General features: G+C 68.8%; 46 protein-coding genes and 1 pseudogene (1 of these 47 only partly in view). 21 read left to right on the forward strand and 26 right to left on the reverse strand.

The window, feature by feature from the left end:
* Both AC6LKG_RS05015 and AC6LKG_RS05020 read right to left on the reverse strand, forming a co-directional pair.
* Positions 1 to 5468 (reverse strand): two-partner secretion domain-containing protein (locus AC6LKG_RS05015; protein WP_498163190.1); only part of this gene is annotated, 5468 nt, incomplete at its 3' end.
* 24 nt (positions 5469 to 5492) lie between these two features.
* Positions 5493 to 7226 (reverse strand): ShlB/FhaC/HecB family hemolysin secretion/activation protein, encoded by a 1734-nt coding sequence (locus AC6LKG_RS05020; RefSeq protein ID WP_498163192.1) that lies wholly within the window; start codon positions 7224 to 7226, stop codon positions 5493 to 5495.
* Between the two features lie 375 nt (positions 7227 to 7601).
* On the opposite strand from AC6LKG_RS05020, the gene AC6LKG_RS05025 reads away from it, so the two are divergent.
* A complete protein-coding gene (locus tag AC6LKG_RS05025; protein ID WP_498163193.1) occupies positions 7602 to 8420 on the forward strand; it encodes a response regulator transcription factor in 819 nt (272 codons plus the stop codon).
* A complete protein-coding gene (locus AC6LKG_RS05030) occupies positions 8413 to 11097 on the forward strand; it encodes a sensor histidine kinase (RefSeq protein ID WP_498163194.1) in 2685 nt (894 codons plus the stop codon). The genes AC6LKG_RS05025 and AC6LKG_RS05030 overlap by 8 nt, the downstream gene beginning before the upstream one ends.
* A 7-nt stretch (positions 11098 to 11104) precedes the next feature.
* Here AC6LKG_RS05030 and AC6LKG_RS05035 read toward each other — a convergent pair whose 3' ends face one another.
* Complete coding sequence (locus AC6LKG_RS05035; protein WP_498163196.1) at positions 11105 to 12004, reverse strand: LysR family transcriptional regulator; 900 nt, start codon at positions 12002 to 12004, stop codon at positions 11105 to 11107.
* A 111-nt stretch (positions 12005 to 12115) separates the two neighbouring features.
* On the opposite strand from AC6LKG_RS05035, the gene AC6LKG_RS05040 reads away from it, so the two are divergent.
* Positions 12116 to 13651, forward strand: a complete 1536-nt coding sequence (locus AC6LKG_RS05040; protein WP_498163198.1) for an MFS transporter — start codon at positions 12116 to 12118, stop codon at positions 13649 to 13651.
* Between the two features lie 18 nt (positions 13652 to 13669).
* Here the strand turns inward: AC6LKG_RS05040 and AC6LKG_RS05045 are convergent, their stop codons facing one another.
* A complete protein-coding gene (locus tag AC6LKG_RS05045; protein WP_498163200.1) occupies positions 13670 to 14338 on the reverse strand; it encodes an O-methyltransferase in 669 nt (222 codons plus the stop codon).
* Positions 14339 to 14487: 149 nt separating this feature from the next.
* Here AC6LKG_RS05045 and AC6LKG_RS05050 point away from each other — a divergent pair, with 149 nt between their 5' ends.
* Both AC6LKG_RS05050 and AC6LKG_RS05055 read left to right on the forward strand, forming a co-directional pair.
* The gene (locus AC6LKG_RS05050) at positions 14488 to 15150 is read left to right on the forward strand and encodes a TetR/AcrR family transcriptional regulator (RefSeq protein ID WP_498163202.1); all 663 of its coding nucleotides are present in this window, start codon (positions 14488 to 14490) and stop codon (positions 15148 to 15150) included.
* Between the two features lie 46 nt (positions 15151 to 15196).
* Positions 15197 to 15940 carry an SDR family NAD(P)-dependent oxidoreductase gene (locus tag AC6LKG_RS05055; protein ID WP_498163204.1) on the forward strand — a complete coding sequence of 248 codons (744 nt, stop codon included), beginning with the start codon at positions 15197 to 15199 and terminating at the stop codon, positions 15938 to 15940.
* 19 nt (positions 15941 to 15959) lie between these two features.
* Here AC6LKG_RS05055 and AC6LKG_RS05060 read toward each other — a convergent pair whose 3' ends face one another.
* From AC6LKG_RS05060 to AC6LKG_RS05080, 5 genes are all read right to left on the reverse strand, one after another.
* Positions 15960 to 16955 (reverse strand): Lnb N-terminal periplasmic domain-containing protein, encoded by a 996-nt coding sequence (locus AC6LKG_RS05060; protein WP_498163206.1) that lies wholly within the window; start codon positions 16953 to 16955, stop codon positions 15960 to 15962.
* Positions 16952 to 18331: an HdeD family acid-resistance protein gene (locus AC6LKG_RS05065; RefSeq protein ID WP_498163208.1), complete on the reverse strand. Its 1380-nt coding sequence runs from the start codon at positions 18329 to 18331 to the stop codon at positions 16952 to 16954. The genes AC6LKG_RS05060 and AC6LKG_RS05065 overlap by 4 nt, the downstream gene beginning before the upstream one ends.
* A gap of 136 nt (positions 18332 to 18467) precedes the next feature.
* The gene (locus tag AC6LKG_RS05070; RefSeq protein WP_498163421.1) at positions 18468 to 19919 is read right to left on the reverse strand and encodes an NCS1 family nucleobase:cation symporter-1; all 1452 of its coding nucleotides are present in this window, start codon (positions 19917 to 19919) and stop codon (positions 18468 to 18470) included.
* A gap of 248 nt (positions 19920 to 20167) precedes the next feature.
* Positions 20168 to 20962 carry an alpha/beta fold hydrolase gene (locus AC6LKG_RS05075; RefSeq protein ID WP_498163210.1) on the reverse strand — a complete coding sequence of 265 codons (795 nt, stop codon included), beginning with the start codon at positions 20960 to 20962 and terminating at the stop codon, positions 20168 to 20170.
* A gap of 75 nt (positions 20963 to 21037) precedes the next feature.
* A complete protein-coding gene (locus AC6LKG_RS05080) occupies positions 21038 to 22339 on the reverse strand; it encodes a UDP-N-acetylglucosamine 1-carboxyvinyltransferase (RefSeq protein WP_498163212.1) in 1302 nt (433 codons plus the stop codon).
* Positions 22340 to 22577: 238 nt separating this feature from the next.
* On the opposite strand from AC6LKG_RS05080, the gene AC6LKG_RS05085 reads away from it, so the two are divergent.
* Entirely contained in the window at positions 22578 to 23009 is a 432-nt protein-coding gene (locus AC6LKG_RS05085; protein WP_498163214.1) for a DUF1801 domain-containing protein, read from the forward strand.
* Positions 23010 to 23025: 16 nt separating this feature from the next.
* Here the strand turns inward: AC6LKG_RS05085 and AC6LKG_RS05090 are convergent, their stop codons facing one another.
* Positions 23026 to 23508 carry a hypothetical protein gene (locus tag AC6LKG_RS05090; RefSeq protein ID WP_498163216.1) on the reverse strand — a complete coding sequence of 161 codons (483 nt, stop codon included), beginning with the start codon at positions 23506 to 23508 and terminating at the stop codon, positions 23026 to 23028.
* Between the two features lie 61 nt (positions 23509 to 23569).
* Here AC6LKG_RS05090 and AC6LKG_RS05095 point away from each other — a divergent pair, with 61 nt between their 5' ends.
* On the forward strand, positions 23570 to 24367 hold the full coding sequence (locus AC6LKG_RS05095; protein WP_498163218.1) for a hypothetical protein: 798 nt from the start codon (positions 23570 to 23572) through the stop codon (positions 24365 to 24367).
* A gap of 62 nt (positions 24368 to 24429) precedes the next feature.
* Here the strand turns inward: AC6LKG_RS05095 and AC6LKG_RS05100 are convergent, their stop codons facing one another.
* The 3 genes from AC6LKG_RS05100 to AC6LKG_RS05110 all read right to left on the reverse strand — a co-directional run bounded on the left by AC6LKG_RS05100 (position 24430) and on the right by AC6LKG_RS05110 (position 26660).
* On the reverse strand, positions 24430 to 25026 hold the full coding sequence (locus AC6LKG_RS05100; protein WP_498163220.1) for a hypothetical protein: 597 nt from the start codon (positions 25024 to 25026) through the stop codon (positions 24430 to 24432).
* A 206-nt stretch (positions 25027 to 25232) separates the two neighbouring features.
* Positions 25233 to 25628, reverse strand: a complete 396-nt coding sequence (locus AC6LKG_RS05105; protein WP_498163222.1) for an EF-hand domain-containing protein — start codon at positions 25626 to 25628, stop codon at positions 25233 to 25235.
* Positions 25629 to 25751: 123 nt separating this feature from the next.
* Positions 25752 to 26660, reverse strand: a complete 909-nt coding sequence (locus AC6LKG_RS05110) for a DNA/RNA non-specific endonuclease (RefSeq protein ID WP_498163224.1) — start codon at positions 26658 to 26660, stop codon at positions 25752 to 25754.
* Between the two features lie 360 nt (positions 26661 to 27020).
* Between AC6LKG_RS05110 and AC6LKG_RS05115 the strand changes: the two genes are divergently transcribed.
* The 3 genes from AC6LKG_RS05115 to AC6LKG_RS05125 all read left to right on the forward strand — a co-directional run bounded on the left by AC6LKG_RS05115 (position 27021) and on the right by AC6LKG_RS05125 (position 30943).
* Positions 27021 to 29183, forward strand: a complete 2163-nt coding sequence (locus AC6LKG_RS05115; protein WP_498163226.1) for a TonB-dependent siderophore receptor — start codon at positions 27021 to 27023, stop codon at positions 29181 to 29183.
* Positions 29184 to 29325: 142 nt separating this feature from the next.
* Entirely contained in the window at positions 29326 to 30501 is a 1176-nt protein-coding gene (locus AC6LKG_RS05120; RefSeq protein ID WP_498163227.1) for a GGDEF domain-containing protein, read from the forward strand.
* A 4-nt stretch (positions 30502 to 30505) separates the two neighbouring features.
* Positions 30506 to 30943, forward strand: a complete 438-nt coding sequence (locus tag AC6LKG_RS05125) for a hypothetical protein (protein WP_498163229.1) — start codon at positions 30506 to 30508, stop codon at positions 30941 to 30943.
* 43 nt (positions 30944 to 30986) lie between these two features.
* On the opposite strand, the gene AC6LKG_RS05130 is transcribed toward AC6LKG_RS05125, so the two are convergent.
* Positions 30987 to 31409 carry a hypothetical protein gene (locus AC6LKG_RS05130; protein WP_498163230.1) on the reverse strand — a complete coding sequence of 141 codons (423 nt, stop codon included), beginning with the start codon at positions 31407 to 31409 and terminating at the stop codon, positions 30987 to 30989.
* A 251-nt stretch (positions 31410 to 31660) separates the two neighbouring features.
* Between AC6LKG_RS05130 and AC6LKG_RS05135 the strand changes: the two genes are divergently transcribed.
* From AC6LKG_RS05135 to AC6LKG_RS05160, 6 genes are all read left to right on the forward strand, one after another.
* On the forward strand, positions 31661 to 32641 hold the full coding sequence (locus AC6LKG_RS05135) for a Bug family tripartite tricarboxylate transporter substrate binding protein (protein ID WP_498163231.1): 981 nt from the start codon (positions 31661 to 31663) through the stop codon (positions 32639 to 32641).
* Between the two features lie 59 nt (positions 32642 to 32700).
* Positions 32701 to 33657 (forward strand): tripartite tricarboxylate transporter substrate binding protein, encoded by a 957-nt coding sequence (locus tag AC6LKG_RS05140; RefSeq protein ID WP_254607581.1) that lies wholly within the window; start codon positions 32701 to 32703, stop codon positions 33655 to 33657.
* Between the two features lie 85 nt (positions 33658 to 33742).
* Positions 33743 to 34387: a flavin reductase family protein gene (locus AC6LKG_RS05145; protein WP_498163233.1), complete on the forward strand. Its 645-nt coding sequence runs from the start codon at positions 33743 to 33745 to the stop codon at positions 34385 to 34387.
* Positions 34388 to 34424: 37 nt separating this feature from the next.
* On the forward strand, positions 34425 to 35039 hold the full coding sequence (locus AC6LKG_RS05150; protein ID WP_498163234.1) for a glutathione S-transferase family protein: 615 nt from the start codon (positions 34425 to 34427) through the stop codon (positions 35037 to 35039).
* Positions 35040 to 35052: 13 nt separating this feature from the next.
* The gene (locus tag AC6LKG_RS05155; protein WP_063583702.1) at positions 35053 to 35667 is read left to right on the forward strand and encodes a carboxymuconolactone decarboxylase family protein; all 615 of its coding nucleotides are present in this window, start codon (positions 35053 to 35055) and stop codon (positions 35665 to 35667) included.
* On the forward strand, positions 35664 to 36572 hold the full coding sequence (locus tag AC6LKG_RS05160; RefSeq protein WP_498163236.1) for an amidohydrolase family protein: 909 nt from the start codon (positions 35664 to 35666) through the stop codon (positions 36570 to 36572). The genes AC6LKG_RS05155 and AC6LKG_RS05160 overlap by 4 nt, the downstream gene beginning before the upstream one ends.
* 13 nt (positions 36573 to 36585) lie before the next feature.
* Here the strand turns inward: AC6LKG_RS05160 and AC6LKG_RS05165 are convergent, their stop codons facing one another.
* The 6 genes from AC6LKG_RS05165 to AC6LKG_RS05190 all read right to left on the reverse strand — a co-directional run bounded on the left by AC6LKG_RS05165 (position 36586) and on the right by AC6LKG_RS05190 (position 44326).
* Complete coding sequence (locus AC6LKG_RS05165) at positions 36586 to 37548, reverse strand: LysR family transcriptional regulator (RefSeq protein WP_498163238.1); 963 nt, start codon at positions 37546 to 37548, stop codon at positions 36586 to 36588.
* 63 nt (positions 37549 to 37611) lie between these two features.
* On the reverse strand, positions 37612 to 38583 hold the full coding sequence (locus AC6LKG_RS05170; RefSeq protein WP_498163240.1) for a Bug family tripartite tricarboxylate transporter substrate binding protein: 972 nt from the start codon (positions 38581 to 38583) through the stop codon (positions 37612 to 37614).
* A gap of 44 nt (positions 38584 to 38627) precedes the next feature.
* Positions 38628 to 40958, reverse strand: coding sequence for an acyl-CoA dehydrogenase family protein (locus AC6LKG_RS05175; protein ID WP_498163242.1), 2331 nt, complete (start codon positions 40956 to 40958; stop codon positions 38628 to 38630).
* Positions 40955 to 42178: a CaiB/BaiF CoA transferase family protein gene (locus tag AC6LKG_RS05180; protein ID WP_498163244.1), complete on the reverse strand. Its 1224-nt coding sequence runs from the start codon at positions 42176 to 42178 to the stop codon at positions 40955 to 40957. The genes AC6LKG_RS05175 and AC6LKG_RS05180 overlap by 4 nt, the downstream gene beginning before the upstream one ends.
* 94 nt (positions 42179 to 42272) lie before the next feature.
* Entirely contained in the window at positions 42273 to 43070 is a 798-nt protein-coding gene (locus AC6LKG_RS05185; RefSeq protein WP_498163245.1) for an enoyl-CoA hydratase/isomerase family protein, read from the reverse strand.
* A 35-nt stretch (positions 43071 to 43105) separates the two neighbouring features.
* Positions 43106 to 44326 carry a CaiB/BaiF CoA transferase family protein gene (locus tag AC6LKG_RS05190; RefSeq protein ID WP_498163247.1) on the reverse strand — a complete coding sequence of 407 codons (1221 nt, stop codon included), beginning with the start codon at positions 44324 to 44326 and terminating at the stop codon, positions 43106 to 43108.
* Between the two features lie 182 nt (positions 44327 to 44508).
* On the opposite strand from AC6LKG_RS05190, the gene AC6LKG_RS05195 reads away from it, so the two are divergent.
* From AC6LKG_RS05195 to AC6LKG_RS05205, 3 genes and pseudogenes are all read left to right on the forward strand, one after another.
* Positions 44509 to 45654, forward strand: a complete 1146-nt coding sequence (locus AC6LKG_RS05195; protein WP_421428929.1) for an alpha-hydroxy acid oxidase — start codon at positions 44509 to 44511, stop codon at positions 45652 to 45654.
* Between the two features lie 155 nt (positions 45655 to 45809).
* Entirely contained in the window at positions 45810 to 46484 is a 675-nt protein-coding gene (locus tag AC6LKG_RS05200) for a hypothetical protein (RefSeq protein ID WP_498163249.1), read from the forward strand.
* A gap of 102 nt (positions 46485 to 46586) precedes the next feature.
* Positions 46587 to 46832 (forward strand): annotated as a pseudogene (locus AC6LKG_RS05205) (DUF8467 domain-containing protein); the annotation flags it as partial.
* Positions 46833 to 46843: 11 nt separating this feature from the next.
* Here AC6LKG_RS05205 and AC6LKG_RS05210 read toward each other — a convergent pair.
* The 4 genes from AC6LKG_RS05210 to AC6LKG_RS05225 form a co-directional block, all read right to left on the reverse strand.
* On the reverse strand, positions 46844 to 48067 hold the full coding sequence (locus tag AC6LKG_RS05210) for a PepSY-associated TM helix domain-containing protein (protein WP_498163251.1): 1224 nt from the start codon (positions 48065 to 48067) through the stop codon (positions 46844 to 46846).
* Between the two features lie 7 nt (positions 48068 to 48074).
* The gene (locus AC6LKG_RS05215; protein ID WP_498163252.1) at positions 48075 to 50465 is read right to left on the reverse strand and encodes a TonB-dependent siderophore receptor; all 2391 of its coding nucleotides are present in this window, start codon (positions 50463 to 50465) and stop codon (positions 48075 to 48077) included.
* Between the two features lie 99 nt (positions 50466 to 50564).
* Positions 50565 to 51497: a DUF4880 domain-containing protein gene (locus AC6LKG_RS05220; protein WP_498163254.1), complete on the reverse strand. Its 933-nt coding sequence runs from the start codon at positions 51495 to 51497 to the stop codon at positions 50565 to 50567.
* Positions 51490 to 52002 (reverse strand): sigma-70 family RNA polymerase sigma factor, encoded by a 513-nt coding sequence (locus AC6LKG_RS05225; RefSeq protein ID WP_498163256.1) that lies wholly within the window; start codon positions 52000 to 52002, stop codon positions 51490 to 51492. Before AC6LKG_RS05225 ends, AC6LKG_RS05220 begins: the two co-directional genes overlap by 8 nt.
* Positions 52003 to 52270: 268 nt before the next feature.
* Here AC6LKG_RS05225 and fhuE point away from each other — a divergent pair, with 268 nt between their 5' ends.
* On the forward strand, positions 52271 to 54469 hold the full coding sequence (gene fhuE, locus AC6LKG_RS05230; protein WP_498163257.1) for a ferric-rhodotorulic acid/ferric-coprogen receptor FhuE: 2199 nt from the start codon (positions 52271 to 52273) through the stop codon (positions 54467 to 54469).
* 16 nt (positions 54470 to 54485) lie between these two features.
* Here the strand turns inward: fhuE and AC6LKG_RS05235 are convergent, their stop codons facing one another.
* Both AC6LKG_RS05235 and AC6LKG_RS05240 read right to left on the reverse strand, forming a co-directional pair.
* Complete coding sequence (locus tag AC6LKG_RS05235; RefSeq protein WP_498163259.1) at positions 54486 to 55361, reverse strand: prephenate dehydratase; 876 nt, start codon at positions 55359 to 55361, stop codon at positions 54486 to 54488.
* 21 nt (positions 55362 to 55382) lie between these two features.
* Positions 55383 to 56264 carry a LysR family transcriptional regulator gene (locus AC6LKG_RS05240; protein WP_498163260.1) on the reverse strand — a complete coding sequence of 294 codons (882 nt, stop codon included), beginning with the start codon at positions 56262 to 56264 and terminating at the stop codon, positions 55383 to 55385.
* Positions 56265 to 56349: 85 nt separating this feature from the next.
* Here AC6LKG_RS05240 and AC6LKG_RS05245 point away from each other — a divergent pair, with 85 nt between their 5' ends.
* Positions 56350 to 56367, forward strand: partial view of an HpcH/HpaI aldolase/citrate lyase family protein gene (locus AC6LKG_RS05245; RefSeq protein ID WP_498163261.1) — the 5' portion only. Its footprint extends 828 nt past the window's final position; 18 of the gene's 846 nt are visible here — the first part of the coding sequence; the start codon lies at positions 56350 to 56352; the stop codon falls past the right edge of the window.

Raw genomic sequence — 56367 nt, forward strand, 5'->3', positions numbered from 1 at the left:
TACTCGGCGACGTCGAATGTATAAGAACAACTGAGATAGCTGTCCGAGCCGGTGGCCGATAGCGTGACGCTGTTGGCCGTGATGCGGCCGGCGCCGCCATCGCTGGTGATGCTGGAGTTGACGCCGCCGCCGGTCGTGGCCAGGTTGACCGAATTGGTGGCGGTGATCGTGCCGGCCTGGATGTTCTTGCGGCCGCTGAAGCTGAAGTCGGTCAGGCCGCCGGTGACCTGTTCGAGGTACTGGGTGGTGCCGTCGTCGCTGATGCGGATGGTCTGGCCGGCGCCGCCGCCGATCTCGAAAGTGCTGGCGCTGCCGGCGGCCTTCAGGCTGTTGATGGCCAGGCTGCGCAGCACGGTGTCGCTGCTGACGTAGAAGTGGTTGCCGGCGGTCAGGCTGAGCGCCGACGTGCCGTTCAGGACCAGCCCGCCGCCCGTGACCGACGAGCCGATGGAGCCGCCGGTGCCCGCCGTCAGCGCCACGGTCGAGGCGCGGATGGCGCCGCTGTTGGCCGGATCGTCGTTGCTGATGTTCTGGTTCGAGGTCAGGCTGACCTTGCCGTTGGCGCCCGCGTCGATGCTGCCGACCAGCAGGTTCTTGCTGTTGGCGGTGAAGCCGAAGTCCAGCTTGGTGGCGCTGGCGATGTTCTTCAGGTGGATGCCGCTGGCGTCATCCGTCACGGTGAACGCCGTCAGGTTCGGCGCGGTGATCGCATAGGTGGCGTTGGCCGTGCCGTTGCGGGTGATGTTCAGGCGCGTCAGGCCGACCAGGTTGTCGACGGCGATGCCGCCGCCGCTGGCGAGGCTGACGTCCGGGGCCTGCAGGGTCAGCGCGGCGCCCGTCGCGCCAATGCTGCCGCCGGCCGCCAGCGCGATGCTGCTGGCGCGGATCTGCGTGGCGGCGTCGCCGTCGTCCAGCAGCGAACCGCCGGTGTTGGCCAGGGTGGCCGCGCCGGCGGCGCTCAGGCTGCCGATCGTGGTGTTGCCCGACGCCTGGGTGTAGCCGATCTGGCCGCTGCCGGCCTCCAGCCGCGTCAGCTTGATGTTGCCGGTGGTGCCGTTCAGGTAGACGTCGGTGCCGGCGGTGGCCTGCACGCTGGCCTGGCCGCTGCCGCCCACGCCGATGTAGCGCAGGCTGCCGTTGTACACGCCGCCGATGGCGCCGGCGGCGGTCAGCAGGATGTCATTGCCGCCCGCGTAGACGTTGCCGCTGCCATTGCCGAACAGCGAGCCGTTCGCCACGTTCAGCGCCACCGCGCCATTCCAGCTTCGCACCGTGCCTGCCAGCAGCGCGTCGCCCTGGCGCGTGTCGATCTGCACATCGCCCGTGGCAGTGATGTTGTTCAGCGTAACGATGCCGGTGTAATTGCCGGCGCCGGTCGGATTGGGCAGTTGCACATAGAAGCCGCCATTGCTCGCCGTGCCGCTCAGGTAGCCGGTCAGCACGTCCATGTAATCCGGCCCGGCCGCGCCGACAGCCTTGCCGGCGGTGAGGTTGACCGAATTGGCCAGCAGGCGGGTCTGCTTGTTGCCGTCGTCGCGCAGGTCGCCGGTGGCGTTCAGCGTGATGCTGCCGTTGTAGCCGGCATCGATGCTGCCGACGGTGATGTCGCGGTCGCCGGTGAAGCTGAAGTTGACCCAGTTGCTGTCGCGGACTTCATGGATCGTGTGGCCGCCGACGTCGTCGGTGATGTTGAACAGCAGCGACGGCGCGCGCACGTCCAGCGTGTAGCGGTCGTCCGCGTCCTTGTGGCGCGCGTACACCGTCAAAGAGCTGAGGTCGGCGATGTCGGTGGCGTACAGGTTGCCGCGCGTGTCCAGCGTCAGGCCGGGCGCGTTGACGGCGACGGCATTGGCGCTGGTGCCGATGTCCTGGGCGGCCCTGAGGCTGACGTTGTTGGCGGTGACGCGTGTCTCGGCGATGCCGTCGTCCAGGATGCTGCCCTGGCTGGAGACCAGCGTGACGTTGCTGCCGGCGCGGATGTTGCCCAGCTTCAGGCTCTGGTCGCCGGTGAACGAGAACTGGCTCAGCAGCGAGCTGTAGACTTGCTTGAGCTCGTAGGCATTGCCCAGGTCGTCGTTGATGTCGAAGTTCAGGAACGGCGCGGCCACCTGCAGCGTATTGCGGCGGGCCGGGTCGGCGTGCGAATTGGTGATGGCCAGGTAGGTCAACGTCTTGGCGGGATTATCGACATAGATGTCGCCGCCGCTGCCCAGCGTCAGGCCGGTGGTGGCCGTCTTGATGTGGTCGCTCGCCGTGCCGATGTGTTGCTGGGCCTGCAGGATGATGCTGCTGCCCGCCAGCGCGCTGTCGGCATTGGCGCGCACGATGCTGCCGCCTTGCGCGTTCAGCGAGAGGGTGCCGTTGCCGGCATCCAGCATGTTGGCGCTCAGGTTCGCCACGCCGGTTACGTAGATGCCGTTGCTGGCTTTCAAGTCGTCCAGCAGCACCGAGCCCTGTGCCTGGTTAAGGTAGATGCTGCCGCCGGTGGCGTTGAGCACGCCGGCGGCGGTGCGCAGGTAGGTGCCCGCGGTGCCGACCGTGTAGCTGGTGTTGGAGGCCGGGGCCAGCAGCGTGACGACGTTGCCGGTGATGAGCGAGGCCGAGGTGCCGGTGATGCTGCCGGCGCGTGCAGTGAGCGTGACGTTGCCCGCGCCCGCATTGACCTGGCCGGCCGCGATGCTGTTGCCGGTCAGGGAGATCGCGCCGCCGCCGGAACTGACGTTGTTGGCCGAAACGCTGCCCGCGCCGGTGATCGCGATCGGGCCGCCATTGGCCTGCGCCTGCGTGATGTTCAGATTGGCGCTGGTGCTGTCCAGGTACACGCCGCCGGCGCCCGCGCTGGCCGAAAGCGTGCTGGCATTGGTCTTGAGGGCGCGCGAGGCGCCGCCGATGATGCCCTGTTCGGCCGACAGCGTCAGCGACGAGGAGGCAATGCTTGTGGCGTCGTTGCCGTCGTCCACGATGTTGCCGAGCACCGAGGTCAGCACGGCGGCGCCGCCCGTCTTGATGTTGCCCAGGGTCAGGTGGCCGGTGGTCTGGGTGGCCAGATTGCCGGTGGTGTCGATCGCCTGCAGGTTCAGCGAACCCTCGCCGTTCACGTAGATGCCGCCGGTGCCGCTGGTGGCGGTCAGCGCCGCCGTCTGCATGCGCAGGGCCTGCGCAGACGACCCGATCGCGCCGCTGCGGCCGTCGCTGCCGGCGGCGCTCAGCGTGACCTGGCCGGCATTGAGCAGCCCGCCAGCGGTGCCCAGGATGTTGCCGGCCGTCGAAGCCAGGGCCAGCGTGCCGGTGCCCAGGTTCACGTCGCCGACGGTCATGGTGCGGTCGCCGGTGAACGAGAAGTTCAGGCCCGACTGGTTGACCGTGTTCAACTGGTAGCCGTTGCTGTCCTGCAGCGCGAAGGCCAGGCCCGGCGAGGTCAGTTGGAAGCTGTTGTTGACGCCCGGCTGCGCATGGCGGCTGGTAATATCCAGCGACGCCAGGGTCTGGCGGTTGGCCACCGCCAGGTTGCCGCCGGTCGCCAGCGACAGCAGCGCCGTCTGGGTGTTGACCGGCGCGGCCAGGTCGCCGATGCTGCCGCCGCTGGCATCCAGCTTGACGGTGTTGCCGGCCACCACCTGGCTGGCGCCGCCGGTGTTGCGGATCGACCCCGCGCTGGTGCGGATCAGCGCCGTGCCGCTGCCGGCATCGATGACGTTGGCCAGGTTGATGTCGCCGGTGGCATTCAGCGTGATCGCGCCGCCGCGGCTGGTCAGCTTGCCGATGTTGTCCAGCGTGCTGCCCACGCCCAGCGCTTCCAGCGTGATGGCGCCGCCCTGCGTGCTGATTTCGGTGTTCGAGTTCTCGAAGCGGATGCCGCCCGTCTGGGTCGAACGCATCGTGAAACTGTGGCCGGTGGTGGTCTGCAGATTGATCGCGGCCATGTCCGCGACGGTGATCTGGCCGGTGGCCTCCAGCTTGATGTTGGTGGTGCCGGCCAGGCTTTCCAGCAGGCCGCGCGACACGGTGTTGTCGGCGGTGTTGGCGTCGCCGCCGTTGATGGTGCCGTCGCCGGCCGCGCCGTCCTGCGAGCCGCCACCGCTGGCGGAATCGACGATGCGCAGGTCGGTCGGGTCGATCAGCAGCAGGCCGGTCTTGCCCTTGGGCGCGCGCAGGTCGGCCGAGCCGGTCAGGCCGATGTTCTTGTTGCTGGAGACTTCGGCGAAGCCGCCGTCGCCGCCCTGGGCGCCGCCGCGCGCCGACAGGCTGCCGGCGAAGGCGGTGGCGTCGTTGGACCACATCGTGATGCTGCCGCCATTGCCATTGACCAGCGCGTCGGCCTTGAGCGTGGCGCCCGCCGCCACCTTGACGCTGGACGACTTGCCGCTGAACGCGGCCGAGCCGTCGTCGGGCGCGACGCCCTGGCTGCCCAGCGCGATCTCGCCGCCGCCGGCCGCGCCGGATACGTCGATGGCGGCGCCGCGCGCCACATTGACGTGTTCGCCCGTCACCACGACCTTGCCGCCGCGTTCGCCGGCATTGGCGCCGCTGGCGTCGACCGTGCCGGCCACATTGACCGTGCCGGCGTCGCCGCCGGACAGCACGATCTTGCCGTTCTGCGTGCCCACCGCCTTGGCGCTGACGATGCCGTCGGTATTGACCACGTTGTCGATCACGCCCTTGACCGCGCGCGCGGTCATCAGCACCGTGCCGCCATCGGCGCGGATCACGCCGTTGTTGGCCACCAGCGCCGCGACCGTCTTGCCGTCGGCATCCTTGGGCAGGTCGGCGACCGCCGAGGTGGCATCGAAGCTCAACAGGCCGTCGCCCTGAAAGTCGACCGTGACGGTCTTGGCGCCGGCCAGGGCCACGCGCCCCAGCTTGGCTTCGATCACGCCCGAGTTGCGTACCGCCGGCGCCACCAGCACCGCCAGGCCGCTGTCCTTGATGCTGATCGTGCCTTCATTGACGATCATGGCGTTCGCCTTGGACGACGGCTTGTCGAACTTGTACTTGCCGGCCAGGAAGTCCTTGTCGCTGATATTGGCCGTGGTGGCGATCAGCCCGCCCACGTCGATGCGCGCGCCCTTGCCGAACAGCACGCCGTTCGGATTGACCAGCATCACCGTGCCATTGGCATTGAGGCGGCCGAAGATGGCCGACGGGTCATTGCCGACCACCCGGTTCAGCGTGATGCTGTTGCTGCCCGGCTGGCGGAAGTTGACCGTCTCGTTGGCGCCGATGCTGAAGTCTTTCCAGTTGATGATGGCTTTGCCGGTCGACTGGTTGATGTCCAGCGTGCCGTTGCCGCGGTTGTTGATGGTGGCGGAACCGGCCACCACGTTGCCGCCGGTCGGGTTGGCGTGGACACTGCCCGAGGCCAGCGAACCGATCACCACGGCCAGCGTGCTGAGCGCGGGCAGGGGCGGGGCTTTCTTCAGGGACTGGCGGCGGGCGGAGGGGGCGAGGCTGCGGGAAGGACGGGTCATGGTCGGTCGCTTTTCTGTCGCGGATTAGTACTGGGCCGAGAGGCTGAAGAAAACGCGGGGATCTTTGTTGCCCTGGGTCAGGACATCGGAACTCATGGGCTTGGCCACTTCGAGCGTGGCGTACAGGTTCTTGGTCAGGTTGGCGCGCATGCCGGCACCGTATGAGGACAGCTTGGCGCGCGTGAGCGGCGCGCTTTCGCTGCGCGACCAGATGCGGCCGCCGTCCACGAACGTGTACACGTGTGCGCCCTGCGGCAGGAAGCGGTCGCTGGAGACGGCATAGCGCAGTTCGAGCGAGGCGGCCAGGCCGGAGTCGGCGGACATTTCGCCGTCGTCATAGCCGCGGCCGAAGTTGGGGCCGCCCAACGCGAATTCCTCGCTGGCCAGCAGCGGGCTGGCGCTGTACTGGCCGGCAAAGGTGGCCACCAGGCTGAAACGCTCGGATAGCTGTTGCAGGCGCGTCAGTTCGGCGGTCAGCTTGAGGAAGTCAGGGCGGCCCTTGGCGCGCGAGGCCAGCTCGTTGCCTTCCTTCGAGGCGCCCATGGCGTCCAGACCCTGGTGCAGGGTGCCGCGCACGGCGGTGATGCCGTTCCAACTGTCGGTGCGGTCGTAGCTCAGGCCGGCGCGCAGCACCCGCAGGCGGTCGCGCGTGAACGGGATGCCGGTGATGTCGGTGGTGACGTTGCGCACGTCCAACATGCCGAAGGCGCGCAGGTTTTCCAGGCGCGAACGGATCACCGGGTAAGTGACGGTGGCCGAGTACGCCTGCACGTCGCTGGCGACGTTCAGCGGGGCTAGTTCACGGCCCGGTTCGCTCTTGGCGTAGCTGGCGGCAATGTCGACGGTCATGCCGTTGTCGCTGACCAGCATGTCATAGTTGGCGCCCACCGCCTTGCTGCGGTAGGCCGGAAAGCCCAGGCGGCCGGTCAGGGTGAAGCTGTCGGCGCGCGCGCCGAACGAATTGAGCGTGACCTGGCCGGTCATTTCGCTCCAGCCGAGGTAGGGCGAGCCGCGGTTGTCAAAGCCCAGACGCGCGTCGACCGGCTTGCGCTCGCTGTGCACCACCAATACCGAGCCGCCCACCTCGCTGGGCGAGGCTTCGAGGGAGGCGCGCACCGTCAGGCCATTCAGGTCGTTGGCCAGCAGCAGTTGGCGCTCGACCTCGGCCACGTTGATGGGGCGCACGCCGCGCAGGCGCCGTACCAGCTTTTCGATCGCCGCCTGCGCCGGGCCGATGTCGCCGTCGTACTTGACGTCGGCGATGTAGCCCTCGACCACCAGGATGCGGAAATGGCCGTCTTCGATGGTCTGCGCCGGCACGATGACGCGGGTGGTGACGTAGCCGTCGTTGCGGTAGCGCAACTCGATGTCGTTGGCCACCTTGAAGGCATCGGCCACGGTAATGGTTTTGCCGAGCAGGTCCTGGTAAAGCGGGCGCAGCGTGTCGGCGGGATAGCGGGTGACGCCTTCGATGCGCAGGTCCGTCAGGGTGAAGCGCAGCTTGTCGGCTCCGGCCGGCGCTTCGGTCGCGCTGCCTTGTTCCACGGTCACCGGCGCGGCACCGGGCGTGCTTTGCGGCATGGCCGGCTGCGGCAACTGGCGGCCCGGCTCGGCGCCCGAGGGCAGTTGGACGGGTGCGTTCTGCGCCCCCACCGGGCCGGCGGCTAGCGCCAGCAACACGGCGACGAAGCCGGCGCGCAGGGAGGAGGGAAGCTGGCAGGGAACGGCGGTACGGCGGGAATGGGGTAGGCGGCGCATGGGGTGCTCGGGCGGCAATTCGTTACAATCAGATTTAAATGATATTTTTTGATATATTTCTTGGACTTCTATAAACAATCTTTCTAAAGTTCTTTACAAGTACGGCGCGGGGCGGGATTCTTGCGGGCGCTGCGGCTTGGGAAAATGCAGGCTTCCCACTGGGCGGCGAAGCGGTTTGGAGTGCGCTCGTCCAGGGGAAACCAAGGCCATTACGGGCCAGTAGCTTCATGTAACAAACACTATCATGTGTGAATAATGATTGCGCCCGTGAGGTTTGCCGGAATGCGCGGCACGTTTGCCGCAAGGAAAAATATTCACAAAGCCGGGATGGTTTTGTGGCCTGTTACCAACGCGCCGGCCGGCCGGCATGAAAGAATGCGCGGCATGAATGACGCCTCTTATCCGCCCGTCCCTGGCCAGCTTGCCGGTTTGCGCGTGCTGGTCGTCGAGGACCGTCCCGAAGACCGCATGCTGCTGGTGGATTTCCTGACCAGCCAGGATTGCCGAGTCTATGTGGCCGAGGACGGCAACGATGGCTACCGCAAGGCGCAATTGGCGCAGCCGGACATCATCCTGATGGACGTGAACATGCCGGGGTGCGACGGCCTCGCGGCCTGCCGCCTGCTCAAGGCCGACCAGGCCACGCGCGGCATTCCCATCATCTTCCTGACCGCCGCCGCCCAGCCGGGCGAGCGGGTGGCCGGTCTGTCGGCGGGCGCGGTCGACTATGTCGCCAAGCCGTTCGATTTCGAGGAAGTGCGCTTGCGCCTGCTGATCCATCTGCGCGTGGCGCCGTTGCCGGCTACCGCGGCGGCCACGCCCGCCGAGGACGGCACATCGGCCGCCGCCGCCGGCAGCTCGCTCGACGGCGTGCTGTTCCGGGCCGCGCGCAAGCTGCTGCGCGAGCGCCTCGACCATACGCCCGAACTGGTGGCTCTGGCCCAGGCGCTGGGGACCAACGCGCGGCGGCTGAACCAGGCGTTCCGGCGTTGCGCCGGCACCACCGTGTTCGAATTCCTGCGCGAAGAACGCATGCGCGAGGCGCGCCGCCTGCTGTGCGAGACCGGCCTGGATATCCAGGCCATCTCGCAGGCCGTGGGCTTTGGCAACCGCGGCAATTTTTCCACCGCGTTCCGCGAGCGCTTCGGCATGGCGCCAACCGCCCTGCGCCAGGAGCAGGATCCGCATGGTTAGCCGCCGCGCGGGCTGGCTGGCGTGGCTGCTGTGGCTGGTCCTGTCCTGCCTGACCCTGCCGGCGAGCGGCCAGCCGGCGCAGCCGGTCATCGATCTGGGCGCGGTCAGCGGCAGCCTGCCGCTGGCCAGTCAACTGCGGGGCATCGAAGACCCGGGCGGCGCGCGCGAGGCCAGCCAGATCCTGGGTGACGATTGGCAGCCCGTGTCGCCCCGCTGGCTGAACCGGGGATACTCCGCCTCGGCTTTCTGGCTGCGGCTGGAAATCGGCAATGCCAGCAACAGCGCGCAAGAGCGTTGGTTGTCGTTCGGCGTGCCGCGTCTGGAGGATGTGCGCTTTTATTTATTCCTCCAGGGCAGCCGTGAGCCGGCCAAGGTGCTGCTGGCCGGCAACCGCGAGCCGCTGGCGACCCGCGAGGTACCGTCGACCGTCTCGGTGGCGTCGCTGCGGCTGGAGCCAGGCGAGCGGATGACGGTGCTGATGCGGGTCCAGAGCCGTTCGGCGATCAACATGGAACCTGCCTTGCGCACGCCGGCGGCCTTCGTCGGCGTGACCCAGCGCAACACCATGCTGGTGGCGTTGCTGGTTGGCGCGCTGGTGATGGTCGGCATCTATGCCGGCCTGCTCGGCGTGGTTCACCGCGATCCTGTGTACCTGCTGCTGGCCGCCGCCATTTTCGTCGAGATCCTGTACAGCTTGTCATTCCAGGGATTGCTGTATCGCTATGTGCTGACAGGCGGCGGTGAAATGGTGCTGCGCGCGCCCAGCGTCCTGGCGACGGTGGCGGCATCGCTGTTCGGCGGCATGGCGATGCTGTTCGCGGGGTTGGACCGGATCCGCATGTGGCGTGGCGTCTACCTGGGGCTGATCGCCGCCGGCTTTGCCGGCGCGGTGTGGGCGGCGCTGGGCGATTATCGCGAGGCCGCGCAGGCGCTGATTGGCCTGATCTTCGCGTGGGCCGTGGTCTGGCTCGTTTCCATGGCCGATGGCTGGCGCCGCGGCCATGCCAATGCCCGCATTTTCCTGCTGTCTTTCGCCGTCTATTGCGGCTGTCTGCTGCTGCGGGTGGCCTATATCCAGGGCCTGCTCCCAGGACGCTGGCAGGGCGGGCCGGAAGTGGCCTGGGACCTGTTGTCGATCTCGCTGATGCTGGCCGTGCTGTTGTACGGGCGCTCGCGCCAGCACCGCCAGGAGCGGCTGGCGGCCCAACGCGAACTGGCGCTGACGCGAGAACGCGAGCATCAGCGTCTGGACCAGGCCGTCACCGAGCGCACGCGCGCGCTGCAGGCGGCGCTGATCCGGGCCGACGAGGCCGGCCGCGTGCGCCAGGACTTCCTGGCGCGCATCAGCCATGACCTGCGCACGCCGCTGACCTCGATCATCGGCTTTGCCGACCTGATCCAGGCCGGCGGCCGCGACGATGCGCCGCGCGGCGCCATCATCCGCCGCAGCGCCGATCACTTGCTGAGCATGGTCAACGACCTGATCGACTACGCCGCCGGCGCCGGCAGCCAGGCCCTGCGCCTGGCGCCCGAGTATGTGCATGCCCTGCTCGACGTCGTGGCCAAGGAATCGGCGCCGCTCGCGGCGCGGCAGGACAACCGCTTCGTGCTGCAGGTATCGGACACACTGCCCGCCGTGCTCGAAATGGACGGCAAGCGTGTGCGGCAGGTGCTGTCGAACCTCGTCGACAACGCGGCCAAGTTCACGCGCGGCGGCGTGCTCACGCTGACGGCGGACTATGCCGCGCCCGCAGCGCAAGACCCCGCGGGCTGGCTGACGCTGTCGGTGAGCGATACCGGATGCGGCATCGCGGCCGCGGACCGGCAGCACATCTTCGAGCCGTTCCAGCGTTTGGGAGCGACCGAAAGCCAGCCCGGCGTCGGGCTTGGCCTGGCCATCGTCCAGCAATGGGTGCAGCGCATGAACGGCCGCATCCACGTCGACAGCGATGTGGGCCAGGGCACGACCGTCAGCGTGTCGTTGCCGCTCAGGCAGGTGGACGAATCGGGCGTCTCGCACCATTACATCGATGCCGCCGCGCACATGTTGCCCGCGCTGGACGGCGCCGGCAAGTGCGTCTGGCTGGCCGAGGACACGCCGGAAATCCGCGAATTCCTGGTCGAGGAAATGGCCAGCCTGGGCTTCCTGGTGGAAAGCGAAGCGGACGGCCGCGGCATGGTGGCGCGCATCCAGGCCGAAGATGCGCACCGGCCCGACCTGATCCTGACCGACCATCGCATGGAAGGCGCCGATGGCGCGGCCGTGCTGCGGGCAGCCCACGCTCGCTGGCCGGACCTGCCGGTGGTGGCGGTATCGGCCACACCGCAAGAGACCGCGGCCCTGGATGGCGTCGGTTACGACGCCAGCCTGCTCAAGCCCATCAATCTGGTGGAACTGCGCCACCTCTTGGGCCGGCTGTTGCGCCTGCCAATGACCCCGAAGGCCAGCGAGCCGGTGCCGGCGTCGTCACCGATGCCGCGACTGTCGCGCGCCGATGTGGAACAGGTGCGGCGCCTGCTGGATATTGGCGGCATCTCGGACCTGATGGATTGGGCGCGCGCCGTGCAGGCGCGCGATCCGGCCTTCACGGATTTCAGCCAGCAGGTGCAGCGGCTGGCGCGGCAGGGCGATCTCGTGGCCATTGGCGAATTGTGCGGGCGGATGCCCGTGGCGTGAGCGGGCGTCAGGGGGGGCTGTCGCGAAGCAGCCGCTCAGCCAGGAAGTCGACGAACACCCGGACCTTGGGCGACAGGTTGCGGTTGGAGGGCCACAGCGCCTGGAAGCGACCCGCGCCATTGACCTGCGCGTCCAGCAGCGCGCGCAGTCTGCCGGCCGCCAGCGCCTCGCGCGCCAGGAAATCCGGCATGCAGCCAATGCCGAACCCCTGGATGGTCGCGCCCAGCAAGGCTTCCATGTTGTTGCAGGTGAACGCGGCCGTCAGCCGCGGCGCGGCCTCGCCCGCGGCCAGCGCCAGCGGCCATTCCTGCAGCGTACCGGCGTTCGGATAGCGGAATCGCACCGCCCGATGCCGTTCCAGGTCGCGCGCGCGCTGCGGCGTGCCATGGCGCGCCAGGTAATCGGGCGCCGCGTACAGCCGCAGCCGGAAGCTGCCGAGCGTTCGGGCCGCCAGGCGCGAATCGGGCAGGTCGCCGCTGCGGATCGCCACGTCGACACGCTCGCCGATCAGGTCCACGATCCGGTCGTTGAAGTCCATGTCCAGTTCGATGTGCGGATAGCGCGCCGCGAAGGCCGGCAGCACCGGCAGCAGGAAGTGGTAGCTGACCAGCGGCGCGCTGACGCGCAGGCGCCCGCGGGGTTCGCGCAGCGTCTGCGACAGCATGGCGTGCGCATCGTCCAGGTCGTCCAGGATGCGTTTGCAGCGCTCGTAGAACAGCCGGCCTTCCTCGGTCAGCTGCATGCGGCGCGTGCTGCGCTGGAACAGGCGCACGTGCAGGTCCTGTTCCAGCCGGGCCACGGCCTTGCCGACGGCCGAGGGCGACAGGTCCAGGTCGCGTCCGGCGGCGGCGAAGCCACCCAGTTCGGCGCTGCGGACAAACGGCAACAGGCCGCTCAAACGGTCCATGGCGATTCCATTGAAGAAATTAATTCCCGTATGTGTGGATTTTTACCCTATTTATCCGCCCATTGCGTACAGGTATCTTCAATGCCGTGTCCTTCCACATCGATGCCTGCCATGTTGTCTGTCGTTTCGCCGCCGTTGTCCGCGGCCCGCAAGTTGTTGGTCCTGGCCGCCGTGTGCCTGGCATGCGCGGCCATGCCGTTCGCCTTTACCGGCCCCGCCATCGCGCTGCCCGCCATCGCGCGCGACCTGGGCGGCAGCCCGGTCGCGCTGAACTGGATCACCAACGCCTTCATGCTGGTTTTCGGCAGCTCGCTGCTGGCGGCCGGCGCGCTGGCCGACCGCTACGGGCGCCGCCGCGTCTTCCTGGCGGGCGCCGCGATCTTCATCGCGGCCTCCCTCGGCCTGGTCCATGCGCCCGACATCGTCTCCTTCGACCTGCTGCGCGCCGCGCAAGGCCTGGGTGGCGCTGCGCTCTTTTCCGGCGGCGCCGCGGCCTTGGCGCAGGCGTTCGACGGGCCCGGGCGCATGCGGGCCTTCAGCCTGCTGGGCGCCAGTTTCGGCGCGGGCCTGTCGTTCGGGCCCATCGCCTCGGCGTTGTTGATCGAACGCTACGGCTGGCGCGGCATCTTCCTGCTGGTGATCGGCCTGGCCGCGATCGCATTGCCGCTGGGCGCGCTTTGCCTGCGCGAATCGCGCGACCCGGCGGCGGGACGCCTGGACTGGCCAGGCGCGGCCACATTCAGCGCGGCGCTGGCGTTGCTGACCTGGGGCATCATGCGGGCGCCGCAAAGCGGCTGGGGCGATCCCGCCACGTTGGCGATGCTCGCGGCGGCGGTTGCGTTGTTCGCCGCGTTCGGCGCGATCGAATTGCGCGCGGTCCGGCCGATGCTCGACCTGACGCTGTTCCGTTATCCGCGTTTCCTGGGCGTGCAGCTGCTGGCGGCCGCGCCGGCCTATGCCTTCGTGGTGTTGCTGATCCTGCTGCCGGTGCGTTTCATTGCCGTCGACGGCCTTGGCGAAATCGAGGCGGGCCGCATGATGATCGCGCTGTCCGCCCCTTTGCTGTTGCTGCCGATCGTGGCGGGCCAGTTGACGCGCTGGCTGGCGCCGGCGCTGATCTGTGGCGCGGGGTTGCTGCTGGCGGCCGCCGGCCTGGCCTGGCTCAGCCTGGCCATGACGGCGGGGCAGGTGACGGCCCTGGTGGGGCCGATGCTGCTGATCGGCAGCGGCATCAGCCTGCCGTGGGGCCTGATGGATGGGCTGGCCGTCAGCGTGGTGCCGGTCGAGCGCGCCGGCATGGCGACCGGGATATTCAGCACGACCCGGGTGGCGGGCGAAGGCGTGGCGCTGGCCGTGGTCAGCGCGCTGCTGACCGCATTGACCGCGCGCCACCTCGCTGCGGCATTGCCCGACGCCGCGCCGCAGGCGACGCAGGCGGCCCAGCGGCTGGTGGCCGGCGATTTCGACGCGTTGGCCGCGATCCTGCCGGGGACCGGCCGCGCGGTATTGGCGCATGCTTCCGCGGATGCCTTCGCCGTGCTGCTATGGATTCTGGCGGCGATCACGGTGCTGACCGCCCTGGTGGTGTTTCTCTTCCTGGGCAAGCCCGAGGCGCGGGAGGCGGCGCCGGCGGCGGCGCGGGCCTGAGACCGGTGTGGCAGCGTCTCACCCCAACCGCATCGACAGCTCGACATCGTCGCCGAACGGCGTCGACAGGTAGCCCGAGTCCGGCGAACGCACGCGCGCCAGGTACTCGGGGCAATGGTCGGCATTGTCCGCCACGATCAGCGCGCCGGGTCGCAGCCGGCTTTCCAGCAAGGCCAGGATGTCGGAATACAGCGCCTTGGCGCCATCGAGCAGCACCAGGTCGATACGGTCCGGCAGCCCGGTCGCCAGCGTCTGCAGCGCATCGCCCTGGCGCAGTTCCACCAGATCGGCAAGACCGGCTTCGGCCAGGTGCGCGCCGGCCCGGGCCGCCTTGGCCGGCTCGAATTCGGTGGTGATCAGCCGGCCGCCGCCGTTGTCGCGCAGCGCCGCCGCCAGGTGCAGCGTCGAGATGCCGAACGAGGCGCCGAACTCGATGATGGAACGGGCCTGCGTGCTGCGCGCCAGCATGTACAGCAGCCTGCCCGTCTCCGGCGACACGGCCAGCGGCAGGTCCTTCATGCGGCCATAGAAATCGCGGTAGTCGGTCTTGCTGCGCATCAGGCGCGCCTGCTCGGCGTTGGACATGTTGGCCAGGGCGGGGTCGGCGTGGGACCACGACGCGTCGGCCTGCGCGAACAGGCGGTCGAGCAGCGGTGCCAAGGGCAGGGAAGTCAGGGTATTGGTCATGGTGACGGGTTTCCAGTCTGGGTAGAGGCGCGAGGGGGCGGATGGCACGCTTCCCAACCGCGCGAAACGTCGGCGTTGAAGCAGGAAGGGCACCGGTTTAGAATACGACGAATTCGTCGCATTTTCCTATTCGCATTTCGCGCGCCGTCATGACCACACGCCGCAGCACCCGGCTCTCCGAGAGAAAACAGCCGCAGCAGGCCCGTTCGGCCGAGCTGGTCGCGGCCATCCTGCAGGCGGGGGCTCAGGTTCTGGCCAAGGAGGGGGCCACGCGCTTTACCACTGCCCGCGTGGCCGAGAAGGCCGGCGTCAGCATCGGTTCGCTCTATCAATACTTCCCCAACAAGGCCGCCATCCTGTACCGCTTGCAGACGCAGGAATGGCAGCAGACTTCCGACCTGTTGCGACGCCTGCTCGAAGACACCCGCCACGCGCCGCCCCGGCGGCTGCGCAACCTGGTGCATGCCTTCGTGCGCTCGGAATGCGAAGAAGCCGTGATGCGCGTGGCCCTGAACGACGCCGCGCCGCTCTACCGCGACGCGCCCGAAGCGCGCGCCACCAAGGAAGAGGGCGGCCGCATCGTGCTCGCCTTTCTCCGCGAGGCCCTGCCGGCGGCCTCCGACGCGACCCGCGCGCTGGCCGGCGATCTCATCACGCACACGCTCAGCGCCGTCGGCAAGCAGTTCTCGGAAAGCCCGCGCACCGAGGCCGAGATCGAGACCTACGCGGATGCGTTGGCCGATATGCTGTGCGCGTATCTGGACAGCCTGGCCGGGGCCGTTGGCCAGGCACGCCGGCCAGCCCGCAAGTAGTCGCTGACACCTTCCTTCCGTAATGCAACCTTCTACGACTGACAACATGACCGCCTCCCTTCCCGTTGCCCTGGTGACCGGCTCCACCTCCGGCATCGGCGCCGCCATTGCCCGGCGCCTGTCGCGCGATGGCTATGCCGTCGTCCTGCATTCGCGCCAGTCGGCCGAGGCGGGCCGGGCGCTGGCGGCCGAACTGGGTGCCGCTGTTTACATTCAGGCCGACCTGGCCGTGGACGCTGACCGCGTGCGCCTGGTGCGCGAGGCGGTGGCGGCATGGGGCCGGCTGGACGTGCTGGTCAACAACGCCGGCATCAGCCGCGTGATTGCCCATGGCGACCTGGCCGCGGCCACGCCCGAGGTCTGGCACGAGATGCACGAGGTCAACGTGGTCGCACCGTTCCGCCTGGTGGCCGAGGCGCAAGCCGCGCTGTCGGCGGCCGCGGCGCGTGGCCGGCCGGGTTGCGTGGTGAATATCAGTTCGCATGCCGGCGTGCGGCCCAAGGGCGCGTCGATTCCCTATGCGGCGGCCAAGGCGGCGCTGAACCATGTGACGCGCCTGCTGGCGGTGTCCCTGGCGCCGGATATCCGTGTGAACGCGGTGGCGCCCGGGCTGGTGGATACGCCGATGACGCAGGATTGGACCCAGGCGCAGCAACTGTGGCGCGAACGGGCGCCGATGCGGCGCGCCGCGCAGCCTGACGACATCGCCCAGGCGGTGGCGGGGCTGGTGCAGTCCGATTACCTGACCGGCGAGATCCTGTTGTCGGACGGCGGCCTGAACCTGACCTGACGCGCGGCCATGGGCGCGGTCAGGCGTCTGTTTCGGATAGTGGCACGCCCGGCACCCCGCGCCGGATATTGCGCGAGAACTGCGCCGCGTACTGGGTGGCGCGGGCCCGCTCGGTGTAGCGGCCGGCGTCGCGGTAGGCCTGCATGTTGTCCGCGCCGTCCAGGGCTCCCAGGCGATACAGGTATTCCGGCAGATAGCCCGACAGCAGCAGGCGATAGTCCAGCGGCAGTCCCGGCACGATCCTGTTGGCCAGCCGGTACACGAGGGTGATGCAGTTGGCCGTCAGCGTGTTGTAGAAGCGCGGGTGGCGCCGCAGGCGCGTGGCCGTGTCCACGTACGACAGCAGCAGTTGGCGCGGCGCGCCGGCCGGCATGCGCACGCGGTATAGGTAGCCGTCCTCGCCGCGCACGTTGGTGCGCACGCGCAGGCTGTCTTCCTCGGCCGAGGCCAGCACCGACAGCTCATACTGGCGGAAAAAGCCGCCGATCTCCGAGAACGTGTCATTGCGCTTGCGGCGGATCTCCACCGAGAACACCACGTACTGGCCATCGTTGAAGCCGAACGACACCAGGGCATGCGCAATCGCCGGCCGGCCCCAGTACGACAGCGCCAGATCCACCGAGGCCAGCGCCGATAGATCATAGTGGCGCGTCTCCCAGCGCGCGTCGAAGTCGGTGCGCGAGCGCCAGTCGAAGTTGCGCACGTTGTGCAGCGTCAGGCGGTCGCCGTCCACCTCGCCGTAGGTGGCGCGTGCCACTTCCGGCATCCAGTCGCGCTCGTTGGATGGCCGCATGCCCCAGATCCACCAGGCCACCAGAACCAGCAGCAGTGCCGCGAACACCGCCGCGGGCAACCGAGACCCCCAGGCCAGTCCAGCCAGCGAGGCGGCGGCCAATGCCAGCCAGGCCAGCGGCGCCAGCACACGCGCGCGGCCCGCGCCGGGCGACTGGAACCACAGCGCCAGCGCGCCCCACAGGGCGCCCGCGACCACCACGGCCGCCAGCAGCCCCGTCATGACTGGGTCTGGGTGTTGCGGGCGACCGCCTCGCGGTCCTGGCGGCGCCAGCCGGCGCGCAGCGCGGCGATCTGGCGCAGCGCCGCTTGCGACATCTTCCACCAGCCGAACGGGCGCGGGTCGGCCAGCATGCTGAGCGCGCGCGCGTAGTCCAGCGTCAGGCCCGGGGTCCAGGCCATGGTCAGGGCGCGCTTGCGGATCTGCGCCGCCACCCATAGCTCGGGCGTGAACAGCAGGCGCCACATCACCCCCCAGCCGGCATCCGGGCCATGCAGGCGGCCAACCACGCCATCCAGCGCCGCTTCCAGCGCGGCCGAGACCGAGCTGGAACAGTTGCGGTGGGTCAGGTTGTAGATCTCGGTCTTGCGGTATTCGTCCCAGAAGGCCGCCAGCTTGGCCGCGTCGTAATTGCGGATGCGCACCTGCATGGTCGACGGGCACCAGGCCTTGGATTCGGTGGCGTAGTCGGGCTGGTACACGCCGGGCACGTTGTTGTCGGCGGTGGCGCGCAGCAGCGTGCCGAACTGCTCGGGCGAATGGTCGATCTCCACGGCCGGATAGAGACTGATGTAGATGCCCTCGGGCGATTCCAGCGCGGCATGGCCGGTGGACACGACGCCGTTGATGTCCACCGCCGCGATGTAGCGGTCGACCACAGGGTAGTTGCGCGTCTCGGTCTTGGCCGAGCCCGACGGCGTCCATACGTGCACGGTCAGGGCGCGCTCGCTGGCTTGCGGCGGACCGTCGAACACCTTCTGCGCCGGGCCGTCGGCGCGCGTCGGCATGAAGGCGGGGTCGGGGTTGGTGGCCAGCGCCGGATTGGCATCCAGGTTGCGCACGCGGCGCGCCAGCCACAGCAGCTTGAGGCCCGAGATGGCCAGGAACAGCCCGATGCAGTAGGGCACCGTGCCGACATAGTGGGTGGGGTAGGGCTGGAAGAAGAAGATCGCCAACAGCACCTCGGCCACGCCCGAGGCGAGCACCACGCGCCAGCGCTGGTAGCGCACCACGTAGGCGGCGATGCACTGGATCAGCCCGTCCACCAGGAACAGCAGCCCGAAGATCATCGACAGCACGAAATGCCCGTGATGATGGCCCGCCAGCACCAGTGTGCCGGCCGCCAGCACGAACACGCCCTTGGTGTAGCGCAGCACGCGCTGGCCGCCGACCCCCGACTTGGCGATCGCCAGCGTGGCGATGCCTTCGACCACCAGCAGCGCGGCGAAAAAATTCAGCGGGAAATAGAGCGCGTTATCGAGCGCGTCGATGAAGACGAACGCGCCAGCGGCCAGCATCAGCCACCCGCCGATCATCAGGGCGCGGGCGCGCTTGTGCAGATAGTCGACACCAAGCAACAGCAGGACCAGATGGCTCATGGGGGGCAGGGTCTCCATGCAAGGGCGCGATGCCGCGTAGGGCGGGTATCGCATGCAGGGTACCGCGAGCGCGCCCCGGACGTCGAGTCGCGGCTGCCCGCGCCGGCGCCTGTCGGCCGGCCCGGGCAAGGACGCGTCAGGCCAGGGCCGCGACCGCGCGCGGGCGCAGCGTGGCCAGCACCCAATAGACGCTGCCGCCGATTCCCACGCCGAAGAACCAGCCGTAGGTGGCCCACCAGGCCGGCAGCAGGTCGGTGAAGTTGGGCAGGATGGTCGAGAACACGCTGCCGATGCCGGTGGCGATCAGCGCGTTGACGTTCCAGCCGCCCTGGTAGCGGTATTCGCCATGCTCGTCGTACAGCGCCGCGACATTGATGCGGCCCTTGGCCACCAGGTAATAGTCCACCAGGATGATGCCGAGCAGCGGCCCCATGGTGGCGCCGATGGCATTGACGAAGTGCGCCGCGCCGCTTTCCCAGGGGGCGAACGGATACAGCACCAGCGCGATCAGCGCCGCGATGTAGCCGCCGCGCTTGAAGTCGATGCGTCTGGGGAACACGTTCGAGATATCGAATGCGGCCGACACGAAATTCGCCACCACGTTGATGCCCAGCGTGGCCACCGCGAAAGTCAGGGCGGCCAGCAGCGCCAGCACCCAGCTGTCGAACTTGGTGGAGATCTGCTCGGGGTGCAGCAGCACTTCGCCGTAGACCTTGTAGGCGGCGATGGTGGTGACGCCCGCCACCAGCGAGAACGCCACCAGGTTCACTGGCAGGCCCCACAGGTTGCCGCGCTTGACCGCCTGCTTGTCGCGGGCGTAGCGCGAGAAATCGCAGAAGTTCAGGTACAGCGCCGCGAAGTAGGTGATCCAGGTGGCGCCCACCGCCATCAGCGCCCAGAAGCTGCCCGGCGCGCCGTTCACGCCGGCGTCGCGGGTCTTGTCGAGCAGCAGGTCCATCGGAATGCCGTGGTCCAGGCTGAAGCCGCCGGCCTTCACGCACAGCCCCACCGCCAGTACCAGCATGGCGATCCACACCGCCGGGCCGGCCCAGTCCTGGAAGCGGCGCACGGTCTCCATGCCTTTCTGGATGATGAGCAACTGCAACGCCCAGATGCCGACATAACAGATCAGCTCCAGCCCCGAATGCCCCAGCCATTGCGTGTTCTGGTGGAAGGCCAGCAGGCTGTCGTTGCGCACCAGCAGGGCCACGATGGCGCCCGAGGCCGCCGCCGTCTGCGCGCCGTACCAGAAACAGGCCACCACCGCGCGCACCAGCGCCGCGAGGTTGGCGCCCCAGATGCCGAACGAGGCGCGCGCCAGCACCGGGTAGGGCACGCCGGTCTTTTCGCCGGCATAGCCCATCAGGTTCATGAGGAAGAAGATCACCAGCGAACTCAGGCCGATGGCGATCAGGAAGTTGACGAAGCTGCCGCACAGCAGGAACAGGCTGGCGGCCAGGTAGTAGCCCCACAGGCTGTGCACGTCCGAAGTCCAGACGTTGAAGATGCTGAACGCGCCCCAGCGGCGCTCCTTGGCGGGGGCCAGGTCTTCGTTGTAGAGACCGGGTGACGGATTTCGGATATCGATGGCGAGCTCCCTGGCCCAGGTGTGGGCATGGCCGTAATGGAAGCCGGGCGGACCAATACAGCAGCAACACTTGGACGGAGCCTGGCGCATATTCTGGTGTGCAAAGAGTGTATACAACCTTTGCGCCAGATGTGGCCTGGGGTTTTCCCTTCCGGTGGGGCGCGGCGCGCGGTAAGCGGGCGCGAGGCGCGGACGCCGGCCGGGGCGGCGCCAGGGCGGGGAGTCGGGAGCGGCGAGGGCCGGAGCGGTCAGCCGGGCAGCGCGCCCCGCAGCCACTGGCTGGTCAGGTCCAGCACGATGTGCGGCTGTTCGCGGTGTGGCACATGGCCGCAGTTTTCCAGCAGCGCCTGCCGGCCGCCGGCCAGGCGCGCGATGATCGCGGGATGCGCGGTCGAGCCGTACTCGTCCTCTTCGCCGTGCAAGGCCAGCACCGGGCATTGCACCCGGCGCAGCGTGTCATCGAGGTTCCAGTGCGCGAAGGCCGGCGACAGCCAGGTGTCGACCCAGGCGCTCAGCACCCAGGCGGCTTTGTCGCCGTGATACTTCTTCAGGCGGTCGAGCTGGGCCGGTTCGGCGAAGTTGCGTTGCGCCGCGCGGATGCCGTCGAGCGTGCGGTCCTCGGCGAAGGTCTGGGCGGACTCGGTGATCAGCGCCCGGCAATCCGCCGGATGGGCCGCCGCGCAGCAGATACCCATGCCGCCGCCGACGCTGTGGCCGAAGGCGATGAAGGGGCCGATGCCGAGCGCGCGCCGCAGGGCCTGGAAGCCGTTGTCGGCCTCGGCCTCGACGAACCCCGTGGCCAGCGTGGCGGGGTTCGGATCGGAGCGGCCGAAGCCCAACCGGTCATAGGCGATGACGGCGCGGCCGGTGGCCATGGCCAGGCGCTCGGGAAAGTCGCGCCACAGTTCGACGCAGCCCAGCGAATCATGCAGCAGCACGATCGGCGCCGCGTCCGCATCGCGCCCGGCGGGGTCCCAGCGCCGCGCGAACAGGCGGCCCTGCGGGGTGGGCACATGGACATCCTGGCTGGCAATCGACGGCATGGAGGGATCCTGGGAAGCAAAAAGGCGCCGTGGCGCCGTTTGAAGGAATCGCGGGATTATAGGAAACCGTCCGCGCTATTCCTCGGCCGCCCATTCGACCTGCACGCCCAGGCTGCGCAGGTTCTCGACGAAGCGCGGATGGGCGCGGCGGATCGGGGTGGCGTTGCGGATCTCGGAACGCCCCTTGATGCTGCTGGCGATCATGAACAGCGCGATCGCCACGCGGATGATGTAGGGGCTTTCGACCACCGCCGGCGTCAGCGGATTGCCGCCGAAGGTGATGACGCGGTGCGGGTCCGACGAGAACACGTGCGCGCCGAACTTGGACAGCTCGCCGGTCCAGCCCAGCGCGCCATCGTAGACCTTGTTCCAGAACATCGCGTTGCCCTCGGCGCATACGCCCAGCGCGATGAAGATGGGCAGCAGGTCCACCGGGAAATACGGCCAGGGCGCGGCCTCGACCTTGGTCAGCACGTTGCTGGTGAAGGGCGTCTGCACCTTCAGCGGGCCGTCGCGCAGCGCGCGCGACCAGCCGTTCTCGTGCACGATCCGGACGCCGAACTTGGCGAAGGTGCGGTCGATCAGCGGGAAATTGGCCGGCGTGCTGTTGCGCACCACCACGTCGCCGCCGGTGATCGCGCCCAGCGCCAGGAAGGTGGTGATCTCGTGGAAGTCTTCCTCGAAGGTGAATTCGCCGCCGCGCAGCGTGGCGCCGCCGCGCACCGCCAGGCGCGAGGTGCCGATGCCGTCGATGTCGGCGCCCATCATCGTCATGAAGCGGCAGAACTCCTGCACGTGCGGTTCCGACGCGGCGTTGGTCAGCGTCGATTCGCCGGCCGCGGCGGCCGCGCACAGCACGAAGTTCTCGGTGGTGGTGACCGAGGCGTAGTCGAGCCAGTGATGGGTCGGCTTGAGCGGGCCGGCGCTGCGCACCAGCAGCGAGCCGCTGGCGCGTTCGACCTCGCCGCCGAACGAGCGGAAGATGTCGACGTGCGGATCGATCTCGCGCACGCCCAGCGTGCAGCCTTTGACGTTGTCTTCCAGCCGCGCCACGCCAAAGCGCGCCAGCAGCGGCGACACCAGCATGATGGACGAGCGCATCTCTTCCGGCAGGCGGTGGCGGGTGGCGTCGAAGGTGGTGTCGCGGTGGTGCAGGTCGAGCGTGCGGGTGGTTTCGTCCAGCCGCACCTCGCTGCCCAGGGTGCGGAAGATGTCGAGGATCTTGCGCACGTCGGTGATGTCGGGCACGCCGTGCAGCCGCAGCGGCTGGTCGGTCAGCAGCGTGGCGCAGAGGATGGGCAGCACCGCGTTCTTGTTGGCCGACGGAGTGACGCGGCCGCGTAGCGGCGTGCCGCCGTGGACGATGAGATTGGACATGGGCGGGAAGCTTGGACGACAGGTGGAACGGCAAGGGGAAACGCGGGGAAATTGTACCGGCATGACCCGGTCGGCGTTGGCCGCGCGCCCAGTGGAAATGGTGTCAGACTGCAAACCCGGTGTCCGGACGCCGCGGCCGCGGGGGAGGGAGTGGCGCGCCGCCGCATGGACGCATGCCGGCGGCTTCGGTATAAAGACCGCCAGGCGCCGCGTCCGGCGCCGCCCACAGGGAATCGCCATGCCCAGCGCCAAGTCCGCCACGAACGCGCAAGCCCCGTCGCAGTTGATCGATGCCCGCATCCGCGAGCTGCGCGATTGGCGCGGCCCGTTGCTGGCGCGGGTGCGCGAGGTGATCCTGGCGGCCGATCCCGGCGTGGTCGAGGAATGGAAGTGGCAGGTGCCGGTGTGGTCGCTGGGCGGCATCCTGTGCACCGGCGAAACCTACCAGCGCGCGGTCAAGCTGACTTTTCCCAAGGGCGCGGCGCTGCCCGACCCCGCCGGCCTGTTCAACGCCAGCCTGCAGGGCAACGCCCGCCGCGCCATCGACATCCGCGAGGGCGAGGCCATCGACCCGCAGGCGCTGACGGCGTTGATTCGCGCCGCCGCGGCGCTCAATGCCGCTGGCGGCAAGGCGCCCTCCGCCGCCCGCAAACAAGGCAAGCCGGCCTGAGCGGCGCCTCCCGCCTTCAGGCCGAGGGGCCGCGGTCCGCCGGGGCGCGGAACCTGCGCAGCATGACCGCGCCGCCTATCGTCAGCGCCAGACCGCCGCCCAGATAGGGCAGGCCGAAGATCAACAGCCAGAAGAAGAACGCCGTCTTGGCATCGCGCGCCTCGGCCGAGCCGGCGGCGTGCCCGCCCAGGTCCATTCCCGGCAGGGCGGCCAGCAGGGTCAGCATCAGCGTCACGCCCAGCACCAGGCAGCCCCACGCAATGCGGCGCCGGTTGTCGGCCACGCGCAACAGGGCCGCCGCCACCACCACTGCCACCACGAGGCAGAGCACACTGCCCGTGATCAGCATGCGGTCCAGCGCCACCGGGTCGAGCGGCGCGCCGGGCTGGTCCAGCCCGAATGCCATCTGCAGGAGTGAGTTGATGATGCCGTAGGCGGCGCGGCCAATGACCAGGCCGAAGCCGACGCTGGACAGCCACTTGATTGCGGTCGGGTTCATTCAAGATATCCTTGCTGTTGCCTGAACGTCAGAGAATACGCTATTACAAGGTTCGCCCCGGATGTCCGAACACCATCAGTTCATCTTCCCCCGTTACCCCCATCTGCCGCCGCCCGACTGGCCGGCGCTGCAGGCGCGCCTGCTGGCCGAGGGCTACCTGCTGGAGCCGCGCGGCGACCGTGTGCCGCGCGAGGCACTGGCTACGCTGAGCCACGGCCTGGCCCGGCTGCGCGAGGGATCGTTCCAGTACCGCGACGGCCTGCGCACGACGGGCGACGTGATCGCGCTGTACCAGGCTGCCGGCCATTTGCCGGCTGGCGTGCCGGTGCGCCATCACGACACCATGCAGGAGACCCTGGCCTTGCTGGCGGCGCACGGCATCGAGCTCGACGCTGCGCTCGATGACGAGCAGAGCAGTTGGCGCAGCCCGTATTACTGTCTCGGTCCCGCGGCCCGCGCATTGCTGAACCCCGGCCAGCGCGCGTACTACGACGCCGATCCGGCCGGGTTCAGTGTGATCATGCTGGCCTACGACGGACCCGAGCCGTATGTCGGCGTGGGCGAGAATCTGGAGGTGCCGAGCCTGCCGGGCTCGGACGAGCGGCTGGAGGAACTGCCGCCGTTCGGCTCGCACGTCGATTTCATCGGCGTGGCGTACGAGGATCCGGCGGCGCGTTGGCGCAACCCGGCGGACGGGCGCGAATACCACCTGTTCGACCTGGACTGGCATTACAGCCTGGCGTTGGGGTTCCGCATGATCCGCGCCAACTGCCTCGAAGAGGGCAGCGCCGAGGCGCTGGCGCGGGCGATCGGGCAGATGGTCGACCAGCCGATGGCGTGCAGCCACCGGCATCTGTGAAACGTGGACGTTGAGCCCGATGTGGCGCCCGCGGGCGCGCCGCATCGGGGTCGCCGTGTCGATCAATAGTAGATGTCGACGTAGTCGGTCAGGCCGCCGCACGCTTCCATCTGCTGCAGGCGCCAGTACTTGCGCTTGCCGGTGGCGCGGAACTCGTAGTCGCCGGTGCGTTCGCAGCGGCGGCCCTTGTCCGGCGCGTCCACGATCAGGATGGTGCCGCGGAAAGTGAAGCGGTCGGCCGAGATCGACAGCACCCGGCCCTTGATCGTCACCGAGCCGTTTTCGTTGGCGTGGCCGCCTTCCAGGCGCACCACGTCGTTGTCGTCGACCGCGTTCAGCTTGCCGCGCGCGTCGGTCCACAGCCATTGCACGCTGATGCCGCTGTTGTGCAGCAGGCGTTCGTAGGCGGCCTGGCTCTTGATCTCGGTTTTCTGTTCCGCGCCGGCGGCGGGGGCCGGCGTCTGTTGGGCCGGCGCGCCGCGCGGCGGCAGGCGGCCTTCGTCCTGTGGTTGCGCTTGCGTTGGCGCTGCGGCGCCGCCGCGCGGCGGCAGGTCGCCCGCCAGCGCCGTGCCGGCGGCCAAAGCCAGGGCCACCGCCAGCAGGCCGGCTATCCGTTTCTTTCCAGCCTGGGCCGGAGCGCGATCTTGGTTCTTGTGCATGATTGTCGTGAAGAAAAGGAAGGGGAAGCGCAGGGGCGCCGATGCCCGCGGGGCGCGGACGCCGACAGCGACGCAACTAACGGGGGACGTAAGCTGACGGGGACGTAACTTAGCACGCGCGCGCGGCTGCTTGATTGCCGATTCCGTCTTGTGTATCAATAGTTAACAGGTCGCGCCATCCGGGCGCCGGCGCCACGGCGGACGAACTAGCGCTTGAGCTGGTGGCTCTGTTCGAACTTCGGCCGGTCCCTGAAATTCTGCAGCGCATAAGCCAGGAATTCGGCCTTGCCGATGCGGCCGTCGCCATTGGCGTCCATCGCGGCGATCTGCTCGGCCGTGGCTTCCTGCAACAGCGGCCCGCGGGTGAGATAGCCATCGGCGTTGATGTCCTGCTTGTCGAAGGCGGCTTCCATGCGGGCCATGTATTCCGGCTCGCGCATGGGGCCGGGGCTGCCGGCGTCGGCGGAATCGGACGGGATAGGCTCGGACCTGGGGGCAGCGGTTTCCGTGGGGGCGGGCGAGGATGCCGCCGTGGCGCTGCCGGCCAAGCCGGCAAGCAGTAGCACCGCGCTCAGGCGGCCCATCCGGATGGCGTGCTTCATGGTTCTCCCTGTATGCATGGACGCGGCGCGCATCATACCGCCGTGTCCGTCGGGCGCGCATGTCACGATGTATCGCGCGCCGGGCGCCACAGCAAGGCCGGGGCGCGGTCCTTGCCCGCGGTTCTATTGCGGCAGCAGCCGCAAGCCTGTCCGTTTCACGAACTCGTCGTAGCCGATCGGCGGGCCGGCCTTGGTGCCGGCGCTGTTGGCCTGCCAATGCACCCACGAGCGGTGCGTGGTGGCGTCGTACACGACCTTGTACAGATAGGTGGGCACGGCCACGCCGGCGCCGATGGTCTTGGGGCGGTCGCCATACACCGGGCCGGTGAAGACATACACATCGCCGGCCGCCCGCATCACGTACTGGCGCGTGTCCTGCTCGATGCGGCTCCAGGGGCCGGCATTGTGGCGCTGGTCCTGCGGCACCATGTTGGCCAGCGAAAAGCTCTGCGCCATGGCCTCGGGCGTGGCCATGTCGCCGGCCGGCGCCATGTGGCCGCGCGAGTAGCCGGAACCCCGGTAGTCATCGAGCTCCGCGCGCTCGGCGCGCGGCACCCGAGCCTCGGCGTAGAACCTGTCGGTGCGGTGCAGGCCCTTGGCCTGGACCAGGTTCTGGCGGTTCAGGCGTTCGGCCACGAACACCGGCGTCCTGGTCGAGCCGTTGTGCAGGATGGCGAACGACGAAAAACAGACTTCGCGCAAGCGTTGCGCGGCGGGCACCGCGGGCGGCTGGGCATTCGGGAAGAACTGCGGACAGTCGCTGAAGGCGGTCTGCACCAACGCCGCATTGGGCGCGGGCAGCGCCACCGGCGCGCTGCGCTGCAGCGACGGCCATTGCAGGCGCGACAGCATGTCGCCAACCGCCGCCGGCATCTGCCATTGCGGATGCAGCACGTAGGTGGCGGCGCCGAAACTGGCCAGCGAGGTGATGACCAACGCGCGCAGGAAGCGCGGCACGCGGCCGGCGGCGCGGCTTTGGGATCGGGAGGGGGAGCTTCTCTTTCTGGGAGCGGGTTTCTTCGCGCGGGTCATGCTACCTGGGGGCTACGGACCGGCCGCCATCGCGGGCGGCCAATATGACCCCGGATTGTAGATGAGTGACGGATTTGTCACGCCGCGTCACGCGTGCCGGCGGCCGGGCGCCATGTCGCATCCGTTGGGCGCCGCCGCCATCGAAGCCGTCACCGGTGGGCTGTCCGGGCTCGTCGCCTTCCTGGCCGTCGGCAATCAGGGAAGCGCGCCGTTGCGGGTTACCCGACCTCGGCGGCGGGTGGCTGAACGGGACGGCGCAGGGCCATTCCTGGCAACTTCCTGAAAAAGCGTGGCTATAATTCCGCTCTTCTTTGGAATAAGACTGGTTCTTATTTCCAGTCTTGTTGGAATGGAGTGTCAATGGTTGCCCGCCCGTTATCCCGCCTGCGTCTGGCGTTTCCCCGCGCCCAGTACGTTCCCCTTATCGTCTTCGGATTGGGCGTCGCCACCAACGCCGCCGCCCAGTCCGCCGCCGAGATCCAGTTGCCCGCGGTGACCGTCACCGGCGCGGATGTCGAGCAGACCGCGACGGGGCCGGTGCAGGGCTTTGTCGCCAAGCGCGCCGCCACCGCCACCAAGACCGACACGCCGGTGGTGGAAACGCCGCAGTCGATCAGCGTCATCACCCAGGATCGCATGACGCTGCAGGGCGCCCAGTCGGTGCAGCAGGCGGCGGGCTATACCGCCGGCGTCACGGCCGGCGCGTTCGGGCCGGACAATCGCGGCGACTCCATCAAGATCCGCGGCACCGATTCCACCCAATACCTCGACGGCCTGCTCAACGCCGTGGGGTCCTACAACAACACCCGGCCCGATCCCTACGCGCTGGAGCGCATCGAGATCCTGCGCGGGCCGTCTGGCATGCTGTACGGGCAGGGCGCCATCGGCGGCATCGTCAACCAGATCAGCAAGCGGCCGCAGCCCGAAGCGATGCGCGAGATCGGCGTCAGCTACGGCAACCACAACCGCAAGCAGATCCAGGCCGACCTCACCGGCCCGATCGACGAAGACGGCAAGTGGCTGTATCGCGTGGTCGCGCTGGGGCGCGACAGCGACAGCTCGGTCAAATACGTCGACGACGATCGCTATTTCATCGCGCCATCGTTGACCTGGCGGCCCAGCGCCGCCACCTCGTTGACGCTGCTGGCCAATTTCCAGAAAGACAATAGCGGATCGATGGTCGGCTTCTTCCCCTGGCGCGGCACGCTCACCAGCACGCCGGCCGGCCGCATCCCGCAGGACTTCTTCGTCAGCGAACCCGACTTCGACAAGTACACCGCCAGGCAGAGCGCGGTGGGCTACCAGTTCGAGCACGCCTTCAACGACAACGTCACGGTGCGGCAGAACCTGCGCTACACGCACAGCGAGGTCGACTATCGCAGCATCTACACCGCCGGCTTCAACGGCGCCGGGCACGGTTGGGTGCCGGGCAGCGACACGCTGCTGCGCCGCGTGATGTACCAGAACCAGCCGACCCTCAAGCAGTTCGTGGTCGACACCCAGGGCCAGTTCAAGTTCCAGACCGGCCCGATCCGCCACACCCTGCTGACCGGCGTCGATTACCAGCGCTCCGTGCTGGATGCGCGCCAGGGGGTGGGCGGCACGGTCGCGCCCATTGACGTGCATAACCCCGTGTACGGCAACTTCACGCCGCCCACCTCGACGGTCAATGCGCCGACCTCGCGCGGCAACCAGTTGGGCTTCTACATGCAGGACCAGCTCGAATGGGAGCGTTGGCTGTTGATGCTGGGGCTGCGCCATGATCGCTCGCGCGCGTCGGTGGACGATACGCCGTCCGGATCGCGCGATGACAGCGAGATGAGCAAGCGTTTTGGCCTGATGTACCGCTCCGAGGCCGGCCTCAATCCGTATCTGAGTTACTCGGAATCGTTCCAGGGCCTGGCGGGTTTCAACCGTGCCAACCAGGCGTTCAAGCCGTTGCGCGGCAAGCAATGGGAGGCCGGCCTGAAATACCAGCCGCCGGGCGAAAACCTGACGGTCACCGCCAGCGTGTTCGACATGACCGAGAAAAACCGCAAGGTCGCCGGCGTGGTCAACGGCATTGCCGACACGGTGCAAGTGGGCGAGGCCCGCACCAAGGGCGCCGAACTGGAAGCCCTGGCCTCGGTGGGCAACGTCGATCTGGTGGCCACCTACACTTTCCTGGACGCCAAGGTGGCCAAGGGCACGCCGGCCGAACAGGGGCGCCAACTGGCCAGCATTCCCCGGCACATGGCGTCGTTCTGGGCCAACTATCGCTTCAGCGTGCTGGGTACCCCCGGTTTCCTGGCGGGAGCGGGCGTGCGCTACAACGGCAGCAGCGACGACGGCACCGGCAACAACGGCGTGCCCGCCGTCACCCTGTATGACGCCGTGCTGGCCTACGACGCGGGTCCCGTGCGCCTGGCGCTGAACGTCACCAACCTGTTCGACAAGCAATACGTCGGCACCTGCCTTGCCCGTGGCGACTGCTTCTTCGGCACCCGCCGCACCGTGATCGGGAGCGTGACCTACCGGTTCTGACGTCCCGCCGGGATCGCGGTCAAATTGGGGACTTATTGCCCCGGGCGACCGCTTTCCCGTCACCTATCCGCGGCGGATTTCCCCCTAAAATTGCGAACGCCGCCGCAATTTCCTCCTGGCGTGCCACTCCTTTCCGGCCGAGATGCACGTCGATCTCCTCACCCTGTACTTCATCACCATCGGAACGCTGCTGGCCAGTGCCGGCCTGACGTTCTGGGAGCACCGGTCCCACCCCAACCGCGGCCGCTCGCTGGGCATCCTGGCGGCCGGCTTCGGCACCCTGGCGGTGGGTTGTATCTGCGCCTTGTTCCGCGCCGACCTGCCGGCCGCGATCGGCGCGCCGCTGAGCAACCTGATCATCCTCGGCGGTTACCTGCTGGTGCTGGACAGCGTCGCCTCGCTCAGTGGGCGCCATTACCGCAAGCGTTCGATGGGCTTGCTGGCGGTCATGGCGCTGACCTGGCTCGCGGCCGGCGTGCCGGGGCAGGACGTGGTGTGGAAATACGTCAGCGCCTTGCCCATCGCCGTCGTCAGCGCATTGACCGCATGGGAATTGCTGCGCTGCGATTCGATGCGGATGCTCAAGACCCGCAACTTTGCCGTGGCGGTGGCGGCGGCGCACGCGCTGATCTATTTCGGCCGCGCCTTCCTGCTGCCGTGGTGGGTGGCCGTCGAGGGCCCCTCCGTGCAACTGCTGGCCAGCAACATCACCATGTACGAAGGGGTGCTGTATTCGGTGCTGCTGCCGATGACCCTCATCAAGCTGATTCGCGAGGAAACCCACATACAGTTGGTGCTCGAGTCGCAGACCGACTACCTGACGCGGCTGGGCAACCGCCGCTGGTTCTTCGAGCAGGGCGCGCGCCTCATCGCGGCCAGCGCGGGGCGCGAGCCGATCGCCGTGCTGGCGTTCGACCTGGACCAGTTCAAGGCCATCAACGACCGCTACGGCCACCACACCGGCGACCTGGTGCTGGCGGCGTTCGCCACCGTGGCCCGCGACGCGCTCGGGCCGCAGGTCATCCTGGCGCGCCTGGGCGGCGAGGAATTCGCCGCGCTGCTGGCGGGCGACGACGCGCGCCGCGCCCATCAATTGGGGGCGGCGGCGGCCCGCGGCTTTGCCACCACCATCGCCAACCCGGCCGACGGCCTGGGCATCGCCGCCACGGTCAGCATCGGCCTGGCCTATTTCGACGAAGACGTGCCGCCGCTGGCCGATGCGCTGGCGCGCGCCGACCTGGCGCTGTATCGCGCCAAGTCGCTGGGCGGCAACCGGCTGGAAGCGGCCCTGGCGCCCGAGCGCGCCGCCGCGGACTGAATCCATGCAATCACAGCCCTACCACTATATCCGCCGGCTGGAGGTCGTGCCCCTCAGTGTGCGCGGCGCGCCAGTCAGGACCGCCTGGTTCCTGCAGGGGGGCGTCTTCGCGGGCGCGTTGGGCTTCTGGGGCCTGGCGACGCCGCCGCACTCGGTATGGGGGTTCTTTTTGCTGGCGCCTGGCCTGCTGGCCCTGATCGCAGGCGTGGCGCTGTGGCGCAAGCGCTATGTGCGCGTCCAGGGACTCTGTAACCTGGAGGCCAACGCCGACGGCCACGTCTTCTATACGCGTATCGGCGGCGAGTGCCCGGTCTGCGACGGCGAATTGGCGGTCGGGGAGGTCCGGCGGCCGGGCGGGAGGGGCAAGATGACAGTCTGGCAATGCAGCCGCGACCCGAGCCATGTCTGGGCATTCGACGCCAAGGTCTTGCCTGATCTATAGGAGATAGGCGCGGTCGGTGCCCGCTCGGAGCGTCCCGCTGGGCTCAGTCCGCGTCGCGCCACGGCTTGCGCCGCCGTGTCCGCGGCTTGGGCGCTACGCCGATGCGCGGATCGCGCGCCAATGCCAGTTCCACCAGCCGGCCTGCGAGCGTCTCGAAGGCTTCGTCGGTCTGCGGCAGGTACAGCCACTTGCCCAGCACCGGATGGGGGTGCAGGCTTGGCAGCTCGGCCAGCAGCGCCGCATGGCGGTCCTGCGACGAGCACGCCAGCACGCCGCTGAAGGGCTCCCCGCGGTCGGCCACCACCAGGTACAGCGCCCCGTCCAGGTAGGCGGCATCGCAGCCGAACATCTTGCGATGCAGATAACCGGGATCGCGTTCGATGGGGTCCAGGATCCACAGCAACGAATTGACGCGGGCGGCGCGTTGCCGGGCGGGGGGCGAAAACGGATCGGCGCGGCGGGACATGGGGCAGGCGGGACGCGTGAACAATCGGGAAGTGTCAGACGATAGCCGATCACGGCGGCCGTCGCCGGGTGTGGCGGTCGGACTTTGCGCCGCAAGCAGGCGCGCCATTGATGCGAGCCTTTTTCCAGTGTCATCTTCGCCTTCCGGCCGCTATGCGTCCGCACAAAGCAGATATGCGATTCGGCGCATAGCGCCGCTGGCGCCCCGCGCCTACCATGCTGCAAACACAAAACCCCCAGGGTGGAGACAGCATGAGAATGGCAAGTACGCTGACCGCGGTCAGCCTGTGGCTCGGTGCGGGCCTGATATCCGTGGCGGCAGCGGCGGGAAATTACCCGGAGCGTCCGGTGAAGCTGATCGTGCCGTTTCCGGCCGGCGGGGCCACCGACCTGATGGCGCGCTCGCTGGCGCAGGGCCTGGGCGAAAAGCTGGGCCAGACCGTGGTGGTGGAGAACCGCGGCGGGGCGGGCGGCACCATCGGCGCCGAGGCCGTGGCCAGCGCCGCGCCCGACGGTTACACACTGCTGTACTCGACCATGGGCGTGCTGACCATCAACCCGTCGCTGTACCCCAAGCTGCGCTACGACCCGCAGCGCAGCTTCGCGCCGGTATCGCTGACCAACCTCACCTCGAACCTGCTGGTGGTCAACCCCGACCTGAAGGTCAACTCGGTCGCCGAACTGGCCGAACTGGCGCGGCAGCGGCCGGGCGAGCTGACCTTCAGCTCTTCGGGCAACGGCACCACCAGCCATCTGGCCGGCGAGATGTTCAAGACGGCGGCGCATGCCGACATCCGCCATATTCCTTACAAGGGCACCTCGGGCGCCATCAACGACTTCCTGGCCGGTCGCATCTCGATGATGATCGACACCTCGTCCAACTTCATCGAGCAGGTCAGGCTGGGTAAGGTGCGGGCGCTGGCCGTGACCAGCCGCCAGCGGCTGGCGGCGCTGCCCGAAGTGCCGTCGATGTCGGAGACGCCGGGCTTCGAGGACTACGAGGTCAGCCTGTGGTCCGGCGTGCTGGCGCCGGCGGGCACGCCACGTCCCGTCATCGACCGCCTGAACGCCGACATCAAGGCGGTGATGACGTCGCCGCGGATGATCGAGCGCATGGCCGGCTACGGCATCCAGACCACCCACAGCACGCCCGAAGCCTTCGCCGAACGCATCCGCGTCGATACGGCGAAATGGGCGCGCATCATCGAACAATCCGGCGCGCGCGCCGACTGAGGCCCCGGCGCCCGGCCCGCCCGGCGGCCGGGCCCCTGGAAGGAAATCCCATGCGATTGATGCTTCGATCCCTGCTGGCGGCGGTGGCCCTGTCCATCGGCGCCGCGTCCGCGGCGGCGGCCTATCCCGACCGGCCCGTCATCCTGGTGAATCCCTACGCCGCCGGCGGCCCCGCCGACGTGGTGGCGCGCAGCCTGGCGCGGGCGCTGGAAAAGCGCCTGGGCCAGCCGGTGGTGGTGGAGAACAAGCCCGGCGGCGGCGCCTCCATCGGCACCGGCTTCGTGGCGCGCGCCAAGCCGGACGGCTACACGCTGCTGCTGGGCACCTCGGCCGGCCACGTGGTCACGCCGCTGATGCAAAAGACCGTGTACGACGGGGTCAAGGGTTTCGCCTTCTGTTCGGTGGTGGCGGTGCAGCCCATCATGCTGGTGGTCAATCCGTCGCGCGGCATCCGCTCGGTGTCCGAGCTGATCGCCCGCGCCAAGGCCGAACCCGGCAAGTGGAGCTACGGCTCGGCCGGGGTGGGGGGCGCCACGCACCTGGGCGCCGAACTGTTCCAGCAGGTCGCCGGCGTGCAGTTGAACCACATTCCCTATGCCGGCGCCTCGCCCGCCATCAACGACGTGGTGGGCGGCCAGACCGACCTGGCCATGCTGAATCTGTCGGCCAGCCTGCCGTTCATCCGCCAGGGGCGCCTGCTGGCGCTGGCCTATGCGTCGGACAAGCGCTCGCCCTTGCTGCCGGACGTGCCGACGCTGGCCGAGGCCGGCGTGGCGGGCGCGGACGCGGCCACCTGGTACAGCCTGGCCGCGCCGGCCGGCACGCCCGCCGACATCGTGCGCACCCTGAGCGACGCCGTCCGGGCCGTGAACGACGATCCCGACTACCGCCGCGTCATGCAGGAGCAGGCGATAGCGTTGATGGCGCTGTCGCCGCGGGAAGCGGACGCCTACGTCGCCAAGGACCAGGCCGACATGCGCAGGCTGCTGGGCACGCTGGGCTTGCTGGCCAAATGAACACAGGGTCACCGGACACACGACCACGCATGCCCACGGCCGCCGGCCAGGCGCGGACGCGGCGCCGGCCACCAGGAACGCATCCATGAACTTCGATTTCAGCGAACTCAGCGCCACCAACGCCTTCAAGCTGCTCTCCAGCGTGGTGGTGCCGCGCCCCATCGCCTGGGTGGTGAGCCAGTCGGCGCAGGGGCAGCGCAACGCCGCGCCGTTCTCGTTCTTCAACGTGGTCAGCAGCGATCCGCCGATCGTGGCGCTGGGCATCGGCCCGCGCGGCGGGCAGTTGAAGGACACCTCGCGCAACATCCTGGAGACCGGCGAGTTCGTCATCAACCTGGTGTCGGCCGAACTGGCCGCGCAGATGAACCACACCAGCCTGGACTACGTGGCCGACGTCGATGAACTGACCCGCGCCGGGCTGGCGGCCGAACCCTCGCGGGTGGTCGCGCCGCCGCGCATCGCGCTCAGCCCGGCGGCGCTGGAATGCCGCGTGTGGCAGGTGCTGGATGCGGCGCCACAGCGCGTCATCGTGCTGGCGCGGGTGGTGGCGCTGTACCTGCGCGACGACGCGCTGCTGGACGCGCAGCGCTTCCATGTGGACACCCCCGCGCTGCGCCTGCTGGGCCGCATGCACGGCGCCGGCTGGTACGCGCACACCAGCGACCTGTTCCAGATGCGCGCGCCGGACGCCGCCAACGATCCGGCGGTGCGGCCCGCGCAGGGCCATTGAACCGCGTCACGATTTCAAATTTCCTGGGAGCCTCTTGATGAAACTGCATTGGTCGCCGCGCTCGCCCTTCGTGCGCAAGGTGATGATCGTCCTGTACGAAGCCGGCATCGCCGACCGCGTGACGCTGGTGCGCACGCCGGTCGCCATGGACAAGCCCAACCTCGACCTGGTGGCCGACAACCCGCTGATCAAGCTGCCGACGCTGGTGCTGGACGACGGCACGCCGGTCTACGACTCGCGCGTCATCTGCGCCTATCTGGACGGCCTGGCCGGCGCCGGCCTGCTGCCGGCGGACCCGGCCGCGCGCCTGCTGGCCGAGCGCCGCCAGGCGCTGGGCGACGGTTTCCTGGACGCGCTGCTGTTGTACCGGCAGGAGCGCAACAAGCCGGTCGAGAAGCAGACCCAGGCCTGGCTCGACGCCTTCGCGCTGAAGACCCGCGCCGTGCTGGCCGTGCTGGAAGCCGATGCGCCGGCCCTGCGCGCCAGCCGCTTCGACCTGGGCCTGATCGCCATCGGTTGCGCGCTGTCCTATCTGGACTATCGTTTCCCGGACCTGGCCTGGCGCGACGGCCATCCGGCGCTGGCCGCCTGGCACCAGGACTTCAGCGCGCGGCCCTCGGTTGCGCGCAGCCAACCCGACGAAACGCCTTGAGCGAAGGACGATGATGAGCCGCATTCCCCTGCCCACGCCCGACAGCATGAGCGACGACCAGAGGCGCGTCTACGAACGCATCGTCTCCGGCCCGCGCGGCCGGCTGGTCGGCCCCTTGCGCGCCGCGCTGCACAACCCCGAACTGGCCGAGCGCTGGCAGGCGCTGGGCGCCTTGCTGCGCTTTGGCACCAGCCTGCCGCCGCGCGTCAGCGAACTGGCCATCGTGGTCACCGCGCGCCGCTGGAACAGCCAGATCGAATGGCACATCCACGCCCAGGCCGCCCGCGCCGCCGGCATTGCCGACGCGGTGCTGGACGCCATCCAGGCCCGGCGCGAACCCGTATTCGACAACCGCGACGACGAGATCGTCTACGCCTACGCCCGCCAACTGCAGGAGACCGGCCAGGTCGAGCCCGCCTTGTACGCCGAGGCGGTGCAGCGCTGGGCCGCCGTCGGCGTGGTCGAACTGACCGCCGTCATCGGCTACTACACCATGGTGTCGATGACGCTGAACGCGCACGAGATTCCGATGCCGGACGACGCGCCCGCGCCGCTGGACGTGCCGCAACAGGACGGCTGGCCGGCGCTGAGCCGGTTGGCGCCGCTGGTCGGGGAGGGCAAGGCATGACTGCGTCCGCCGACTCCACGCAACCCTACGCGCCCGACAGCGTCGAGACGCCGCGCATGCCACAAGCGCCCACCGAACCGTTGCCGCCTCTTGCCTGCGACACGCATTGCCACGTGTTCGGCCCCTACGAGCGCTTCCCGCTGTGGCATCCGTCCTCTTACGCCGCGCCCGACGCGTCGGCGCAGCGCTACCTGCGCATGCTGGACGCCCTGGGCGCCGCGCGCGGCGTGCTAGTGCAGCCGGCACCCTATGGCACGCATCCCGAAGCCTTGCTGGACGCGCTGGCGCAGGGCGGCGACCGCCTGCGCGGCATCGCGGTGGCCGATCCGTCGGTCAGCGACGCGCAACTGCGGGCCCTGTATGACGGCGGCGTGCGCGGACTGCGTTTCGTCGAGGCCCGCGATCCCGCCGGCAATCTGTTTCCGGGCAGCGTGGGGTTCGACCAGGTCGCCGCGCTGGCCCCGCGCATGAAACACCATGGCCTGCACGCGCAGTTGTGGGCGCCGTGCGATACCTATCTGCGCCACCTGCCGGCGCTGGCGAAGCTGGACCTGCCGCTGGTGATCGACCACCTGGGCAGCCTGGTCCCGGCGCGCGGCGACCAGGACCCGGCGTTCCAGTTGCTGCGCGGCCTGCTGGCCGACGGCCGTCTGTGGATGAAGCTGACGCTGTGCCGCGTCGGCAGCGCGCCGGACTACGAGAATGCGCGCTTCATCCACGACGCCTTCGTCGCCGCCAACCCCGACCAGGTGCTGTGGGGCTCGGATTGGCCGTTCGTGCGCATGGGCGCGTCGGCGCCGTCGGCCGACGTCCTGGTGGCCGTGGCGCAGCGCTGGCTGGGCGATGAGGCCCTGCGCCGCAAGGTCTGGGTCGACAATCCCGCGCGGCTCTACGGCTTCGCCTGAAGCGCCGGCCCCCTCAGGGGCTGGCGTGCCACACGCCTTCTCCACCGATCTCGCGCACCAGGGCCTGGATCTGCGCCGCCACTTCGGTGACGGTGCGGCCGGGTCCCTTGGCGCGGGCGAACGCCATCGAGATGATGCGGCCCATGCTGGGATCGCGCAGCGCCGCGATGCCGAGCCGGCCCTCTTGCACTTCCTGCCACACCGCGTGCAGCGGCAGCACCGTGTACATGTGCTCGTGCTCGACGATGGACTTCATCAGCGGCAGCGAATCGGCCTCGATCAGCGGCGCGATGCTGATCTTGCGCGCCCGCGCCAGCCCGTCCAGCGCATTGCGCAGGCCGTTGGGCGCGCCGGGCAGGATGAAGGGCAGGCCGTCCAACTGTTCGAAGGCGACCTCGCCGCCGCGCGTCAGCGGGTCGCCCGCCGCGCCCACCAGGTACGAATCGACCGAGGCCAGCGCCTGTTCGCCCGGCGGGCATTTGTCGCCATAGCGATACAGGATGGCGATATCGACGCGGCTGTCGGTCAGCCATTCCTCGATCTGGCCGCTGGAGCCTTCCAGGATTTTCAGGTGCACCTTGGGAAACTGCTTGCGCAGCCGCGAGAACAGCCGCCGGATCAGCGGATGCGCGGTGGACGGCAGCAGCCCCAGCGTGACCTCGCCGGCCGGCTCGCGCGCCTCGCCGTTCAGCTCCAGTTCCAACCGCTCGGCGTCGCCCAGCAGCGTGCGCACCAGCGGAAACAGGCGCTCGCCCACTTCCGACAGGTGCACACCGCGGCCCGTGCGGTTGAACAGCCGCGCGTTGCACTCGCGCTCCAGCGCGTTGATGCGGCGGCTCAGCACCGACTGGTCCTGGTCCAGGTAAAGGGCGGCGCGCGAGATGCTGCCCAGTTCCGCGATCGCCAGGAAGGCCCGCCACTTGTGCAGGTCGGCGGTGACATCCAGGCTCAGGCCCGTGGCTTTGGCAGGCGGCATGATCGATAGGGCGGCAACGGTGGAAACGGCATAAGGGTACGGCAAACGCGGCCCGTCATGGGCTTATTGCAGCCCCAGCTTGCCGCGCTGGATCACGTCGCCCCATTTCTTCGACTCGGCCTGCATCAGCGCCTGGTAGGCCTCTGGCGTGGTGGCTGCGGGGATGGCCCCCTGGTCGATCAGCTTTTGCCGCAGGGCCGGTTCGGCCAGCGTCTGGGCGATGGCCTGCGACATCTTCCGCACGATCTCCGGCGGCGTGCCGGTCGGAGCGATGATGCCGTAGTTCGATTCCACGATCACGCCGGGAAAACCCGCCTCCTTGGTGGTCGGCACGTCCGGCAGGCCCTCGAAGCGCGTCGGGCTGGCCACCGCCAGCGGCCGCAGCTTGCCGGCCTTGATGAAGCCCAGCACCGCCGAGGCATCGCCCGGAAACATCTGCACTTCGTTGGACAGCAGCGCCGTGATGGCCGGCGATGCCCCCTTGTACGGCACGTGCATGATGTCGATGCCGGTCTGCTGCTTGAGCAGCTCGCCGCCCAGGTGCGGGGTCGTGACGTTGCCGGCCGAACCATAGTTGTACTTGCCGGGCTGGCGCTTGGCACTGGCGACGAACTCGCCCAGCGTGGTGTCGGGCAGGGACGGATTGACCGCGATCACCAGCGGGATGCGTGCCACCAGCGACACGTACTGGATCTTCGACACGTCGTAGGGTACCTTCATGACGTGCGGCAGGCCGGTGATGGCGCCCGGGACGCCGAAACCGAAGGTATTGCCGTCGGGCGTGGCGCGCACCGTGGCATCCACGCCGATGGTGCCGCTGGCGCCGGCCTTGTTCTCGATCACGATGGTCTGGCCCAGCCGCTGGCCCAGCGCTGGCGCCAGCAGACGCGCCAGGTTGTCGACCGAGCCGCCGGGCGGGTAGGGCACGATCAGCCGGATCGGCTGGCTTGGCCAGGGTGCGGCTGCGTGGCCCGGGGCGGTAAAGGCGGCGCCCAGCAGCAGGGCGGCCGCCGTCAGTGCGGTTGCTTGCTTCATCTGTCTCTCTCCTGTGGCGCCGGCATCGGGCCGGCGCATTGTTGTCATGCGCCTTCCAGGCCCAGTTGCTTGGCGTAGATATTGCGCTGGATCTCGTTGGTGCCGCTGAAAATGGTTGCCGCCAGCGCGTTGACGTACGGCGCCAGCGCGTGCACCTGACCGTTGCCATAGCCCAGCCGCATGGCCGCGCCGCCGTATTCCTCGGCGATCTGGATCAGCAGGGCGCCCAGCCGCTCGTGCGTCTCGGTGGCCCACACCTTCAGCAGCGACAGCTCGGGCGGCAGCGGCCGGCCGGCCTTGGCCTGCTCGGCGAAAACGCTGTACATGGCGGTCAGGTCGGCCGCGTCCAGCCGCAGTTCGGCCAGCCGGTCGGCGAATGCCGGGTCGGCCAGCAGGCCGCGCTGGCGCGCGATGCTGAAGATCTGCTGCAGGGCATGGTTGGCGTGCTTGGGGCTGCCGCTGAACAGGCGCTCGAAGCCCAGCAGCGCCTTGGCGATGCCCCAGCCGGCGTTCAGCTCGCCCACCAGGTTGGCGCGTGGCACGCGCACCTGGTCGAAGAACACCTCGCAGAATTCCTCGTGCCCCGACAGCGTGCGGATGGGCCGGCGGCTCACGCCCGGGCTGTCCAGGTCCACCAGCAGGAAGCTGATGCCGGCCTGCTTCTTGACGGTCTTGTCGGTGCGCACCAGCATGAACATGTGGGTCGCGTCCTGCGCCAGCGTCGACCACGTCTTCTGGCCGCTCACGATCAGGTCATCGCCGTCCACCAGCGCCTCGCAGCGCAGTGAAGCCAGGTCCGAGCCGGCGTTCGGCTCCGAATAGCCCTGCGCCCACACCGCCTCGCCCGACAGGATGCCCGGCAGGAAGCGCGCGCGCTGCTCCTCGGTGCCGTGGCGGATCAGGATCGGCCCCAGCATCACCAGCCCCTGGTCCGGCGCGCGCGCCACGCCGTGGCGTTCGGCTTCCTCGATGAAGGCGATCTGGCGCGCCGGCGACAGCGCCATGCCGCCGTGCTCGCGCGGCCACGACGGCGCGATCCAGCCCTGGCGCGACAGCGTGAAATACCAGTCCTTGATCTCGTCCCAATGCAGCCGCCACGGCACGTGGCGCAGATGCTCGGGGTAGTGGGCGCGGAAGAAGCCGCGCACCAGCCGGCGGAAGTCGGCTTCCGGCATGCCATTCCAGTCGGCCTCGCGCGGGAAATCCGTGATGGGCGCGGCGTCGTCGTCATCGGCGCCGGGCGCGGGCAGCGCGGCCAGCGCGCCGTAGCGCTGGCGATGGGCGGCGGCATTGCCCAGCCAGGCGGCCAGGTGCAGCGCGCTGCGGAAATACAGGCTGACGTCGCATTCCTCGGTGTAGCCGATGGCGCCGTGCAGTTGGATCGCCAGCCGTGCCGCCTCCAGACCGGCGCGCGCGGCGCGGGCCTTGGCGCGGCTGGCCAGCGTCTTGCGCAGGGTGGCGTCGTCCGGTTGCGCGGCCAGCGTATCGAGCGCGTCCAGCAGGCTGTTGGATGCCAGCTCGACCTGCATGGCGGCATCCACCAGCCGGTGCTGCAAGACCTGGAACGACGCCAGCGGCCGGCCGAACTGCTGGCGCGTGTTCAGGTAGGCCACCGAATCGGCCAACACCTGCCGCGCCACGCCCACCAGTTCCGCCGACTGCATCAGGCGGCCCAGGTCCAGCGCCTCGTCGACCGCGTCCAGCACGCCGTTGCGCGCCAGCAGCGCGTGCGCCGGCACCACGGCCGATTCGATCGCCAGGTGGCAGGCGGCGGCGCCGTCGGCGCGCGCGTGGACCTGCGCGGTCACGCCCGGCGTGCCGGCCGCGACGTAGAACAGGGCGGTGCCGCGCTCGCCATCGGCCGTGACCAGCCAGCCATCGACACCGGCCCCCGGCACCACGTGGCGCTTCTCGCCATTGAGCACATACGCGCCCTCGCGTTCGATCACGCTGACGCCGAAGGCCGTGGCGGCCTCGCCGGCCTCCAGTTGGCCCTCGGTTTCCTGCCAGGCCAGCCCGAGCAGCGTTTCGCCGCCGCACACAGCCTGCAGCAGCGCATCGCGCCGCGCCGCATCGACCGGCGCGATCCGCGCCAGCAGCGCGGCCGGCAGCACGCCGGCGGCGCCCAGCGGCTCCGGCAACTGCGCGCGGCCGGCTTCCTCCAGCACCGCCGCCATCGCCCGCCAGCCCAGGCCCAGGCCGCCCAGCGCCTCGGGCACGCTCATGCCGAGCCAGCCGACCTCGGCGATCTCGCGCCAATAGGCGCGGTCCGGCGGCGCCTCGGCGCGCTTGCGCTGGCGCTGGTCGCGCCGTTGCAGGAAGTCGCGCGCGCTGTCGCGGATCTCTTCGATCAGGTCATGGTCGACGCCGTTCATACGATGCCCTCCGCCTGCAGCCGGGCGATCTCGTCGTCGGACAGCCCCAGTTCGGCGCGCAGGATCTCGGCCGTGTGCTCGCCCAACAGGGGCGGCGGCAGGCCGCCCGTGATCGGCGTGCTGGAAAAATGGATCGGGTTGCGGATGACTGGCAGCGCGCCCAATTGTGGATGCTCGACGCTGCCCAGCATCTCGCGGTGGCGCACCTGCGGGTCCTCGAACACCTGGTCCATGGTGTAGATCGGTCCGCAAGGCACGTTGGCCGCCGCCAGCGCCTGGTTCCAGTCCTGCACGCCGCGGGCGCGAAGCGCCGGCTCGATCAGCCGCGACAGTTCGGGCTGCGCGGCGGCGCGCTTCGGGTTGGTATCGAAGCGCGCATCGCGCCCCAGCTCGGGCAGCCCGATCACCTCGCAGAAGGCGCGGAACTGCGAGTCATTGCCCACCGCCACCATCAGGTGGCCGTCCCGGCATTCGAAGGCGCGGAACGGCGCGGTGATCTGCGAGGCCGATCCCATGCGCGCCGGCAACTGGCCGCTGGCCAGGTAGTTCATGCCGATGTGCGACAGCGCCGCGATCTGCGCGTCCAGCAGCGCCAGATCGATGTGCTGGCCCGCGCCCGACACCTGGTCGCGGTGCCGCAGCGCCGCCAGGATGGCGCACACCGCGTAGAAGCCCGCCGTCAGGTCCGACACCGAGTAGCCCGCCTTGACCGGCCCCGCGCCCGGCTCGCCGTCGGGCACACCGGTCACGCTCATCAGTCCGCTCATGGACTGGAAGATCGGGTCATAGCCCGGCAGGTGGCTGTAGGGCCCGCTCTGGCCGAAGCCGGTGATCGAGCAATACACCAGGCGCGGATTGAGCGCCGCCAGCGCGGCGTAGTCCAGCCCGTAGCGGCGCAGGTCGCCGGCCTTGAAGTTCTCGATGAGGATGTCGGCCTGCTGCGCCAGCCGCCGCACCAGCGCCTGGCCCTCGGGCCGGGAGATGTCGATGGTCAGCGACTTCTTGCCCCGGTTCATGGCCACGAACGACGAGGTCTGCGGGCTCGGCGCGCCGTCGCGGCCAGGCAGCGGATAGCCCTGGTGGCGCACGTCGTCGCCGCGCCCGGGGCGCTCGACCTTGATCACGTCGGCGCCGAAGTCGGCCAGCATCTGCGCCGCCCACGGCCCCGAAAACACCCGGCTCAGGTCCAGCACCTTCACGCCGTCCAACGCGCTCGTCATGTCGTCTCCTTGTCTTTTTTGCGAAGTGTAGGCAGCGCCGGGCCTTGCACCTACGGCGCCGCCGCAATAGCTGTTATGCGCGGGGCCCGTGCCGCTAACGGCCCTGGAACACCGGCGCGCGCTTTTCCAGGAAGGCGCGGCGCGCCTCCATGGCGTCCTCGGTCTTGGCGATGGCCGCCGTCATGTCCTGCTCGTAGCGATAGCCGTCGCGCAGGCTCATGTCCTCGATGGCGTTGAGCGTCTGCTTGGCCAGCATGGTCGCCAGCGGGCTCTTGGACGCCAGCTCGCGCGCCAGTTCCAGCGCGCGTGGCATCAGCGCGTCCGCCGGCAGCGCTTCCTCGACCACGCCGAGCCGGTACAGCTCGTTGCCGTCCACCCGCAGCCCGGTCAGCATCATGCGCCGCAGCCGCGAATGGCCGAACAGCCGCATGCCATGGCGGCCGCCGCCCAGCAGCCCGACGTTGATCTCCGGCAGGCCCACCACCGCGTCGGACGCCGCCAGCAGGATGTCGCACGAGGCCACGATCGCCAGCCCCGCGCCCAGCGCCGCGCCGTTGATGGCGCCCACCACCGGCTTGGCGCATTCGCGGATGGCATGGAAGCACTCGCGCGTGCGGCGCGAATGCTGCGGCAGGTCGCCCGGCCCCTTGATGGTGGCGGCGCGGTTCTTCAGGTCGGCGCCGGCGCAGAAGGTCTTGCCCTGGCCCGACAGCACCACCGCCCGCACCTCGGGCGTCTCGGAAATGCGGTCCAGCACCCACGACAGCTCGTTCATCATCTCGGTGCTGAGCGCGTTGACGGGGGGATTGGCCAGCAGGATGGAGGCGACGCCGCCGTCGAGGCTGACGTCCAGCGCGGTGTAGGGCCCGGCCAGGTTTTCCGGCATGGTCATGGTGTGTCTCCTTGTGGTCCGGTCTGTGGGGCCGGTCAGATGATCTTGCGGTCGCGGTAGTCCTGGATCTGCGCCGCGCTCAGTCCCAGTTCGCCCAGCACCTCGTCGGTGTGCTGGCCCAGCAGCGCCGGCGCGCGGTCCACCCGCAGCGCCGATTGGCCGAAGCGCAGCGGGTTCATCACCTGCGGCACCTCGCCGGCGGCAGGGTGGGGCAGGCGCCGCAGCATGCCGCGGTGCAGCACCTGCGGGTCCTCGAACACCTCGGGCACCGTGTTGATCGAGCCGGCCGGCACCCCGGCCCGCTTGAGCAGGTCCAGCCAGTGGGCGCGCGGCTCGCCGATGAAAATGGCGTCCAGCAGCGGATCGAGCGTGTCCAGGTTCTTCACGCGCTGGCTGTTGCTGACATAGCGCGGATCGCGCGCCAGGCCGGGCTGGCCCAGCGCCTCGCACAGGGTGGCGAACTGCGCGTCGTTGCCCACCACGATGACGATGTCGCCATCGGCGCAGGCAAAGGTGCGCTGCGGCTGGATATTCGGGTGCGCGGTGCCGGTGCGGCGCGGCACCCGCCCGCCCAGCAGGAAGTTCATGGCCTGGTTGGCCAAGAGGCCCACCTGCACGTCCAGCATGGCCACGTCGATGTACTCGCCCTGGCCGGTCTGCGCGCGCCGCAGCAGGGCGGCCACGATGCCCAGCGCCGCGTAGACGCCGGTGGTCAGGTCGACGATCGGCACGCCCACCTTCTGCGGCCCGCCGCCCGGGCGGTCGTCGCGCTCGCCGGTCACGCTCATCAGTCCGCCCATGGCCTGGATCAGGAAGTCGTAGGCCGGCTCGGCCGCGCGCGGCCCGGTCTGGCCGAAGCCCGTCACCGAGCAATACACCAGGCGCGGGTTGATCGCCGACAGCGACGCATAGTCCAGCCCCAGCCGCGCCAGCGTGCCGACCTTGTAGTTTTCCAGCACCACGTCGGCGTCGCGGCACAGCTGCTTGACCAGCGCCTGGCCCTCGGCCGTCTGCAGGTCGAGCGTGATCGAGCGCTTGCCCCGGTTGGTGGCCACGAAGTAGGCGCCATCCGCCGTGTCGCGGCCCTGCTCGTCCTTCAGGAAAGGCGGTCCCCAGGACCGGGTGTCATCGCCCTGGCCGGGCCGCTCGACCTTGATGACATCGGCGCCCAGGTCGGCCAGGATCTGGCTGGCCCAGGGGCCGGCCAGCACGCGGCTCAGGTCGAGTACTTTCAGGTTTGATAACAGCGGCTGCAACGCCTTCTCCTTGACTGCTGTGTAGTGCGGCCAGTCTAGGATTTCCGCGCCGCGGCAGGCCCCACCCGGATGGCAAAGCTGTTATGCGTGGCGCGCCGCCGTCCCCGGTACAATTCGGCCCATCATGCCCGGGTCGCAAGGGGCATTCCGCTAGTCCGTGCAGCGTAGACAAAGGTCCCCCGATGCGCCTGAACCAGTGCCAGAATTTCCACGACTTTCGCCGCATGGCGCGCCAGCGGCTGCCCGGCCCGATCTTCAACTACATCGACGGCGCCGCCGACGATGAGACCACCTACCGCCGCAACACCGAGGCCTTCGAGGCCTGCGACCTGGTGCCCGACGTGCTGCGCGGCGTGGCGGATGTGGACATGTCCGTCACCGTCATGGGCCAGAAGCTGGCCATGCCGGTCTATTGCTCGCCCACCGCGCTGCAACGCCTGTTCCATCACGACGGCGAACGCGCCGTGGCCGCCGCCGCCGGCAAGTTCGGCACCATGTTCGGGGTTTCGTCGCTGGGCACCGTCAGCCTGGAAGAGGCGCGCCAGATCAGCGGCGGCCCGCAGGTCTACCAGTTCTACTTCCACAAGGACCGCGGCCTGAACCGCGACATGATGGCGCGCGCCAAGGCCGCCGGCGTGCAGGTCATGATGCTGACGGTCGACAGCATCACCGGCGGCAACCGCGAGCGCGACAAGCGCACGGGCTTTGCCATCCCGTTCCGCCTGAACCTGGCCGGCATCGCCCAGTTCGCCATCAAGCCGGCCTGGGCCATCAACTACGCCACCCACGAGCGCTTCCGCCTGCCGCAGCTCGACGGCCACGTCGACATGGGCGGCGGCGCCATGTCCATCAGCCGTTATTTCACCGAGATGCTCGACCCCGCCATGACCTGGGACGACGTCGCCGCCATGGTGCGCGAGTGGGGCGGCCAGTTCTGCCTGAAGGGCATCATGTCGGTCGAAGACGCCCAACGCGCCGTCGACATCGGCTGCACCGGCATCGTGCTGTCCAACCACGGCGGCCGCCAGCTCGACGGCTCGCGCAGCGCCTTCGACCAGCTCGCCGAGATCGTCGACGCCGTCGGCGACCGCATCGACGTGATGATGGACGGCGGCGTGCAGCGCGGCACGCACGTGCTCAAGGCGCTGGCGCTGGGCGCCAAGGCGGTGGGACTGGGCCGCTACTACCTGTTCCCGCTGGCCGCCGCCGGGCGGCCCGGCGTGGAACGGGCGCTGGAGCAGATGCGCGTGGAGATCGAGCGCGCGATGAAGCTGATGGGGTGCCGGACGGTGGCGGAGCTGCAGCGCCGGCACCTGCGGTTCCGCTGAAGCGGCCGCCGGCGGCGGGTTTGATACAGTCGCGCAATTGCCCGATTAACAGAAACACCCCGCCGGTGGACCGCCGCCCGTCAGTTGGATAGCAATCCGGCTTGCGGGATTTTGAGGGCCGGCCGGGCCCGGATCGTCGACGCTTTGGAGTTTGCATGCACATTCGTCCCCGTCTGACCGCTTCGATCGCCGCGCTGACGCTGGCGCTGCTGGCCGCGCCGCCGGTCATCGCCGCCCCTGCCCAAGCCGAAGCCCCCGCGGGCGCGACCACCTGCGCCTTCAGCGCCTGGGCCAACTACGACAAGCCGTCGATCACCGTGCGCGACGCGCCGTCCGCCAGCGCCAAGGCCCTGGGCCAGATCCCCACCAGGCCCGCCGCCGGCGAGCCGGAGTATTCCTACAGCGTCACCTTCGACGTGAAGGAAGCGAAGGACGGCTGGCTCAGGATCGCCAACGCCAGCGACGCTTACAACGAGGACGAATATCCGGAGCGTGCGCCGCGCAAGCTTTACAAGGGCGAAGGCTGGATCCTCACGGACGATGCGCGGGTCGGCATCCAGTCCGCGCGCGGCTATGCCAGGCCCGACGCCGCCAGCCAGCGGCTGGTGGACCTGGGCAGCGACTGGCTGACCGAAATGGGCAAGATCCAGGGCATCCGCGCCTGCCACGAGGCCTGGGTGCTGCTGGATTACCTGGTGGACCGCAAGCGCTCGCCGCAGGACGAGATCGTCGAGCGCGCCAAGGGCGAGCAACTGGCGGGGCGGGCGTGGTTCCGGGGACTGTGCGACGTGCAGGAGACGACCTGCGACATGAAATCGGTGGATCGGTGAGGGCAGGGTCCATGCCGGTGACCCTGGCGCAGGCGCACGTATCGCGCAACCGGAATAGGGCGATCCTTGGCTGACACCAGAATGGTTCAACAGTGCTTATTCATGACTTCAGTGGATGAGGCTGAATTCGCCGGCGCGCTATTGAAAGCATGCCCCTCGATTCGCTTCATCAACATGCAGGAGCAGCCGGACGTCGAGCGGCCGGGATGCAGAACCCGAATCGAGGCGTGTGAAGGGGGCCATGTGACGATCGTGGATTCCTCCATCATCTTCGAAGAGGGTTTTCGCAATGCTGTTGCACGATCGTCGAACGCCCCAAGGGCAAGTAACGGGCCGCGCCCTGGCGCCCGCGAATTCGCTCAGTGGGGCCGCCGCGATTTCGCCAGTTTCCGCCCCAGTTGCTTGCGGCGCCACACCAGGATACCCGTCACCGACAGCATCACCACCACCAGCCCCAGCAGGCAGGCGAAGATCCGGTAAGGCAGCCCGAACACATGGGCCATGTGCAGTGCCCCCAGCCAGTTGCTGAAGGTGTCGCCCCACGCGCCCCGCGTCGGCAGGTAGACGCCGCGGCGTTCGCCGCTGTCGGCGTCGATCAGGATGGCCGTGTTGCCAACGTGGCGGCGCAGGTCGGCATCGCTGTGCACCAGATAGCCGTAGAGGCCGCGGCGGCGGTCCAGCATCAGCATTTCCTCGCCGTCCACGGTGAAGCCGCGTTCGCGCGCCAGGTCGGCCATGGCGCGGCGCGCGGCCGCCAGCGCCGCCGGCCCCTGCAGCGCCGGCGTCGCCAGCGGAGCCGGCCGCGCGGGCGCGCCGCGCCAGGACGTGTCGAAGGGCATGATGGTCGACATGACCGGCTGGTAGACCTGGTCGCGCAAGTTGAACATGACGCTGGACCAGGCATACACCAGCAGCAGCGCCCATAGCCACAGGCCGAAGGCGCGGTGCAGGTCCAGGGTGCGGCGCGCCGTCGAGGCGCCGCGCTTGAGCAGCCAGGCGGGCCTCCAGCCGCGCCAGAAACCCTGGCGCCGCGCGCCCGGCGCCGGCAGCGTCAGGTAGAAGCCCACGAAGCAATCCAGCGTCCAGACCAGCGCCACCACGCCGTACAGCAGCCGCCCCCAGATGCCTGGCAGCGTCAGGTCCAGATGCAGGCGGTAGATGAAGGGCAGCAGGTTCTCGCGCGCCAGCGATGCCACCCCCTCGTTGCGCCAGCCCAGCACCTTGCCGCTGTAGGGGTCGGCGAAGGCATGGGTGGCGGCCAGCGGCAGCGCGCGGCCGCTGGCCGCATCCCGTTGTGGCGACAGCCGGAAGACTACCGCGCGGTCGGCCTCGCGCCGCAGCGGCACCTGGTCGACGACGGCCCAGGGCAGTTGCTGGCGCACCGATTCGCGCAGCGCGAACGGGTCCAGCATGACGCGCCCGTCGCCGGGCGCCAGGAACCACTGCGGGTTGAGCCACGCATCCAGCTCTTCCTTGAAGGCCAGGATGCTGCCGGTCAGGCCGGCCACGCACAGGAACAGGGCGGTCGCCAGCCCCGCCCAGCGGTGCACGCGGACCCAGAACGGGCGCGCCGCGCCTGCCATCGCGCCCTCAGTACTTCGCGTTCAGGGTCAGCAGGAAGGCCTGCGGCTCGCCGAAGACGTTTTGCGAGCGTGGCGAGCTGATGGTGGCGTAGTACTTGCGGTCGAACAGGTTGGTGATGTTGAGCGCCACATTCAGGTTGCGGCTGATCTCGTAGCCGAACTTCAGGTCCACGGTGGCGAAACCGCCTTGTTCGAGCCGCGCGCCGTTGTATTGGGGCAGCGCTACATACGTGCCGCTTTGCACGTTGACACCGCCGCCGACCGTGTAGCGATGCCAGTCGCCCGGCAGGCGATAGTCGGTCCAGAGGCGCAGCAAGTGGCGCGGCGCGATGGCGGTCACGTTCGAATCGTACGAAGCGCTCTGGTCCACCCGCGCCTGCAGCCAGGTGTAGCCGGCATAGACATTCCAGCCCGGACGCAGTTGACCATTGACCTGGAGTTCGAAGCCGCGGTTGCGCGTCTTGCCGTTGGCCGTGTACTGGGTCGTGGAGTTGGCGGCCAGCGTGGCGCGATTCTGGTCGCGGATCTCGAATACCGCGAACGAGGCGTTCAACGCGCCATCCAGGTATTCGCCCTTGATGCCGGCCTCGACCTGCTTGCCCTCCAGTGGCTTGAGCATGTTGCCGTCCGCCGTCGAGTAGCCGTTCTGCGGCGAGAAGATCTCGGAATAGCTGGTGTAGACCGAGTAGGTGTCGTTCAGGTCGTAGATCAGGCCCAGGTTCGGCGTGAACTTGCCATTGAACCTCGCATCCTGCTTTTTCTCGGTGGACACGGTGCGCTGGGTGGAGGTCAGGTCCCACCAACTGTAGCGGCCGCCGGCCACCAGCGTCAGCGGATCGGCCAGGCGCAGACGCAGGCTGGAATACAGGCCCCATTGCTTGGTGCGCGCGTGCGTGCTGTTGTTGAAGGCATAGTCAAGGCGGTCGAAGTCGGAGCGCGGCTGGGTGATGTCGATGCGCGGCGCCCAGGCGGGCGTGGGGTAGCTCCACTCGCTGTCGAAGCGGGAATCGGTGTAGTTGGCGCCCAGCGTCAGGTTGTGCGTGCGGCCAAAAAGCTGGAACGGGCCGTCGGCATAGGCGTCGTAGGAGGATTGCGTCTGCCGCGTCGGGCCCTTGGCCGACATCAGCTGGATCAGGTCATTCGCGGTATTGGCCGGGCCCCAGCCATAGGCCTGTTCGCGGTCGAGTTTGTTCTCGGCATAGCGCCCCGACAGCTTGGCGGTCCAGCCGCTGGCCATGTGGTGTTCCAGGTCGGCGAAGGCCTCGGTGGTGGTGAATTGGTCGCGGTTCCAGTCGGCGCCGATGAAGGTCGAGCGCTTGATGTCGGCCAGCGCGAAACTGGGCTGGCCGTTGGCGCCCACCGTCATGGTGGCCGGCAGCGACCACATCGATGCATGGATGTCGCGCTTCTGGCTGCTGGCGCCCACGGTCAGGGTAGTGGCGGGCGTGAAGTCGTAGGCCAGCGCGCCGTACAGCACCGAATGCTTCTCGTTGGTCTTGTCGTAGAAGAAGCGGCGGTCCTGGTAGACCCCGACCAGCCGTCCGCGCAGCGAGCCGTCGGCGTTCAGTCCGCCGGTCAGGTCCACCTGCGAGCGGTAGTTGTCCCAGGAGCCCGCCGACACGCTGCCCTCGAATCCGAAGGCCTTCTCCGGCCGCTTGTGCACCAGGTTGATGGCCCCGCCGAGCCCGCCCGCGCCGTTGTACAGGCCGGCCGGACCCTTGAGCACTTCGACGCGGTCATATACCGCCAGGTCGCTCGAGGACAGCATGCGCCAGTCGTATTGCGTGGGGATGCCGTCGACCTGGTAAGAGGTCATGTCGAAGCCGCGCGAATGGAAGATCGAACGGCTGTTGTCGCGGCGTTCGACCGTGACGCCGGCGGTATTACGCATGGCGTCGTCCAGCGTCTGCATCGCCTGTTGGCGTATGCGTTCCTGAGTGACGACGCTGACGGATTGGGGAATCTGCCGTTGCGTCACGGCCGATTTCGAGCCCACGGTGGTGGGCGGGTTGTAGCGGTCCGCGGTTGCATCGGCCGTCACGGTGACGGCCGACAGGGTGCTGACCGATGGGGCGGCCGGGCGGATGATGAAGTGGCGTTCTCCAGTCTGTTGCGCGATCAGGCCGCTGCCGGCCAGCAAGGCCGCGAACCCGTCCGCTACCGAATACGTGCCACGCAGCGCCGGGGCCTGGCGCCCGGCCGTGAGCGACGGGTCGAACGAGAGCGTTACCCGGGCGGTGGCGGCGTATTGGTTCAGGGCGGCATCGAGCGGCGCGGCCGCCTGTTCGAACGCCATGGAGGCGGATTGGGCGTGCAGGGTGGGGGCGAAAGCCAGCGCCGCGCACAGCGGCAGAAGGCGGAACAGGCGATAGGGTATGAAGCGGACAGGGCGGGACATGGCGGGTGCGATCCTGGTTCAAACTGGGGTTGTCATTCCCTATGTCGAGCGAGGTCGCCGAAACCCGTAATGCGCAGTGCGGGAAATTTGTAACGCCGGTCAGGCGGGCAGCACGCGGGTCCACAGTCCGGTGTAGCGCTGGACCCGCATGGGCAGCGCGCGCGCCAGGGTGTCCAGCGCGCCGGGCAGGTCATCCAAGAGAAAGACGCCGGACACGCGCAGGTCGGCCACGGCCGGATCACAACTGATCCAGCCGTGTTGGTACCGGGATAGTTCTTGCAGGAAGTCCGCCAGCCGCATGCCGCGCACCGTCAGCACGCCCTTGGCCCAGCCGTCGGCGTCGAATGGCGCGGCCGGCTGCCGCCCCACAGCATGGTCGCTCACACGATAGCGGCCGCCGGGTTCGGCCAGCGTTTCGATGCCGCGTACAGGCGCGATGCGTAGTTCGCCGCCCAGCAATTCCAGCAAGGTGGCATTGTCCAACTGGCGCAGCAGGAACCGCGCGCGCGTGCCGCTGAAGCAGGCTTGCCGCGTGCGCACTTCCCAGGTCGCATTCGCGCCGGTGTCCATGCGCATTTCGCCCGCCAGCAGGGTCAGCCGCAAGCCGCCGGGGTCGGCCCGCACCGCGGAATCGGTGTTCAGCCACAGTTCGGCGCCATCGGCCAGCGCGTAGCGGCGGCGCTCGCCCACCCCGCTGCGGTAATCGGCGGCATAGCGTTCCCATGCGCCGTCGCGCCACGCCAGCGTCAGCCCCGCGCCCGCCGCGCCCAGGCCCAGCATGGCCAGCACCTGGCGCCGCCGCTGACTGGGCGCTGCGCGCAGGGCCGACGCGGCGGCCGGTCCCGCGGGCGATTCCGATACTGTCCGCAGATCCGTCTCGATGGCTTGCAATTGCCGCCAGACGCGCTCGTGTTCGGCATCGGCTTCGCGCCAGCGCCGACAGGCGTCGTGGTCGGCCGCGCCGGCGTTGCCTGAATTGAGCCGCACGGCGAAGGAAATGGCGCGTTCCAGCACGATGGCGCGGTCAGCCATAGCGCAGCTCGTAGCAGTGACGGATGGCGGTGGCCATGTACTTTTCCACTGAGCTGAGCGACACGCGCAGCGCCGCGGCAATGTCGGGATACGTCATGCCGTCCAGCCGCGACATCAGGAAAGCCGCTTTCGCCTTGGCGTTCAGCCCGTCCAGCATGCGGTCGATGCGCACGAGCGCTTCGAACAGCAGCGCGCGCGTTTCGGGAGACGGCGCATGTTCCTCAGGCAGCAGGGCGATTTCGTCGAGGTAGGCACGTTCCAGCCGGCGGCGGCGGATGTGGTCCACCGCCAGCCCGTGCGCCAGTGTCGTCAGGTAGGCGCGTGGCTCATGCAGGGCGCGGGCGCGCTCGGGTTGGACCAGCAGGCGGTGGAAGGTGTCGTGCGCGATGTCGGCGGCATCGAAGCCGCAGCCCAGCTTTCGTCGCAACCAGGTCACCAGCCAATGGTGATGGTCCGCATAGAGTGCGCACACGTGATCGTGATCTGGCGCCAGGCGGGCAGTCATGGAGAAAAGGGAGGAAAGGAAGGCTGAATTTCGAGATTGAGAATCGTTTTTATTGTATCGGAAAAATTCCGTTGGGCACGCGGACTCCAGGCCGGGGCGGGCGGCAACGCCCGTCGCGGGCGCGTGGCACGGTCCGAGGCGCGGTGCAAGGCTTGCCGCCATAAGGGAAATACCTATGTGCGTATTCGCAACACAAACGCACATGAGAAGAGTTCGCATTACACTCGCTTGCTAATTATTTCTAACCCTTTTAGCAAGGAAACCCGTTATGCAAGACCCGCGGCCCATCGGTATCCGTCCCGCCATTCGTCCCCACGTTGCCCTGCGGCGCACCACCTGCCTGGTATTGATGGCGCTGACCAGTGGCGCGGCCATGGCGCAGCAGAACGGCGGCGTCGCTACTTTGCCCGCCGTGCAGGTCCAGGCCGATGGCGACCCCACCACCACCGAGGGCACCGGTTCCTATACTCCGCGCGCCACCGCCGCCAGCACCGGCCTGCCGCTGACGTTGCGCGAAACCCCGCAGTCAGTCACCGTGGTCACGCGTCAGCGCATCGAAGACCAGGACATGCGCTCGCTGACCGACATTCTCGCCAACACCCCCGGCATCTCGGTGTCGAACTACGACAGCGAGCGCTACACCTTCAACTCGCGCGGCTTCGCCATCACCAATTACCTGTACGACGGCATTCCCACCAGCTTCGAGACCGGCTATTCGGCGGGCGAGTCGTCGATCGACCCCATCATCTACGACCGCGTCGAAGTCGTGCGCGGCGCCACTGGCCTGTTGACCGGCACTGGCAACCCCTCGGCCTCGGTGAATCTGGTGCGCAAGCACGCCACCAGCCGCGAATTCACCGCCGACCTGAGCGTCAGCGCAGGCACCTGGGACACCTACCGCGCCACCGCCGACCTGTCCTCGCCGCTGAACGCCAGCGGCAGCGTGCGCGGCCGCATCGTCTCGGCCTACCAGGACAATCACTCGTACCTTGACGGCTACCAGAACCGCAAGAAGGTTTTCTACGGCGTCGTCGACGCCGACCTGACCGCGAACACCACGCTGAGCCTCGGCTTCAACTACCAGGACAACGAACCGCAGCGCAGCAGTTGGGGCGGCTTTCCACTGTGGTACGCCGACGGCGGCCGCACCGATTGGAAGCGGTCGCTCAACACCGGCGCCGACTGGACCAAGTGGGCCAGCACCACCGAAGGCGCCTTCGCCAGCCTCGAACATCGCTTCGACAACGGCTGGCGCCTGCAGGCCGTCGGCTCGCACTCCAAGCACGAAATGGACGGCAAGCTGCTCTACCTGACCGGCTGGCCCGACCGAAACACCGGCCTGGGCATGGGCGCCTCGGCCCAGCGCTACTACGGCGACCGCAAGCAGAACAGCCTGGATCTCAAGGCATCCGGTCCGTTCAGCCTGTTCGGCCGCCAGCACGAAGCCGTGGTCGGCGCCAGCTTCACGCGCCAGTACGCCGAGTTCCGCAATCGCGGCGCGGTGTCGCCGGCGGGCGTGGGCAACTTCCTGGAGTGGGACGGCTCGTACCCCGAACCGCAATGGAGCGACACGTCCACCCTGGCCAGCCGCTACACCACCAAGCAGGCCGGCTGGTACGGCGCGCTGCGCTTCAGCCTGGCGGACCCGCTCAAGCTGATCGTCGGCGGCCGCTACAGCACGTGGAAGACGGATGCGGTAGGGTGGGGTGGCAGCAGCCGGCAGGCGTTCGACAAGGACGCCTTCGTGCCGTACGCCGGCCTGCTGTACGACATCAACGAGAACTACACGGCGTACGTCAGCTATACCGGCATCTTCAACCCGCAAGACAAGCAGGACCGCAACGGCAACTGGCTCGATCCGCTGGAAGGCAAGGCCTACGAGGCCGGCATCAAGGGTGAATTCCTCGAAGGTCGCCTGAATGCCTCGGCGGCGGTATTCCAGATCAACCAGGACAATCTGGCGCAGGACGACGTCGGCTATCTGGTGCCCGGCACGCTCAACCAGGCCTCGCGCGCCGCCAATGGCACGCGCAGCCGGGGCTTCGACCTGGAAGTGTCGGGGGAAGTCTCGCCCGGCTGGAACGTGGCGGCGGGGTGGTCGCACTGGACCGCGCGCGATGGCGACGGCAGCCCCATCCAGACCGACCAGCCCCGCAGCCTGGTGCGCTTGTTCACCACCTACCGATTGCCGGGCGACTGGAACCGGTTGACGGTGGGCGGCGGCGTCAATTGGCAGAGCCACGTCTACAAGATCGCCAACGGCCCCAATGGCGAGGAGCGCGTGGGGCAGGGCAGCTATGCGCTGGTCAACCTGATGGCGCGCTACCAATTCGACAAGAGCCTGTCGGCGCAGTTGAACGTCAACAACCTGATGGACCGCAAGTACTACTCGCAGATCGGCTTCTACAGCCAGGGCGCGTGGGCGGCGGGGCGTAGTGCCACGTTGACGATGCGGTATCAGTATTGAGGCTGGCGCAAGTCTGTTACCGCGGCGAGGCCTGGCGCGGGTAGGAGCCCAGCACGCGTATGCTGGGCTGCGCCGCCAGCACCGACGCCAGCGGCTCCTGCCGGGCGTGGCCCGCCACCTCGACCAGGTAGCGATGGGTGTCCAGCGTCTTCCCGCTGGGCCGCTCGTAAATGGTCAGCACCGGGACCTTGGCGGTGATCAGTGCCGCCAGTGTGCCGTTGAACGTGTCGTCGGACGCATCGACCCGCAGCGAGGTCTTGTCGCGCCCCGTTGGCGCCGGCAGGGCGCGGCCCAGCACCCACCAGCGGGTCACGTTGTGCGGCCCGAACTCGATGCCGTCCACCAGCGGCTCCAGCGCATGGATCGAGGCGCCGATGCGCGGCCCGAACGATGCCTTGTGGTGGCCCGGGCTGTCCGCCACCGCCTTGGCGGCGGCGCCGCCACCCGTGGCTTCGGTGCGCCTGACCCCAGGCATCTCGCGCTCGATCCAAGGCTTGACCTCTTCGAACGCCACCGGGTGGGCCAGCACCTCCGTGATGTCGGCCAGCCGCGCGCCTGGTTTGGCCAGCAGGCTGTAGCTCAGCATCTTGGGATACTCGGCCACCACCGTCACCTCGGGCAGGTCCAGCACCGCGTCCAGGTACGGCGTCGCGCCCACCACCGACGTGGTCACGGGAACGCATGCGCGCTCGATCACGCCGTGCCGATAATCCCTGAACAGTTCGTCGCGCGACAGCGCCACCAGGCCATCGGGCCCGAACAGGTCCAGGCAGGCCTGGTGCGTCCATGAACCCGCCGGGCCGAGATAGCCGGTGCGCACGGCGCGGCCGGCCGCCGCTGGCAGCGCCGTCAATGGGCGGTCGGACAACATCGACAACAGGGCCTTGTGCATGATTGCTCCTTGGGGCTGGGGTCAGGCGCCGGCGTTGGCGTACGCGACCACGGCGATCTCGCGAAAGGCGCGGATCAGCGCCAGCCGTGGCGACCCGCGCGACCAGATCAGGCCGAAGCGGCGCGGCTCGCAGGGTTCGGGCAGGGGCAGGGCCAGCAGGCCGAGGCGCTCGATCACGCCATTGGTGGCGCGCGGCAGAATCGCCACCCCCAGATCGCGGCTGACCATCACCGCGATCGATTCGATGGCGTTCAGCTCGAAGCGTTCGCGTGGCGTGATGCCGACGCGCCGCAGGTAGTCGTCAACGTGGCGTCCGCCCCAGTCGCTGCGCTGGTAGCGAATGAATGGCTCGGCTGTCAGCAGGCTGTGCGGGTGGCGCCCGGCATGGCGCGGCGCCGCCGCCAGCACATACGGTTCTTCGCGCAGCAACTGCCAGCCCAGGCTCTTGGACAAAGGGTAGGGCGCTTCCAGGGCGATCGCGGCGTCCAGTTCGCCGCTCTCGATGGCGGGATAGAAACGCGCCGAGTGGCCGGGCTGGATTTCCACGTTGATCAGCGGATGGCGCCGCACCAGTTGTTCCAGGATGGCTGGCACCATCGAGTTCAGGGCGGTGTTGCCGGCCCCCAGTTTCAGCTCGCCCATCATTTCGTCGGACCGGGCCAGGTAGCGGATCTTTTCGATCCGCTCCAGCACCTCGCGCATCGGCACGATCAGTTCGGTCGCCTTGGCCGTCAGGTGCACGGTGCGGCCGGCGCGCGCCACCAGCGCCACGCCCAGTTCCTGTTCCAGCTTGCGGATCTGTTGCGCCACCGCGCCATGGGTCAGGCCCAGGCGGCGGGCGGCCTCGGCCATGGAGCCATGGCGCGCCACGGCGGCCAGCGTGTGCAGGAAGTCAGTGTTCATGATGATAGATATTCTATCGTCTTATCGTAATTTGCCTGTCCCCGGCCAGTCGTTTCCCGGACCACAATGCGGCCAGGAGACATCAATGAGAAGCAAGCTTTTC

It is taken from the genome of Achromobacter sp. 46006, assembly GCF_059761975.1.

Bases quoted from the DNA above. Each gene is read 5' to 3' on its own strand.
- AC6LKG_RS05055 (WP_498163204.1), top strand. From the start codon at position 15,197: ATGACCGCCTCCCTTCCCGTTGCCCTGGTGACCGGCTCCACCTCCGGC.
- AC6LKG_RS05020 (WP_498163192.1), bottom strand. From the start codon at position 7,226: ATGCGCCGCCTACCCCATTCCCGCCGTACCGCCGTTCCCTGCCAGCTT.
- AC6LKG_RS05040 (WP_498163198.1), top strand. From the start codon at position 12,116: ATGTTGTCTGTCGTTTCGCCGCCGTTGTCCGCGGCCCGCAAGTTGTTG.
- AC6LKG_RS05045 (WP_498163200.1), bottom strand. From the start codon at position 14,338: ATGACCAATACCCTGACTTCCCTGCCCTTGGCACCGCTGCTCGACCGC.
- AC6LKG_RS05120 (WP_498163227.1), top strand. From the start codon at position 29,326: ATGCACGTCGATCTCCTCACCCTGTACTTCATCACCATCGGAACGCTG.
- AC6LKG_RS05080 (WP_498163212.1), bottom strand. From the start codon at position 22,339: ATGTCCAATCTCATCGTCCACGGCGGCACGCCGCTACGCGGCCGCGTC.
- AC6LKG_RS05090 (WP_498163216.1), bottom strand. From the start codon at position 23,508: ATGAACCCGACCGCAATCAAGTGGCTGTCCAGCGTCGGCTTCGGCCTG.
- AC6LKG_RS05160 (WP_498163236.1), top strand. From the start codon at position 35,664: ATGACTGCGTCCGCCGACTCCACGCAACCCTACGCGCCCGACAGCGTC.
- AC6LKG_RS05170 (WP_498163240.1), bottom strand. From the start codon at position 38,583: ATGAAGCAAGCAACCGCACTGACGGCGGCCGCCCTGCTGCTGGGCGCC.
- AC6LKG_RS05215 (WP_498163252.1), bottom strand. From the start codon at position 50,465: ATGTCCCGCCCTGTCCGCTTCATACCCTATCGCCTGTTCCGCCTTCTG.
- AC6LKG_RS05145 (WP_498163233.1), top strand. From the start codon at position 33,743: ATGAACTTCGATTTCAGCGAACTCAGCGCCACCAACGCCTTCAAGCTG.
- fhuE (WP_498163257.1), top strand. From the start codon at position 52,271: ATGCAAGACCCGCGGCCCATCGGTATCCGTCCCGCCATTCGTCCCCAC.
- AC6LKG_RS05025 (WP_498163193.1), top strand. From the start codon at position 7,602: ATGCGCGGCATGAATGACGCCTCTTATCCGCCCGTCCCTGGCCAGCTT.
- AC6LKG_RS05125 (WP_498163229.1), top strand. From the start codon at position 30,506: ATGCAATCACAGCCCTACCACTATATCCGCCGGCTGGAGGTCGTGCCC.
- AC6LKG_RS05140 (WP_254607581.1), top strand. From the start codon at position 32,701: ATGCTTCGATCCCTGCTGGCGGCGGTGGCCCTGTCCATCGGCGCCGCG.
- AC6LKG_RS05060 (WP_498163206.1), bottom strand. From the start codon at position 16,955: ATGACGGGGCTGCTGGCGGCCGTGGTGGTCGCGGGCGCCCTGTGGGGC.
- AC6LKG_RS05105 (WP_498163222.1), bottom strand. From the start codon at position 25,628: ATGAAGCACGCCATCCGGATGGGCCGCCTGAGCGCGGTGCTACTGCTT.
- AC6LKG_RS05130 (WP_498163230.1), bottom strand. From the start codon at position 31,409: ATGTCCCGCCGCGCCGATCCGTTTTCGCCCCCCGCCCGGCAACGCGCC.
- AC6LKG_RS05065 (WP_498163208.1), bottom strand. From the start codon at position 18,331: ATGAGCCATCTGGTCCTGCTGTTGCTTGGTGTCGACTATCTGCACAAG.
- AC6LKG_RS05195 (WP_421428929.1), top strand. From the start codon at position 44,509: ATGCGCCTGAACCAGTGCCAGAATTTCCACGACTTTCGCCGCATGGCG.
- AC6LKG_RS05035 (WP_498163196.1), bottom strand. From the start codon at position 12,004: ATGGACCGTTTGAGCGGCCTGTTGCCGTTTGTCCGCAGCGCCGAACTG.
- AC6LKG_RS05180 (WP_498163244.1), bottom strand. From the start codon at position 42,178: ATGACGAGCGCGTTGGACGGCGTGAAGGTGCTGGACCTGAGCCGGGTG.
- AC6LKG_RS05030 (WP_498163194.1), top strand. From the start codon at position 8,413: ATGGTTAGCCGCCGCGCGGGCTGGCTGGCGTGGCTGCTGTGGCTGGTC.
- AC6LKG_RS05165 (WP_498163238.1), bottom strand. From the start codon at position 37,548: ATGCCGCCTGCCAAAGCCACGGGCCTGAGCCTGGATGTCACCGCCGAC.
- AC6LKG_RS05095 (WP_498163218.1), top strand. From the start codon at position 23,570: ATGTCCGAACACCATCAGTTCATCTTCCCCCGTTACCCCCATCTGCCG.
- AC6LKG_RS05210 (WP_498163251.1), bottom strand. From the start codon at position 48,067: ATGGCAGGCGCGGCGCGCCCGTTCTGGGTCCGCGTGCACCGCTGGGCG.
- AC6LKG_RS05175 (WP_498163242.1), bottom strand. From the start codon at position 40,958: ATGAACGGCGTCGACCATGACCTGATCGAAGAGATCCGCGACAGCGCG.
- AC6LKG_RS05240 (WP_498163260.1), bottom strand. From the start codon at position 56,264: ATGAACACTGACTTCCTGCACACGCTGGCCGCCGTGGCGCGCCATGGC.
- AC6LKG_RS05235 (WP_498163259.1), bottom strand. From the start codon at position 55,361: ATGCACAAGGCCCTGTTGTCGATGTTGTCCGACCGCCCATTGACGGCG.
- AC6LKG_RS05225 (WP_498163256.1), bottom strand. From the start codon at position 52,002: ATGACTGCCCGCCTGGCGCCAGATCACGATCACGTGTGCGCACTCTAT.
- AC6LKG_RS05110 (WP_498163224.1), bottom strand. From the start codon at position 26,660: ATGACCCGCGCGAAGAAACCCGCTCCCAGAAAGAGAAGCTCCCCCTCC.
- AC6LKG_RS05115 (WP_498163226.1), top strand. From the start codon at position 27,021: ATGGTTGCCCGCCCGTTATCCCGCCTGCGTCTGGCGTTTCCCCGCGCC.
- AC6LKG_RS05100 (WP_498163220.1), bottom strand. From the start codon at position 25,026: ATGCACAAGAACCAAGATCGCGCTCCGGCCCAGGCTGGAAAGAAACGG.
- AC6LKG_RS05150 (WP_498163234.1), top strand. From the start codon at position 34,425: ATGAAACTGCATTGGTCGCCGCGCTCGCCCTTCGTGCGCAAGGTGATG.
- AC6LKG_RS05050 (WP_498163202.1), top strand. From the start codon at position 14,488: ATGACCACACGCCGCAGCACCCGGCTCTCCGAGAGAAAACAGCCGCAG.
- AC6LKG_RS05220 (WP_498163254.1), bottom strand. From the start codon at position 51,497: ATGGCTGACCGCGCCATCGTGCTGGAACGCGCCATTTCCTTCGCCGTG.
- AC6LKG_RS05155 (WP_063583702.1), top strand. From the start codon at position 35,053: ATGAGCCGCATTCCCCTGCCCACGCCCGACAGCATGAGCGACGACCAG.
- AC6LKG_RS05200 (WP_498163249.1), top strand. From the start codon at position 45,810: ATGCACATTCGTCCCCGTCTGACCGCTTCGATCGCCGCGCTGACGCTG.
- AC6LKG_RS05185 (WP_498163245.1), bottom strand. From the start codon at position 43,070: ATGACCATGCCGGAAAACCTGGCCGGGCCCTACACCGCGCTGGACGTC.
- AC6LKG_RS05085 (WP_498163214.1), top strand. From the start codon at position 22,578: ATGCCCAGCGCCAAGTCCGCCACGAACGCGCAAGCCCCGTCGCAGTTG.
- AC6LKG_RS05135 (WP_498163231.1), top strand. From the start codon at position 31,661: ATGAGAATGGCAAGTACGCTGACCGCGGTCAGCCTGTGGCTCGGTGCG.
- AC6LKG_RS05075 (WP_498163210.1), bottom strand. From the start codon at position 20,962: ATGCCGTCGATTGCCAGCCAGGATGTCCATGTGCCCACCCCGCAGGGC.